The sequence below is a fragment of the Actinoplanes sp. NPDC051513 genome (genome assembly GCF_044454685.1).
In the GTDB taxonomy this organism is placed as follows: Bacteria; Actinomycetota; Actinomycetes; order Mycobacteriales; family Micromonosporaceae; genus Actinoplanes.
Genome location: NZ_JBITDW010000005.1, coordinates 109,669 through 164,604 on the forward strand (window position 1 = coordinate 109,669; position 54,936 = coordinate 164,604).

Below are 54,936 nucleotides of genomic sequence, written 5' to 3' on the forward strand. Positions count from 1 at the left end.
GCCGCTGGCCCGGCCCCCGCCCGAGTGCCGTGGCCCGCACCCGCCTCATCGACGACCTCGTGACCGAGGCGCTGGCCCACGGCGCCCGGCAGGTGCTGCTGCTCGGCGCCGGCTACGACAGCCGCGCCTACCGGCTGCCGGGCATCGAGCGGGTCGCCGTCTTCGAGGCCGACCACCCGGCCACCCAGGCGGTCAAGCGGCGGCTGGTGCGCGGCGCGGTCCGGCCCGAGCGGCGGCGGCACGTGCACTACGTCGCGGTCGACCTGCTCACCGAAGATCTGGGTGCGGCGTTGCTCGCCGCCGGCTTCGCGGCGCTCGAGCCGACCGTCGTGGTGTGGGAGGGCGTCACGAACTACCTGACCGAGGCCGCCGTCGACGCCACGCTGCGGCGTCTCGCGGCGCTCACGGCCACCGGGAGCAAGCTCATCTTCACGTACGTGGACCGGCGCGTCCTGCGGGGCGAGGTCGCCGGCGCGGAGAGCTGGCATCAGGCCGTACGCCGGCAGGGTGAGCCCTGGACGTTCGGGTTCGACCCGGCCGCCCTGCCCGCCTACCTGGCCGAGCGTGACATGCGCCTGGCCCTCGACATGTCCACCCGCGATGCCGCCGACCGCTACCTGCAGCCGCTCGGCCGCGACGAGAACGCCGCCTCCTTCTACCGGGTCGCGGAAGCGGAGATCCAGTAGTGCCGAAGGTCAGCGACGCCCACCTCGCCGCCCGGCGGCGGCAGATCCTCGACGCGGCCGCCGCCTGTTTCGCCCGCGACGGCTTTCACCGCACGAGCATGCAGGACATCGTCCGCGAGTCCGGGATCAGCGCCGGTCTGGTCTACCGCTACTTCGCCGGCAAGGACGACATGATCGCTGCGATCGTCACCGAGTGGCACGACCAGCGGCAGGTCTTCGCCACCGGCACGGTCGGCGAGCGGTCCGCGGCCTACCTCGACTACCTGCGCGAGGTGGGCCGCCCGGAAACCGCCGACCGTAACCGCCTGGGCGTGCAGATCTGGGCCGAGGCCGTCCGCAACGAGCGCATCCGCGACCTCTCCCGCCGCAATGTCGACGACCCCCGGGCGGCCGTCGCGGAGGCGCTCGGCTCGCCCGACGCCGACGCGCTGGCCCGGGTGCTGATCGCGATCTACCAGGGCCTCGTCCTGCAGACCACCTGGGACGAGACGCTCGACAACGAGGCGTACGTGCGGGCCGTCGAGACCGTGCTCACCGCCTTGGCAGCGCGGCCTTGAGGGCGGCCGTCAGCTCGGCGCTGGAGAACGGCTTGGCCAGGACCGTGCGGCCCGGCTCCAGGGAGCGGCCGTTGTCGTCGATGAGCGCCTCGGCGTACCCGGAAATGAAGATGACCTTGGTGTCGGGGTGGTCCTCGAGAAACTTGTGCGCCAGCTGGCGGCCGTCCATGCCGGGCATCATCACGTCGGTGACCAGGCAGTGGATCGGACCGGCGTGCCGCTCGGCGACCTCGAGGGCCTCGTTGCCGTCGGCGGCGGTCAGCACCCGGTAGCCGGCCTTCGCGATGAACCGCGCGGTCACGTCCCGCAGGTCCTCCTCGTCGTCGGCCAGCAGCACGGTCAGGCCGCCGTCGGCGTCCGGCGCCGGTGGCGGGGGCGGCTGCGGCGAGCTGACGGCCAGGGCGGGCGTGCCGGGCTTGGGCGGCAGGGTGATCAGCACGGTGGTGCCCTGGCCGGGCTCCGAGGTCAGGGTGATCTCCCCGCCGGCCTGGGTGACGACCCCGTGCGCGGTGGCCAGCCCCAGCCCCGCCGACCGGCTGCCGGGCTTGGTCGAGAAGAACGGCTCGAACGCGCGCGCCAGCACCTCGGGCGGCATGCCGCGCCCGTCGTCGGACACGCTGATCGTGGCGTGGCCCGCGGGGGACCGGCCGGTGGTCACGGCGATCGTCCCGCCGTCCGGCATGGCGTCGCGAGCATTCTGTACGAGCAGGTTCAGCAGCCGCTCGAGCAGCCGCGGGTCGATCGTGACCGGCGGAACGTCCCCGGGCCGCAGGTCGAGCTTGATCCCCGGCCCGGCCACGTCGGCGAGCGCCCCGGCGGCGTCGGCGAGGAACGTGTCGACGTCGACCACCTCGGGCTGGCTGATCTCGCGCCGGCCGAAGGCGAGCAGCTGCTCGGTCAGCTTCTTGGCCCGCTCGCCGCCCTTGGTGACCTGCTCGAGGTCGCCGAGCAGCGCCGAGCCGGTGGCCGAGGTCATCCGGCCCGCGTCGACCTCGTCGGTGATCTGCTCGATCGCCAGGGTCAGGAAGCCGAGCATCGCGCCGAGCAGGTTGTTGAAGTCGTGGGCCATCCCGCCGGCCATCCGGCGCAGGCTGTCGAGCCGCTCGGCGTCGCGGCGGCGGGCCTCCTCCTGCCGCTGGCGCACCTCGCGCCCGGCCCGCTCCTCGGCCGCGATCACGTCGGTCATGTCGTCGACCATGACGACCGCGCCGGCCAGGTCGGCCTCGGCGTCGCGGATCGGCCGCAGGTGCACGCGCAGCCAGCGGGCGTCGCCGTCGTCGCGGACGAACCGGTTGCGGTACCGGTGCTCGACCGCCTCGGTGACGCCGGTGCGCACGATGTCGAGGGCCTCGGCGTGGCTGGCCGGCTCGAGGCAGGCCAGCCAGCCCCGCTCGAGCAGCCGGTCGGTGGGCAGGCCGGTGATCTCGGAGAGGCGGGGGTTCACGTACGTGGCGCTGCCGCCCGCGTCGAGCAGGACGATCCCGACGGGCGAGGAGGCGGCCATCGCCTCGAACCGGCGCTCGGTGTGCCGTAGCGCCCGCACCTTCTCGACCAGCTTGGCGTTGATGGCGCGCGCGTGCACGGTGGCGAACTCGTGGGCCGGCCGCGGGGCGATCTCGACCGGCCCGTGCTCGAGGGCGTCGTCCACGGCGTCGAGCAGCTCGCGCGGGTCGGCGCTGCGCAGCACCACCTGGGAGACGCCGCACGCCTCGGCGATCGGCCGGGTCTCGGGCTCGAGGTAGTTGGCGGTGTAGAAGATGACCGGGGCGTGCGCGGCCTGCTCGTCGGGCGCGGAGCGCAGCCGGTGGACGAGCTCGAGGCCGTCGATGCCGGGCATGAGGACGTCGGAGACGACCACGTCGGGATGGCGGCTCTGGGCGAGAGCGAGCGCGTCGGCGCCGTCGCAGGCCTCGATCACCTCGTGCCCGCGATAACCGAGCAGCATGGCCATCAGCTCCCGGTTGGCCGCCACGTCGTCCACGACGAGCACCGTCGCCACGGCATCCCTCCTTCTGGTAGCCCCACCTAGGAAATTACCGCCCCAAATACGCGGTGAAGGTGATATTCCGGATATAACGAGGGGGAGGAGTGCCTCATGTCGTCGTCCCCGGCCGCCGGTGAGCGCCCGGCGTCCCGGCTCACGACCGCCGTCTTCCAGTCCCTGGGTGTGCTGGCCGCCGTGATCGGCGCGGGCCTGCTGGTGTCCGTGGTGATGCCGCGCGGCGCGCCGGCCGCGGCGGTGGGCGCCGGCGTCTGCCTGATCCTGCTGGGGGCGGGCGCGTTCTGGCATACCCGGTTCGCTGCCGCCCGCCGGCGGCCCGTGTCCGGGCTCCCGGCGTCGGACGAGATCCTGCGCCTCACCCCGACCGCGTTCTTCATCAAGGGCGTCGACGGATGCTACCGGTCGGCCAGCGCCGCGTTCGAGCAGCTGCACGGCATCCCCGCAGGCACCACCGCGGGCCGTCTCGACCGGGACGTGCACACCCCCGAGAAGCTGGCCGAGATCGCCCGCCGCGACCGGCTCGTCGTCGACGCCGGCGGCCCGCTGGTCTTCGAGGACGAGACCAGCGGCGAGCACGGCACCCGGACGTTCGTCACGACCATGTTCGCGCTGCGGGAGGACGGCGATCAGGCGTACGCGATCTGCGGGGTGACCAACGAGATCACCCAGTTGCGGATCGCCGAGAGCAAGTTCAAGGCCTTGCTCGACGCCTCGCCGGAGGCGATGCTCTGCGCCGACGCGGACGGCCGGATCGTGCTGGCCAACTCCCGGGCGGTGCAGGTCTTCCGGTACGGCCGGGAGCAGCTGGTCGGGATGACGGTGGAGGATCTCGTGCCCGTGCCGCTGCGGGAGCGCCACGTGCGGCACCGGCTCGGCTACCTGGCCGCCCCGACGCCCCGGCCGATGGGCGAGGGCCTGCAGCTGACCGCGCTGTGCGGCGACGGCACCGAGTGCCCGGTCGAGATCAGCCTGTCCGCGGTCGAGGGCGAGGGCGGCACCGTCGTCTTCGCCACGGTGCAGGACATCACCGACCGGCTCGCCCAGGCGCAGTCGGACGCACAGCTCGCCGGCATCGTGGCCGCGTCCAGCGACGCGATCGTCAGCAAGACCCTCGACGGCACGATCCTCACCTGGAACCCGGGGGCCGTCCGCCTCTACGGCTATACCGCCACCGAGATGATCGGCCGGGACGTCACCGTGATCCTGCCCTTCGACCGGCCCGACGAGGAGAAGCGGCTGCTGGCCCGGGTGCGCGCCGGCGAGCTGATCAAGCACCACGAGACCCGGCGGGTGCGGCAGGACGGCAGCACGATCTACGTCTCGCTGGGCATGGCGCCGATCCGCGACCCGGACGGGCGGATCGTGGGCGCCTCGACGATCTCGCACGACATCACCGCCGAGGTGGAGGCCGAGCGGCGGCTGCGCTTCGAGCGCGAGCAGTTCCAGATGATCATGACGGCGGCCAGCGACCCGTTCATCAGCATGGACTTCCGCGGGCTGATCACCGAGTGGAACCGGCAGGCCGAGCAGGTCTTCGGCTGGACCCGCGAGCAGGTGCTCGGCCGGCACGTGGTCGACACGATCCTGCCCCGCCGCTACGCCGGCGCGCTCGACCGGGTCCTCGAGGGCCGCTGGGACTGGCTGCTCGACCGCCCCACCGAGATGGGCGCGGTCACCGCCGACGGCAGCGAGCTGCCGATCGAGCTGACCATGTGGCGGATCCGGCGCGACGGCCCGTCGACGTTCCACGCGTTCGCCCGCGACATCAGCGCCCGCCGGCAGACCGAGCAGGCCCTCGCCCAGGCCCGCGACCAGGCCGTGGAGACCGCCCGACTCAAATCGCAGTTCCTCGCCTCGATGAGCCACGAGATCCGTACGCCGATGAACGGCGTGATCGGGCTCAGCGGCCTGCTGCTCGGCACTGAGCTGCAGGAGACCCAGCGGCGGTACGCGCAGGGCATCAACACCGCCGGCGTCGCCCTGCTCTCGGTGATCAACGACGTGCTGGACTTCTCCAAGCTGGAGGCGGGCAAGGTCGTCCTGGAACGGGCGAACTTCGAGATCTGGCGGTTGCTCGACGAGGTCGTCGGCCTGATCGTCGACGCGTCCGGCGTCAAGGAGCTGACCGTCTCGTCGCGCTGCGACCCGGGGTTGACCGCGCAGGTCAGCGGCGACGCGGGCAAGCTGCGCCAGGTGCTGCTCAACCTGGCCGGCAACGCGGTCAAGTTCACCGCCAGCGGGAACGTGTCGGTCACCGCGCGGCCCGCCGAGGGCGCCTTCCCGGACGGCAGCGTGCCGGTGCGCTTCGAGGTTTGCGACACCGGCATCGGCATCGACGCCGACCAGCAGGCCGGGCTGTTCGAGCCGTTCATCCAGGCCGACGCCGGCACCACCCGCCGCTTCGGGGGGACCGGGCTGGGGCTGGCGATCAGCCGGGAGCTGGTCGGCGTGCTCGGCGGGGAGATCGGGCTGATCAGCGAGGCCGGCAAGGGCAGCATCTTCTGGTTCACCGTGCCGCTCTGGCCGGCCGTGGCGAGCGCCGAGGCGCCGCACCGCAACCCGCTCGACGGCCTGCGGGTGCTGCTGATGGCGGGGGAGGACACCGGGCCGCTCGCCGACCAGCTCGCGGCGTGGGTGATCGAGACGACGGCGGCGCCGGACGAGACGGCCGCGGTGGGGGCGCTCACCGCCGCGGTGGAGGCCGGCCGCCCGTACGATGTCATGATCCTCGACAGCCCGGACCTGCCGGCCGTCGTCGTCGCCGACCCGGCGATTCCCACGCCGAAGCTGATCCTGGTCGGCGGCGAGCCGTCGCCGCCGGGGCGGGCGCGGTCGGCCGGGTTCAACGCGGTGCTCACCCGGCCCGTGCGGCAGTCGCAGCTGTACGACGCGCTGGTCGGCGTGTTCGCCGAGCCGGCGGAGGACCGGGCGCTGCGCACGACCGCGGAGTCGCCGTCCGGGCTCGGGCACGTGCTGCTGGTCGAGGACAACGACATCAACCAGACGGTGGCGCTGGGAATCCTCGCGAACCTCGGGTACAGCGCGGACGTGGCCGTCAACGGCCGGGAGGCGGTGGAGATGGCCTCCACCCAGCACTACCAGGCCATCTTCATGGACTGCCTGATGCCGGAGATGGACGGGTACGAGGCGACCGCCGCGATCCGGCTGACCGAGGGGCCCGGCCGGCACGTGCCGATCATCGCGATGACGGCGGGGGCGCTGCCCGAGGACCGTTCGCGGTGCCTGCAGGCCGGGATGGACGATCACCTGGCCAAGCCGCTGATGCCCGCCGACCTGGCCGCCGCGCTGGAGCGATGGGCGTTCATGCCGCATTACGGACGCGATGTCCGCGCGCAGATCGAGCAGCGGCTCGAGCTGCTGCGCGGCGCCGGGGCGGCGCTCGGCCCGGCCGAGCTGGGCGGCCTGCTCCGGCGGCTCAGCGCGCACGCGCCCGGCCACGTCGAGCAGATCCATCAGGCGGTCGCCCTCGACGATGCCGGCGGACTGCGCGAGCAGGCCCATCAGCTCAAGGGGGTGGCGGCCAACCTCGGCGCGGAGGACCTGGCCGAGGTCTGCGAGCGGCTCGAGCAGGCCGCCCGCGACCGTGACCTGGACGCCGCGATCGAGCCGCTGTCCCAGCTCAGGCCGCGCACCCGGGTGATGCTCGCGGCGGTCGACGCCATCCTCGCCGATCAGGAAGCGGCGGCCGCGAGATCTAGCCCTACCTAGCCTGTAGGAAAACTAGGTAGGGTGCGCTCACGAGTTCATCCTCTCCGGCTATCCGCACCTCGAGGAGGCCTACTGGTTCGGCGAGGGGGTGCTGCCCGAGCTGGCCCGCCGGGGGAGATGGCGGCACCCGGCCGGCGGTTCCGCCGCCGAGCCGGCTCAGATTCCGTTCGCCGGGGTGCCCCTGGCTACACGGTGATGTCCACCAGGCCGGAGCGCCGGAACGTGGCGATGTCGCGCCGGGTCTCGACGATCGCGGCCTTGTCCTGGCGGATCGTCCGCTCGTCCGCGCCGGCCCGCACGTCGGCGCTGAGCCGCACGCAGTCCGTCCGCAGGTGAATGCTGGCGATGTGCGATCCCCACTGGGCGCCACCGGCGCCGCCGATCCGTACGGTCATCGCTGTCTCCGTTCGCTCCTGACTTGCAACCGCCAGATTCGGTTGTCGTCCGGGTGCAGTTAGGAACCAGCTGTGTGACCTGGGCCACCGCCCCGGCGTCGGATCGCAACGACTGAGTTCTCCGGGCGGCCTTCCTCGGGCGGCCTTCTCCGGGCGGCTTTCTCCGGGCGGCTTTCTTCGGGCGGCTTTCTCCGGGCGGCGCAACCGGGACGCACCCGGCGGCTTTCACATGTCGCCGGGCGCGCCGCCGAATGTGCCGGAGTGCGCACCGACCTCCTCCTCGGCAAGGCCGACGACCTGCTGTGCAATGGGCGGGCCGGCCAAGCCGCCACGCTGCTCGCCCCCGTCGTCGGCGAGGAGCCCGGCAACGTCGACGCCTGGCTGCTGCTGGCCCGGGCCCAGCTGGCCCTGCGCCGCCCGGCCGCCGCTCTGGACGCGGCCCGCGCAGCCCTGCACCTGGAGCCGCACGGCCTGGAAGCCCTCTACTGGGTGAGCGCCGCCTACACCGCCGCCGGCCGCCACGACCTCGCGGTCGCCGCCGCGGTGTCGGCCTGCAACGAGGACCCCGGCAACCCCCGCCTGCTCGAACGCCGCGGCCGGGCCCTGCTGGCCGCCGGCCGTCTCGCCGAGGCCGAGCGGGTGCTGGCCGCCGGCGCCGAGTTCGCCCACTACGACGCCGACCTGCACGTGGCACACGGCGTCGCCCTGTTCGCCGCCGGCCGTCCCCTGAACGCCCGCGAAGCCCATGGCCGCGCCCTGGCTCTCGAACCCGCCCACCCGCAGGCTCAGATCGAGCTGCGCCGCCTGACCGCCGCCGAGCAGCGCATTGTCGACGCCGAGTCGCTGGTCCGGGTGACCGACGAGTTCGCCGAGTCGTTGCGCGTCCCGGCGGGCGGGCGCCGGCCCGAGCCGGACGGGCACGGCGTGCTCGCTCACCTGGCCGCGGTCGCGTTCGCCGTCTGCCTGGCCGCCCTGCTGATCCTCGGCATCCTCGACCGCGTCACGCCGCTCGAGGTGCCGCTCGCCCTGACCTTGGCCGTGCTCTGCGCGGCCGGCTCGGCGGCCTGCGCCACGGCGCTCATCCGCCGCCGCGCTTAGCTCACCCGCTGCGCTCAGCTCATCCGCCGCCGCGCTTAGCTCACCCGCTGCGCTCAGCTCATCCGCCGCCGCGCTTAGCTCACCCGCTGCGCTCAGCTCACGCGCCGCCGCGTTCAGCTCGGTCGCCGTCTGCTTCAGCACCCGGGCCGACAGCCACGCCGAGCCCGAGCCCGAGCACGGGGACGCGGCCCACGCCGCGTCCCGCCGTCGGCGACCACCGGGGCAGACGCCTGGCCGCCAGCACGACACCCAATCCGATGACCAACGGCGTCATCAGTCCCGCCAAGATGGACAACACCATGTCTACGATGGTGCCCCAAATTCACTGAGCGCAACAGGCCAATTACTTACCGCAATCCCGCGTGGTCGAGATGAGCTACCGCGTCGGCGACGACATCGCCGAGGTCGTCGTGCACCGTCAGTCCCGGCCGGACCAGGCCTAGCTGGATCAGCACGTCCGGGCGGCGGGCATAGCCCGGATCGGCGCCGACCGCGATGCGCTTGGCCGGATTCGCGGCGTGCGCTCCCAGCTCGTACAGGGCGATGGGTTGCAGTGACGGGCCGCCCGCGAACCAGAACAGGACCGCGTCGGCGCGGCGCAGGAGCTCGAACTCCCAGCGGATCTGCTCGTACGCGGCCCCGGGATCGTGGATGGGAAAGTTCGCGCGGCGAGGATTGGCGACCACGATGTCGGCGGCGCCGAGCAGTTCGAGCACGCCGGCCTGCCAGTCCGGGCAGCCGGTGATGCCGCCGGCGAGAAACAGGACCGGTTTCGTGGTCCGCTCCAGCGCTGCGGGCGCTTCGACGTAGATCACGTGGCTCCTCGGGGGTAGGGCGGCAGCTCAGCCGCCGGGCCCGCTCGGCGAACGCCTCCATGCCACCGCCTGATCGGGTCCTAGGCTTGCTCGTGGGTGAGGTGATCGGTAGTGGCTGACGGCTTACAGTACAGAGCCATCGACAAGGTTCTCCGCGACCTGCGCGTCTATATCGAGAACCACCGTCCGGACCTGATCCCGCAACTCTCGCAGTTCGGCCCGGAGCACCGCGATCTCATCGACGAGCGGCGGCACCCCCTGCGACTGGAGTTTCGCAGGATGAACCTGGCCATTGCCCTCTCCGGTTTTGGGCACTACGTGGACGATCGGGGCGGAGACGATCAGGTGAGCGAGGCCGTCGAGATCTCGGTAGGAAAGCTGCGTCCCGGCTACCGGGCGCGGCGGCAGGCCCGCTGAGGGCGGAGCTCGGCCCACTCCTCACCCGAACGAGGAACTGATCAGCCTCATCGTCTTCTGCGAATCGGACATGGACCGGGTCGTCATGCCGCTCGCGCCCCGGTCGGTGGCCGACCAATCGGGCGGGCGGCGCCGGCCGGGGCAGCGACGGGGACCTGGTCGAGTGCTGTCACCGTTCGGTAAGGATTCCCTCTGGTCGGATGCGGTGTACTGGTGGAGTGATGGCGCGTCTGTTTCGCCGGCCGCTGGCCTGGGTCGCGGCCGTGGTCTTGGCGTTCACGGCTGGGTTCGGCCTCTCCTGGTTCCAGGGGTGGCGCGTCTTCGACGACGGGAACTGGGTCGAGTTGGGGCGGCTCAAGGGCAACAGGGGCGACCAGATGTACGCCGTCCCGGCGGGCACGAACCTCGACCAGCTTCACAGCGTCGCCATCTGGTGTAAGCGGTTCTCGGTTTCCTTCGGCGCTGCCGGCCTCACACCCACCACGTGAAGTCGCTGTCGGTGTCGCGCGGGGCACGAATGGGGCTTCTCGTGACGGCAGGCCCGTTGCTTCTGGCCGTCGCGGGCCTGGTGCATCCGGGCGGACTGTCCGCTGCGACCGCGCATCGCTGGGTGCATCTGCATATCGTGCTGCTACCGGTCTTTCCGTTGCTTGCCCTGGGCTTCGTGGTGCTGCTGCGCGGCCGGCCCCGGCTCGACGTGGCCGGGGTGGCCACCGTCGTGGCGTGGCTGGGGGCCGCTGTCTACGCGGCCGGCTACACCGGCTTGGACGCTGTAGCGGGGATCGCGGCCGGCACAGTCGCGGGACAGAGCGGTGATCAAGCCGAGCTTCGCCGTCTCGTGCTGGCCCTGTACGACGCAGGTGACCTACTCGGCCGCGCGGGCGTGTACGCCCTGCTCATCGCCGTGCTGGCCGGCACGGTCGCGTTGGGTTTCCGGCACGGCGCGCGGGTCCTCGCGGGCACGGTGGTGCTCCTCGGCGCCGGCTACTCGTTCATCGACAGCCACATCTTCTGGCCGCGGGGTGTGCTGACCATGCTCGCCTTCGCCGCCGGATTTGCCCTTTGGGCGTGGGCCGCCACGCAACCACCAACCCGCCGCCCCACCACGATTTCCAGCCCGGCCGAGCACCTGCCGCTGTGACGCTGCACCCCGCCAGCGCGATCCGGAATTGCCGAGATGGGTGCGCCTGATCATGCCGAGGCGGGTCCCGCTCAGGTCCCGCTGAGCGAGTCGGTCGGCTCGTTGAGGGTAGCCGCCCACGCGAAACTCGCGGCAGTGGCGCGACCGGCGACGGCGCCGGCGTCGCGAGGCGGGTGCTTTGCCCTCCCCGTACGATAAATGGCTGTTAATCACGCAGTTTGCGCAACAGGCGCGCCAGGTCTTCACGCTCGGTGTCGCTGAGCGCGGCGAAGAACAGCTCCCCCTCGGCCAGGCGCGCGGCCTGAATCGCCTGGGCCGTCGCCGCGCCCTGCGACGTGAGCGAGAGCAGCGTCGCCCGCCGGTCGTCGGGGTCGGGGTGGCGCTCGGCCAGCCCGAGCCGCGCCAGATCGTCGGCCACCTCGGTGGCCGTGCGGGGCGCGATGCGCAGATGGTCGGCCAGCACGCTCAGCCGGATGTCGCCGTGCCTCGAGAGCACGCTCAGCGCGCGGGCCAGCGACGGCGAGAGGTCCCACGGCTCGAGCGCCACCCGGGTGCGGTGCCGCAGATGGCGGGCCACCGACCAGAACGCCTCCGACAGCGTTTCGTCGGGCTCAGGGGAATCCACCGGAATACGGTAGCAGCGATTGCGGTTGTTCCCTCATGATGAGGTAACCTCAGTAAAACGCTTCGGAAGGAGGGGACGCCTTTGCCGCGCCCCGAACGCAAACCCACCCCGGCCGAGAAGCAGCAGGCCCGCGAGGTCTCGCTGCGCCGCATCGGCGGCCTGTTCCGCGACCACACCTGGCCGCTGACCGTCGTCGTCCTGATCATCGTGGCCTCGTCGATCATCGGCATGGCCTCGCCGTTCCTGCTGCGTGCCGTCATCGACGTCGCGCTGCCGCACGCCAACCTGACGTTGCTGGTGTGGCTGGTGATCGGCATGGTGGCCGTCGCCGCCGTGACCGCCGCGCTCGGCGTCGTGCAGACCTGGATCTCCACGCAGGTCGGCCAGCGGGTCATGCACCGGCTGCGCACCGACGTCTTCACGCACCTGCAGCGGCAGTCGATCGGCTTCTTCACCCGCACCCGCACCGGCGAGGTGCAGTCCCGCATCACCAACGACATCGGCGGCATGGAATCGGTGGTCACCTCCACCGCGACCTCGATCGCCGCGAACCTCACCACCGCCATCGCCACCGTCGTGGCCATGGCCGCCCTCTCCTGGCAGCTGTCCCTGGTCTCGCTGGCGGTGCTGCCGCCGGCCATCGGATTCTCCAAGCGGGTCGCCCGCATGCGCCGCGAGATCACCGCGCAGCGGCAGCGGGAGCTCGCCGACCTCAACGTCACCATCGAGGAGGGCCTGTCGATCAGCGGCGTGCAGCTGTCCAAGACGATGGGCACCGCGCCCGCCCTGATCGACCGCTTCACCGGCTCGTCGCTGCGGCTGATCGACCTCGAGCTGCGCTCCGAGCTGGCCGGCCGCTGGCGGATGGCGTCGATGAGCATCGTCTTCGCGGCCATCCCGGCGGTCATCTACCTGGCGGCGGGCATGCCGTTCGCCCGCCTGTCGATCGGCACCCTCGTCGCGTTCACCGCGCTGCAGGCCGGACTCTTCCGGCCGCTGATGTCGCTGCTCAACGTCGGCGTCCAGCTGACTTCGTCGCTTGCGCTGTTCGCGCGCATCTTCGAGTACCTCGACCTGCCGGTCGAGATCCAGGAGCCGGCGAGGCCCGTGCGTCTGGCGGCGCCGCGGGGCCACTTGCGCTTCGAAGACGTGACTTTCGCGTACGGGGGGAGCACCGCCGCCGCCGTCGCGGGCGTGTCGCTCGACGTGCCCGCCGGCACCTCGCTGGCGCTGGTCGGCGAGACCGGCTCCGGCAAGAGCACGATCGCGGCGCTGATCGCCCGCCTGTACGACCCCACGGCCGGCCGGGTCACCATCGACGGCGTCGACCTGCGCGACCTCTCGCTGGCCGACCTGTCGTCGATCGTCGGCGTGGTCAGCCAGGAGACATACCTGCTGCACACCACCGTCCGCGAGAATCTGCGCTACGCGCGCCCGGACGCCACCGACGCCCAGATCGAGGCCGCCGCCCGGGCCGCCCAGATCCACGATCTGATCGCCGCCCTGCCCGACGGCTACGACACCACGGTCGGCTCCCGCGGGCACCGCTTCTCCGGCGGCGAGAAGCAGCGCATCGCCATCGCCCGCACCCTGGTGCGCGACCCGCGCATCCTGGTCCTCGACGAGGCGACCAGCGCCCTCGACAACGAGACCGAGCGGGCCGTGCAGCGCGCCTTCGACGAGCTGTCCCGCGGCCGCACGACGGTCACGATCGCGCACCGGCTGTCGACCGTCCGCCACGCCGACCAGATCGTGGTGGTCGACCACGGCCGGGTCCTCGAGGCCGGCACCCACGACGCGCTGGTCGGCGCGGGCGGGCGGTACGCGGCCTTGGCCGCGTAACTCCTCAGATGGGGGCGGCCGGGTGCCGATACCGCTCGGCGACACCGACTTCCCCTTCGCGAGAGAGGACCCCGATGGCGCAATCCACGCGTGAGATGCCCGTCCGGGCGGACGGGTGGCGCCCCACGGACCTGGTCCTGGAAGCCATCATCAAGCGCTGCATCACCGACGCCGAGCACGGCGCGTCCCGCGACGGCGTCCGCGAGTACATGGCCGGCGCCATGATCCTCGTGACGCTGGCCGTCGTGATGGTTCTGGCCGGCATGTCGGCCGCCGCCGCCATCCTCATTCCGGTGGCCCTGTTCGGCGCGGGCGCCCTCTACATGGTCAGCAAGGCCAAGCCGGTCCCGGTGCAGCGCGCCAAGGCCCTCGCCCCGATGGGCGGCCCTGGCCGGCTCCCCGCCGGCTACCTGGTCCACCCGGGCGCGTGGCAGGCCGGCATGGCCGAGCACGTCGCGTACATGCCCGAGTCCCAGCTGCGCGCCGCCGCCGACATGTCCCGCTCGTTCCCCGGCTCGGTCGACGACCTGCTGATCTTCACCGGGACCATCGCGGCCCAGCTGCCCCACCCGAAACAGCACCACCTGACTCCCGGGGACGTCGACCACCGCACCCGCGATCTGGTTCGCGTGGGCCTGCCGGTGATCCGCGACTTCAACCAGAAGTACCCGCCGCCCCCGTCGGCGCCCGCGGGCAAGAAGGGCAAGAAGACATAGTGATCGCACTATGTGCGCCGTGGGTGCACGGCGTAGGTCAGGTGCGTCACCCGCGCCGACGACTCCGAACGGACCGGCTCCAGCGCGACCCTGGACGCGTCCGCGCCGTCGAACAGGCGGATTCCGGAGCCGAACAGCACGGGCGACAGCGCGATCGAGAACTCGTCGATCAGGCCGGCGTTCAGGTGCTCCAGGATCGTCGCGCCGCCGCCCGCGATGCGGACGTCGCGATCGCCGGCGGCGTCGCGGGCCTGGTCGAGCGCGGCCTCGATGCCGTCGTTGACGAAGTGGAAGGTGGTTCTGCCCGGCCGCTCCCAGGGGTCGCGCTTTTCGTGCGTCACGACGAACACCGGGGTATGGAACGGCGCCTCTTCCGGCCACATCTGCTCGCCGGCGTCGAACATGCGCTTGCCCATCACGCTCGCGCCGGTGCGCTCGAACGTCTCCCGCGCGATGTCGTTGTCGCGCCCCTCTTCACCGCCGTCGCCCAGCTTCAGGTTCTCCCGGAAGAATCGCAGCGGGAAAATCCACGCCTGCAGTTCCATCCACTGCTTTCCCATCAACTCCCCGAGGGACCCGGGCGCGATGAACCCGTCCAGCGACATCGACACGCTGAAGAACACTTTCCCGGCCATCAGAGGCCCTCCTTGTTGTGGGCGATTTCGGCGACGTAGGCCGCCAGGTTGCTCAGCGTCTGCTCGCCGCCCTCGATCGCGCGGTACTTCTCCACGGCCTGGTCGCGCAGTTGTCTGGTGGGGAAGACAGTGCGCATCACGATCCGGGTCGCCGCACCTTCCGGCGCGAAGGTCAGGACAGACTCGAAGGCGTTCGGGTCGTCGCGGGACTCACCGTGCAGCAGCGCGATCCGCTCCGGTGCGACGATCTCGGTCCAGGTGATCCACTCGGAGTAGTCCGTTCCGTCCGGCCCGTGCATCACGAAGTCCCACTCCCCGCCGACGCGGAACTCGAAGGACCGCGTGGTGGTGGTGAACCCGTCCGGACCCCACCACCGTGACAGATGCCGGACCTCGGTGAACGCCTCGAACACCAGCTCCCGCGGTGCGTCGATGAGCCGGGAGATCACGATCTCCCGGTCGGCCGTCGCCGGCTCCGCCCGCGTTTCCTGTCGTGCCTCTGCCATCGGTCATTCCTCCTGCCGTGTCTGCTTGAGGTCCTGCACGTAGGTGTCCAGCCGGTCGAAGCTCTCGTTCCAGAACCGCTCGAACCCGCCGACCCATTCGTGGACCGGCCGCAGCCCGCGGGCGTCCAGGCCGTAGAGGCGCTGCTTGCCCGCCCCGCGGACCCGCACCAGCCCCACCTCCCGGAGCACCCGCAGGTGCTTGGACGCCTGCGGCATCCTCATCCCCAGTTCCTGGGCCACGTCGGTCACCGGCCGCTCACCCGCCCGCAGCAGCGCCAGGATGTCTCGGCGCTGCGGCTCGGCGATCGCGTTGAACGTGTCTGACGTCGTCGCTGCTCGTGCCACGGCATCCACCATATTTTCCCATATAGGAAAACGTCAAGCGCGCAGAAGATCCGGACGCGGTGTCGGATCGGGCGGCAGCTGGTCGTAGACAGGGTGGACGCAGCCACCACGGCTGCATAAGAAGGGAACTGACATGACCGCCGTCTACACCTGGGACGTCTTCTCCACCCTCGACGGCTACGGCTCGTACGCCGAGCCTGGCGACTGGGGTGGCTATTGGGGCAAGCAGGGCCCTGAGCTGCTGGCCCATCGCGCCGCCCTCTTCGGCGCCCAGCAGCGCATGGTCTTCGGAGCCACCACCTTCCGGGAGAATGCCGAGATCATGTCCTCCGGCATCGATCCCCACGCGCTCGACGAGTGGAACGTCCGGACCATGCAGATGCCGGCGACGGTGATCTCCTCCACGTTGCGGGACACCCTCGGGTGGCCGGACGCGACCATCGTCAGCGGTGACGCGGTGGAGATCGTCGCCCGGCTCAAGGAGGAGTCCGACATCCCGCTGCGCTCGCAGGCCAGCCTGTCGCTGAACTGGGCGCTGATGGCCGCCGGCCTGGTCGATCGGCTGCAGGTGACGATCTTCCCGGTCATCTCCGGGCGGACCGGCACCAGCCCGATCCTCGGGGGAGCGGGCGACTTCGACCTCGAGCTGCTCGAGAGCCGGACGCTCGACGGCCACACCCAGGAGCTCGTCTACCGCCCGACCCCCCGGTGACGTTTGGGTGGGGGCCCGCTCGCGCTCTTGGGATAGGGCGGGCCCCCACGTTCTTGGCGCCGGCGGGGCGGGCGAGCGGCGTGCCGGGCCGCCACCCGGCACGCCGCGGTCCGTGCCCGCTACGCGTGGTGTGCCGGCGTCCCCTCAGAGCCGGGCCGACGCGGTGGTCGCCGGCGAACTGCCGGCGCTGTTGCTCAGGCTGACCGTCGCCGTGCAGGTGGTGGTCGACGTCGGCAGCGTGTGTTCCCCCTTGACAGCACGACGATGTGTCGCGCCGCTCAGCGTGGCGGGAGGTCCTGACGCGCCGCTGAAATCCGGCTGGAACGAATCTGGAACGGGTCAGTTCTCCACGCAGAACTCGTTGCCTTCGGGGTCCTGCATGACGGTCAGGTCGCCGTTGGTCTCCTTGACGGTGGCGCCCAGCGATGCGAGCCGTTCCACCTCCTCGGGGACTCCGCCGGGGGCGCGCAGGTCGAAGTGCATGCGCAGCTTGGCGGTCCGGGGCTCGGGGACGCGCTGGAACCACAGGTTGGGTGCGCCCCAGCCGGGCGCCTCCACGTACGCCTTGTCGGCGGTGGAGTCCTCGTCGAGCTCGCCGCCCAGGGCCGCGGCCCAGAAGCGGGCCACCACCAGGGCGTCCCGGCAGTCGAAGGTGACTGACTTGATGTACGTGGGCATGCAGGCATTCTCGGGGGCCCGGCCCGTGGGCGCGAACCGGTTACCCAGGTTGTGGCGTGGCGTCAGGATCGTCGCGGAAAGCCAGCCCGGCGGCGTCCATCGCCGTTCGCAGGTGGCGAAGGGCGTAGGGCCCGACTCCGTGCAGCGCCTGCGCCTCGCTCTCACTGAGTGCGGCCACCTGTTCGAGCCGGACCACGCCACGCGCGGTAAGAGCACGTGTCGCGGCAGCGCCGATGTGTGGCAGCGGAGTGCCCGGCTCCGGTACCGGCCGGCCCTGGGCCGGCCGGGGATGACCCTCGTGGTCCAGGACGGCCGCGCCGCGCGCAGAGAGCCGGTACCCGATGTCGAGCGATTCGGTCAGGCCGCGCTCCTTCAGCTTGCGCACGTTCTGTTTGAACGACGGGGTGTCTCGCCCCATCCGCTGTGCGAGGTCGGGTGCCCGGGTGGCCGGCAGCTCGTCGATCAGCAGGAGCGTTGCCCGGGTCCACGGCCCCGTCGGCGAGGCGCGGTCGAGCCGGTCGAGCCACGCGACGATCGCGTCGATCTCCGCAGCGTCGGGTACCGCCTCCCGCAGCTCCTGCCGCGGGTCGACACCCGCGTACCGTAGCCCGATCCGATACACCGGCCGGTCGGGGTGGACGCGGTCCAACCCGTGGCGGAGCGCGGCCAGCGACGCCGCGCCGGCCCGGCGGGCGTCCGCGGCAGTCAGCGAGCTCACCGGCACGCGGTCGACGGACGTGACCTCGACCAGTCCGACCGCGGTACGCATCCGGGTACCGACCCTGAGCCGGGGCCGTTCCCACCGGCGGAACGCCACGTCGATATCGCCGGCCCGGATCGCCGTCAGTTCTGCGGGACGTATCTGCACGCCACCCAGTTCAACACACGCCACGATCCATCCGAGGGTCCGGGCATCTTCGCTCTGGTGGTGCCGCTTCGGCCGGGCGTTGCTTCTTTCGTTGCGCCCGGCTTATGTCAGTGGGTCGACGGTCGCAGTCGTCGTCACGTTCGGTCCGGGCTGCCGGCGCGAGGGCCGAGGAGCCGGGCTGGGCGAGGCGACAGCCGGCAGCGTCTCGGACGGCGCGGGCTCGCTGCTCGGCGTGAGTGTGTCTGCTCCGGTGTGGAGGAGGCCCTTGGCCTTCTCTTGTACCTGGGTGACGGTGGGATGGTTTTGGGCCTTGTGCGGCTCAGTCCGGCCACTGACCGGTGGCTTTGCGGACCCCGGCGGCGCCGGCGCGGTCGACCGCTGCTTTCACGACCGCGAAGATCGCGCCTTGGACGGCGGCTGCGAGCAGGATCTCGGTCCAGCCGCGATGCTCGTCGGTCGCGTTCGGTGCGTCGTCGTCATGGCCGGCGACTTTCCACACTTGTTTGAAGATCAGGCCGGAGATGACACCGGCGCCGGCGCCGAGCAGTAGTCCGACGGGCTTGTAGGCGACCTTCGCCACGGTGCTGCTCACGAGCGCCGCCTGCGCGCCACGACAATGATCACGATGATCAGCGCGGCTGCCGCCGCGCCGAGGGCGGCCAGCGGCAGCGGCCGACGGATCGGGGCGGGAAGGTCGGAGTCGGCCAGCTGCTGCTTGGCTGTCGACGCCCGCTCAGCGACCACACCGGCAGCTTGCGCTGCCTGATCCTTCACGCCGGTCAGCGTCCGCCGCGCTTGGCCGGTGGCGTCACCGACGGCCTGCTTGGCGCGGGTCTTCACGTCGGTTTTGGCGGCGAGTTCCTGCACGGTTTCGCCCAGCTCGGCGCGGGTTTGTTCGATTTCGGCGCGGAGCTGTTGCGGGTCGGTGGGGGTATCGGAGGTGGTCATGACGAGCGTCCTTCCCGTACGGCGTTCTTGACGGTCTGCACGTCTGCATGAGCGCCCGCGACGGCGGCGCTGGGCACCGGCGGCACCGCGGCCTGCAGTTTCTGCTTCCCCAGCAGGGCCGCGACGCCGGCGGCGGCGAACACGACGACCATCACCACCAGGACGGACAGCCACAAGGGCCAGGCCAGGTCCAGCAACACCACCGCGAGAGTCAGCAGCAGTCCCAGCCCGTAGAGGCCGAGCGCCGCGGCGCCGCCGAGCAGGCCGCCGCCGAGCCCGGCACGCTTGCCCTTTTCCGCCAGCTCCAGCTTCGCCAGCGCCAGCTCGTCGCGTACCAGCGTCGAGATCTGCACGGCGGCCTGGTTCACCAGCTCGGAGGTGGATGCCGCGGACGGCGCCGACCCGTTGAATGATCTTTCCGACATGGTGTTCTCTCCTCAATCCATCACGACCGGCGTCGCTGTTCGGATGGCAGATGATGCGTACCGGATGTCAGGCGGTCTCGTTGGCGCTGAGGCCTTGGTCGCTGCCCTTTTTGATCTTGCGGTCGTCGCGGAGCTCGAGGAACGGCTCGTCGGTGGGGTCGTGGCCGGCGGCTATTGCCCGGCCGCGTTCGAGTTCGGCGTCGAGTTCGGCGCCGAGCAGGATGGCGATGTTGCTGATCCACATCCAGACCAGGAAGGCGATGACCCCGCCGACGGCGCCGTAGGTCTTGTTGTAGTTGGCGAAGGTGGCCAGGTAGACCGCGAACGCGGCAGACGCCAGGACCCAGAGCAGGACGGCGAAGATGCCGCCGGGGCTGACCCAGCGGAAGCCGCCGGTCCTGGCGTTGGGCGACGCCCAGTAGAGGATCGCGAACATCAGGCTGACCAGCATCAGCAGCACCGGCCATTTGACGATGTTCCAGGTCGACACGGCGGCGGAGCCCAGGCCGATCTTGTCGCCGACAATCGTGGCGAGGTCGCCGGTGAAGATCACGATCGCCGTGGACAGGACCAGCATCAGACCGACCACGGCGGTGACGCCGACCCGGATGGGCAGCGTTTTCCAGATAGGCCGGCCCTCGGGAACGTCGTAGACGGCGTTGGAGGCACGCATGAAGGCCGCGACGTAGCCGGAGGCGGACCAGAACGCGACGACGATACCGACGATCGCCGCGATTCCGGCCTTGCCGGGGTCCTTGACCTGGCTCAGCACGGTGTTGACCAGGTCTTGCAGCTGCGGACTCGGGGTGAGCTCCTTAACCGCGTCTTCCACGGTCTGCTTGCCGTTGCTGCTGAGCATGCCCAACAGGGACACGATCACCAGCAGGCCGGGAAAGATGGACAGCACGCCGTAGTAGGTCAGCGCGGCCGACCAGTCGGAGAGGTTGTCCTGCGAGTACTGCTTGAAGGTCCGCTTGAGCGCGGCGAACAGCCCCTTGCCTTTCAGCTGTGCGGGGCTGCCGGGGCCGGCCCCGGGGGCTACGGCGGACAGGTCGTGGGGCTTGTCGTCGCCGGTCCTGGTGGTCGCGACCGCGTCGAGGTCGACGTGATCGCCGCGGTCGGAGTCACCGACTGCACTCATGGCGGGCCTCCTGCATGAGTCGGGATGCGCTGGCTGGAATCCCCCACGGAACGATTTTCTAATCCCCGCACCGGCATTTTTATTTCGCCATCCGGGAGGCGCAGCCTTCGTGGCCGCTCTGCGCGTTGTTTATGATCTAAACGCGCACGCGAAACAGTTTCACATCGGCGGATCTTTCGGGCTTGGGCCCGGCTTGTACCGTGTCGCTGGTCCTTGCTGACTCATCGCGCCGCCGCCATCTATGGGAGGCTTGCGAGGTATGTGACGGCGCACGGGCGGCCCGGGAGGCGTGATGCACGATCCGGACATTCCGCGGGCACGGGTTGACGCGGCCGCCGCCATCCCGGCCGGCGCACCCGGCTCCGGTCGCGGCGGCCTGGACCAGCGACGCATTCTGGACGCTGCAGTACGGTTCATCGACGAGAACGGTCTGCGCATGCTGACCATGCAACGGCTCGGCGCCTACCTCGGCGTCGACGGCATGGCACTGTACCGGTACGTTCCCGGCCGCGAGGCGCTGCTGGACGGCGTGGTCGAGACGGTCGTCGACGAGTTGTTCAGCGACCCCGACGTACACCTGCAAGCCCATGCCGGCTGGGTCGATTACCTGCAGCGCCTGGCCCATGGCCTGCGCCGCATCGCCCTGGCCCACCCCGAGGTGTTCCCGCTGGTGGCCACCCGCCCGGCGGCGGCCCCGTGGGTCCGCCCACCGCTACGCAGCCTGCGCTGGATCGAGTCTCTGCTCGAGGTGATGACCGGAGCGGGATTCTCCGACGAGAACGCCGCCGCCGTCTACCGGGCGTTCAGCAGCTTCCTGCTCGGCCATCTGCTGCTGGAGGTGTCCGGCCTCGGCGTCGAGACCGGACCCGTCGAGGAACCGGACGTGCCCCCGGCCGGGGACCTCAGCGACTACCCCCTCCTGCAGCGCCTGCAGCCGCACCTGTCGCTCGATGTCGCCGGCCTGGACTTCGAAGAAGCCCTCGAAGCACTCCTCGACCGTCTGGCCCTGCTGCTGCCCCGCCGCCGGCGACCGCCGCGCCTGACCCAAGGCAAGTAAACATTCGGGTGGCCAAAACCCCGGGGCCGAGCTCGTTTATGCGCTAAACGCGTCGGCACGTCGACTGCTCGACAAGGAAGCCGCAACGACGAGGAACGGCCCGCTCCATCAAATCTGAGCCGTGCTGATCCATTTCCCGGCCGGCTCTTCTGCGTTCCAGGGCCCTAGTATCGATGGATGTCGAACGAGCGCCGGCCGCGCTGCCGCACCTGCTCCGCGGTGTGCGACTCGCCGTGTTCGTGGCGGCGCCGACGCGCCGGCCATCGTGATTGTCTTACCGGCCCGACTGGTGGTTGACGACGTGGACGCGACGAGACCGTCGGCGGGTTTCCGTTGGTGGGCGGTGCCGTGGCCGGTGTGGCTGGTGGCCGGGCTGATGGTCGCCGGGTTGCTCGGACTGTCGGGCGCGTACGGCTTTCACGGTGACGAAATGTACTTCGTGGTGGCGGGACGGCATCCGGCATTCGGGTATGTGGACCAGCCCCCGTTGACGCCGTTGCTGTCGGCGGCGTCCGTGGCAATCCTGGGCGTCTCACCGGAGGCGGTGCGGATTCTGCCGGCGGTGGAGATGGCCTTGGTCGTGATCGTCGTGGCCTTCGTGGCCCGTGATCTGGGTGGTTCCCGCCGGGCGCAGGTACTGGCCGCGGTGACCGCCTCCGTGTCGGGGTATCTCGGTGCCGGGCATCTGGCCACCACCACCGAACTGGACCTGCTGGTCTGGGCGGTGGTGATGTGGTTGCTGGTGCGGGTGCTCGCCGGCGGGGACGCGCGGCTGTGGCTGGCGGTCGGGGTGAGCGCGGGCATCGGGCTGGAGAACAAGGACACGCTGACGTTCCTCGCTGCGGGGCTCGCCGTCGGGGTGCTGCTGTGCCGGCGCTGGGACGTCGCCCGCTCGCCCTGGGCCTGGGCCGGAGTCGTGATCGCGGCCGTGCTGTGGGCGCCCAACCTGATCTGGCAGTCCGTGCACGGCTGGCCGCAGCTGACGATGGCCTCGCAGATCGCCGGGTACGCGGCGACGAATCGCGCCCAGATCCTGCCGTTTCTGTGGCTGTTCACCGGTCCGTTGCTGTTTCCGGTCTGCATAGCGGGCCTGGTCTGGGTGCTGGGATCACGGGCGGCCGCGGTGTGGCGGCCGCTCGGGATCGCCGCTGTCGTGGCCATGGTCCTGGTCCTGCTCAGCGGCGGCAAGGCGTACTACGCGATCGGCAGCGCTCCGCTGTTCATGGCGGCCGGCGGGATCGTCCTGGACCGGTGGATCGCCCGGGGCCATCGATGGCTCAAGCTCGCGGGGTTGGCCACGGCGGCGGTCGTCTCCGGCGCCCTGGTCGCGGTGCTGACCCTGCCGGTCCTGCCGGTCGCCGACTACGCCGAGACCACCCTTCCGGCCACGGTGCCCGACACGGCCAACCAAATCGGCTGGCCGCAGTTCGTCGCGACCGTGGAACAGGTCGTGACCGAGCTTCCCCCGGAGCAACGTGCCCACGCGATGATCCTGGCCAACGACTACAGCGAGGCCAGCCCGCTGATCCTCCTCGGCAAGGAACTGCCGCCGGTCTACTCCGGTCACAACTCCTACTGGACCTGGGGACCCCCGCCCGCCGAGCGCACCGTTGTCGTCCACGTCGGCGACTGGCGACCGGGCAACTGGGCTCAGTACTTCACCGGATGCCGCGACGTCGCCCACATCGACAACCGGCTCGGGATCGACAACAGCGAACAAGGCAAGCAGGTCACGGTGTGCGCCGGCATCCGCGGTTCGTGGACGACGATCTGGCCCGCGATCCGCACCATCAGCTGACCCGGCAATCCAGCGCTCCCGCACGGCCGGATCGGCGTACTGCGCGGCGTGTGCCGCAGTGGCACGCCAGGGTCACGCTTTGAATTCAAAGCAAGTAGGATCATGGGGTGGTTGACCCGACGCCCGGCCTGAACTCAGAGCAACTCGGTGCGTACTTCGCTCTGATGGAGGTCAGCAGCCTTCTTCAGTACGCGGTGGACGAGCACCTGCGCGGCGACGGCGATCTCAGCTACGTGCAGTTCCAGATCCTGGCCCGGCTGGTGGACGCGCCCGAGGGAAGGCTGCGGATGACCGATCTGGCCGACGGCGTCGTGTACAGCCGCAGCGGGCTCACCTACCAGGCGGGATTGCTGGACAAGCGCGGCCTCATCACACGCGCGCCGTCGCCCGACGACGAGCGCAGTGTCATCGTCACCGTCACCGACGCCGGCCGGGCACTGATCGCCCACGTGCTTCCCGGGCACGTCGACCGCGTACGGCAGCTGCTGTTCGAACCGATGACCGGCAAGGACCTTGCCGCCCTCAGCGCGGTTCTCGACCGCGTCCGCGACCACATGCGCGCCACCCCGCCGCGGTCCGCCAAGGCCCGCGCCGGACGCAACCGAACCGACTGAAAGACGGAAGAAGCGATGGACCGAGCACTGCTGGCGGACTTCCTCCGGGCGCGTCGGGAGGAAGTGCAGCCGGAAGATGTCGGGCTACCCCGGGGCTCACGGCGTCGTACCGGCGGGCTGCGGCCCGACCCTACGGGCACCGCGGGCGAGATCGTCGACGCGCTGCCGGCGGTCAGCCCCGAGTTCCTGGCGGAGTCCGGCTCACCGAGCGACGAGAAGCTCCGGCGCCTGATCGCGATCTGAGCCCGCCTCGTTGTCCACGGACAGTTTGTCCGTGGACAACGGTGACATTCACCCGGCTTCCGGTTCGCGCCACCCTGGAGCGGTCGGACAGGAGAGATCCGCCTCCTGTCCGCCGCGGGCGATCAGGACCTCGGCGGCTGTCGGCGGGCTCACACTCAGGTAAGTTGCTTCGAATTCGAAGCGTGCTAGGGTCAGCAGGTGCTTCGAAAACGAAGCACTTGCCGATGGAAGAGACGAGGGCTTGCGATGAAGGCAGTGCGTTTCCACGAGTACGGCGATCCGAGCGTCCTGCGTTACGAGGACGTCGAGCAGCCCGCCCCCGGCGCCGGGCAGGCGTTGATCCGGGTCGCCGCGACGTCGTTCAACGGGGTCGACGGCAACATCCGCGCGGGTTTCATGCAGGGCCCGATCCCGGTGACGCTGCCGCACACGCCGGGAATCGACGTGTCCGGCACGGTGGCAGCGCTGGGCGAGGGCGTGGAAAGTTTCCAGGTCGGCGACCGGGTCGTCGGGTTCCTGCCGATGGCGGACGACGGCGCGGCCGCGGAGTACGTCGTGGCTCCGGCCGAGATTCTCGCGCCGGCGCCCACCAGCGTCCCCCTGGTCGACGCCGCGGCGCTGCCGAGCGTGGGCCTTACCGCGTGGCAGGCGCTGTTCGACCACGCGAAGCTGGCCGCGGGGCAGCGCGTGCTGATCAACGGCGCGGGCGGTGCCGTCGGCGGCTACGCCGTTCAGCTGGCCAAGAACGCCGGCGCGTACGTGATCGCCACGGCCGGCCCGCACAGCAGCGACCGGGCCAAGGCGGCCGGCGCCGATGAGATCATCGACCACACCACCACCGCGGTGACGTCAGCGACGGCCTCGGTCGACGTGGCGCTCAACCTGGCGCCGATCGAACCGGCGCAGCTGGGCGCGCTGCTCGACCTGGTCCGTGCGGGCGGTGTGCTGGTCAACACCACGGTGTGGATGCCCGCGCCCAGCGACGAGCAGCGCGGCGTCCGCGGCATCGACCTGTTCGTCCGCAGCGACGCCGCCCAGCTGGCACATCTGGTCACGCTGGTCGACTCCGGCCAGCTGCGCGTCGACGTCGCCCAGCGGGTCCCGCTGGGCGAGCTGCCGGCCGTGCACGCCCAGGCCGCCGCGGGCGCGCTGCACGGCAAGGCCGTCATCGTCGCCCCGACCGCCTGAGAACCAGCTCAACTCGGCAGCGGCGCGCCGCAGCCGAAACGCCTCCGATGCGAAGCGCAATTCCACCGGGTGATGTCGGCTCAGCCGTCCGCGCCGGATGCGCGCCGGTCCGCCTCGAGATCGTCGCTGCCCACCGGGACGCCGTCGTCATCGCGGGCGGCGTGGGTCAGGTCCACGTCCGCACCTGCACGGGCCGCGTCGGCGTCGGCGTCGGAGGCGCCCACGGCCGGCCCGGTTCGGGACTGTTCCCGGTCACGTTCGGCCGCGTCGGCCGCCACCGCGGCCGCGAGCGGAAGGTTCTGCGGTGATGGTGCATTGGTCACGGTGATCAACTCCCTATTGCTGTCAAGGCGGACCTTCGCGGTCGAGCCCGCCGACGTAGCGGCCTGGGCTCTCTGGCTCTCCACGGTCCTCGTCCTCTGGCTCGGTCTCGAAGTCTTCATGCTCGGTGGCGAAGTCGCCTGTCTGGTCGTCCCGGTCGCCGAGCGGCTCGAGTCCTGACTCCTCCGGGGTCGTCATTGTCGCGGGGTGCCCGCGTCATCCACCGTCAAACATGCAGCGGAGCGCCGGAGGCACGCGCAGCAGAATGAAGCAGGCCGCGCCGCCGGCACTCGTCCCAGCCGAACCGGCCATGACGAAACAGCCCAATCGAGTCGCGGGAGGCATCAGCGGAGCCTCCGGTGCTTCCAGCCGACCTCAGGGCACCCTTTGCGGGTGCGGCCGGCTCAGAGCGGGTCCAGGCCGACCAGCAGCAGGGTAGCGTCGTCCACGGCCGGTCCCTCGTGAAACTCGGCGACGGCGTGCGCCAGCCGCCGCAGCGTCTCCGGCGCGGGCAGCCCGGCTGCGGCGTGCCGTTCGGCGTGCTCGATGAGCCGGCCCGTCCCGAACATCTCCCGCTCTGCGTTCCGCGCTTCGGTGATGCCGTCGGTGTAGAGCAGCAGCGAGTCACCAGGGTGCAACAACTCGAGGCCGATCGCCATCGCGCTGGGCGGCACACCGAGCGGCGTACGGCGCCCGGCCGGTAGTTCTTTGACGTACTTGCCGTTGCGCAGCAACAGTGGCGCCGGATGTCCGGCGTTGATGTATCGCAGCGAGCCGGTGTCCATGTCGAGTTCGGCCAGGATCGCGGTGACGAACCGGGCTTCGGCCCCGAATTGCTCCAGCAGCGCGGCGTCGGCGGCGGCGGCCTGCGCCGGCAGGTCGCCGCCCGCACGCCGGGCGGCCCGGATCGACACCGTCGCGACGGTGTGCGCGAGCCCAGCCCGCAGACCGTGCCCGACCGCGTCGAAGACGGACATCCGGGCAATCGATCTGTCGATGGCGTAGTCGTAGCCGTCGCCGCCGACCTCACAGCGCGGTTCGAGGATCGCGCTGATCGTCAGGCGCTCGCTGGCGACCGTCATCGGTGGAAGCATTTGATCGAGCAGTTCGGCGCTGGCCGACATCGGCCTGGCCCGGCGCGCCTGGCGCAGGAAGTCGCCCTTGGGTGCGGTCACCGTGACGAGGTGACCGACCAGGCCGGCCACCGTCTCGCACCGCCGGCGCAGCACCTCGTCGCGGGTGTCGAGGCCGCTGGGGAAAGCGAACTCGATGACCCCGAGACGGTCCGTGCCGTTGACCATCGGCACCCACCAGCCCGAATCGCCGGTCGGCTGGGTCCGCACCATGCTGAACGCCTGGCCGGCGGCGGTATCCTCGAGCGACAACGGCTCACCGGCGGGCCCGTTGCCGGTTGGGATCATCCGCAGAGCACGCTGCTCGTCATCCACCAGGAAGATCGTGGTCCGGATGCCCAGCGGCGCCAGTGCGGTGGCCACCGTGGGCGCCAGCTCCTCCGGCTGCCACCGGTGCGAGCGGCCCAGCATGCCGGACAGCGCCCCTAACCAGAGGCCGTCCTGCTCCGATGTCATGAGCCCACCTTTCTTGATCTCTCCGGGCACGCTGTCGCGCCGCCCGTTCCGGCGCAGGTTTCCCGCCCCGTCGCCCGTCTACGCGCCATATCGAGGGTTGGTTGAGGCGAGACCAGCCTGTTCGCGGCGGCGCGGTAGGCCGGGGGCATTTGGCCGGCGGGCCGGGTGGGGTTCCCCACGGGGCGCCTCGGCCGTCACGCCGGTGGGATACGGAACTCCGCCCACACGTGCTTGGTCGTGCCGTCGGCGTACCATCCGACGGCTTCGGCCAGCTCACCGACGATGTGCAGGCCCAGGCCGCCGTCTCCGGGCTTCCGTGGGCCGGCGACCTCGGGAACCGTGCCGGGATCCTGGTCGGCCACGTCGAGGACGAATGTGTGCTCGGTGCGGCGCAGGTCGACCCGGGTGGGCGGCCGTCCGTGCCGGATGGCGTTGGTGGCCAGTTCGGTGGCGACGATCGCCATGTGTTCCGGTACCCCGTCCAACTGGCCGTCGGGCGGCATCGGCTCGCCGTTCAGGGCTTCGAACAGGCCGGCCCGTAGTTGCCGCAACTCGGCGATGCTGTCCAATACCCAGTGCTGGACAGCGACTGCGGCTTCCGGCGGCAGAGAGGCGGTTTCGAGAGACACCCGGCATTGGTTCCCCGGCGCCCGCACGCTTAAGCGTCTCCCTGCTCCGCGGCCCCGTCTCCACCGTGGTGATCGACCTGCTCGGTGGGAAAGGGGCGAAGGTTGATGTTGCCTGCGTCGATGGCTTACCGGCACATGATGCCCGGGACGTCGGGTTGCTACGTAGGGGCCTCGGTCAGGTTCGGGTCCGGAACGGGGCGAGGGTGGCGCGGATCTGGTCGCCCGCGCCCCAGTCGTCGTCGAACTGGGCCAGCACGGCGAGGTGTTGCCGCAGCTGGATGATCGGCATGCGGGCCCGCCAGTCGCCGTCGAGGGAGGTCAGCTCGGCGTAGATCTCGAAGAACCGTTGCGCCTCGGGCGGGGGCGACGTGGTCCACACGTGGGCGAGGTCGACCTCGGCCCACATGTAGGAGACGGCCGGGTCGATCAGCGCGGGCTGCCCGTCCGCGGTGGCCAGGACGTTCTGTGCCCACAGGTCGCCGTGCGTGAGGCAGGCGGGCCGCTCCGGCAGCAGCTCGGGCAGCCGGTGGCACAGCCGTTCCAGCGCCGTACGGTCGGCCGGCTCGAGTGCCGCGTCGACGCGGGGCTCTCCGAGCCACCTCAGCAGCCGATGCTGCGCGAAGAACGCAAAGCCGTCGTCGTTCCAGGTGTTGTGCTGCCGGCGGCGGCCCAGCCAGTTGTCGCGGCGCCATCCGAAGCGGGGGTGGGTCGTGCTCAGGTGCAGGTGGGCGAGCGCGTGGGCGAACTGCTCCCAGAAGGACTCGCTGGACGGCCTCGGCTGCAGCATCGACAACACCAGCAGTTCCCGGTTCGCCAGGATCACCTCGGGTGTCGACATTGCACCGAGCTCGCGCAGGGCGGCCAGCCCTTCGGCCTCGGCGGCGAAGACGTCGTCGGCCGGGGCGTCGGCGAAGGCCTTGACGAACACCGGCGGCGCGTCCTGGCGGGTGGCTATGCCCGCGAGCGCCGCTAGCCCGCCCGTTGCCGGTTGCACCGTGACCACATCGCGCATGCCGGCCCGGTGCAGGCTCTCCATCAGCAACGTCACCATTCGCAAGATCATATGTGGTCCGTCGATGATCTGACACCGGTGTTCGGGCCTGGCGGGGGACGCGCGTCTCGCTCGAAGGCAGGAGACTGACTGGCATCGGGGTCCGCGTACCCGGTCACCGCCGTCGGTTCGGCTCCGGTGCGACGGCTCGCGGCCCTGGAGGCTCGCCATGAAGCTTCGTCCCCGATCAATCCTGTTCACCGCGATCATCTGTCTCGTCGTCCCGTCGGCGACTCCGGCGGCGGCCGCATCGGCACGCGCCGGGCTGCGTACGGTCGATTTGGGCGACTGGGGGCACGGCGGCTATGTGGAGGACGCCAATCGCCGGGGAGAAGCGGCCGGCGCCGTCAACGACGAGAACGGCAACCGGCAACCGGTCCTGTGGGGACGTCACGGCGGTCCGGTGCCCATCGGCATCGGACCCGGTCCGTCCACCGCGATCAACAACCACGGCGACGTGGTGGGTGACAACTGGCTGTGGAGCAACGGTCAACTCCGCACGCTGACCCATCCGTCGGGCCTCGTGCAGGCGGTGGACATCAACGACCGCCGCCAAGTGATCGGCAATCTCAGCGGCGCCCCCGGCGAGTTCGGACAGATCTTCATCTGGCAGAACGGGCGATTCACGATCATCGCCGCTCCGGCCGGCTTGCACGGGTACCTCACCGCCGTCAACAACCGCGGCGAGGTGCTCGGCTACGTGGTCGACGCGAACTGGTCGGCCCGGCGGGCCTTCGTCTGGCGCGCCGGTGTGATGTCACTGCTGGATCCGCTGGGCGGCACCGTGATCGACGCCCGCGCGATCAACGACCGCGGTCAGGTCGTGGGCTACAGCTCGCTGCCGGATTCGGACGTCCTGCATCCCTTCCTGTGGCAGGACGGGCGCATGACGGACCTGATGGCCGGACGCCCCACCGAGGGCGGCTACGCCACGGACGTCAACAATGCGGGCGACGTGGTCGGCAATGTAGGGTCCCGGGCGGTCCTGTGGCGCGGCGGCCGCACCGTCGACCTGGCCCTTCCCGGTCTGTACGGGTACGCCCGCCTCCTCAACGAGCGCGGGGACGTCGCCGGGATGGTCACGTCGGCGACCCCCACCGGCGGCCAGAACCAGGTCTTCCGATGGAGGAACGGCCGCATCCTGCTCTCGGAGGCGTACAGCACCGAGGCGAGCCTGGTGTTCGCCGGGCTCGACGATCAGGGTCGCGTCACCGGGATGATCGACGACATGGTCAGCCCCATCCGGCCGGTGCGCTGGCTGGGCTGACCGGCAGGCGCCCGGACCGCGCAGTCGACTTCGGGGTTGGTGGCGGCGATCAAATGCGTGGGCCCATGAAAGGGGTCGAGACCACACAGCTGGCGTGGGTCAGCGTCGTGCGTGGCCCGGGGATGGGCTGAAGGTCGGTGATGGGAAACGGTGCCGGTACGGTCAGGCCGTCTCGAACTTGTCCCAGAAGACGACCTCGTCGAGGGGGCGTCGTTTCGGCTCGGCCCAGCGGCCCTTGCTGGGGTAGCCTAGCGGGATCAGGGCCATCGTCAGCGCGTCGTCGGGCAGGCCCAGCAGGGCTCGCGTCTCGGCCTCGTGGCCCGAGTAGAGCGTGGTGAGCGTCGAGCCGATGCCGTAGGCGCGGGCGGCCAGCATCAGCTGCTGCACGGCGCCGTAGACCGAGGAGCCCAGGCGGGGATTCGCGGACTTCGCCGCGCCCATCAGGACCGGGAAGATCCAGACCGGGGCTTCCTCGAGGTGGGCGGCCAAGTGGTCGCCGGCGCGGAAGTTCGGGTCGTCGGCGGCCAGCATGCGCTCGCGGTGCACGCCGTAGAGACTTTCCCAGCCCTCGCGGTAGAACGCGGCGATCTGCGCCTTGACCCCGGGGTCGCGCAACACGATCCAGGCCCAGCGCTGGGTGTTGCCGCCGTTGGGGCCGCGGATCGCGGCGTCGAGCAGCTTGCGGACGATGTCGTCGCCGATCGGCTGGGGGGACAGGTAGCGGCGGGCGGGCGTGGAGTGCAACGCCTCCAGGACCGTGATCTCCGGGTCGGACATGACCATCACCCTATTCCGTCACCGGATGTGGCCGTGACATGACCTCGAGTGTTGTCTATGCTCGCAGGCGTGGAAAAGACGCCGCTCGATGAGGCCCGCACCACCCCGATCGACCGTATCGACCGCGCCGTCGCCGCGCGTGTCGTCCGCCGGATCGTGCGTCGTGATCGCGATGGGGTGACGCCCTTCTCGTCCGGGATCTGACCGGGCGTGACGTCGCCGTGGCGCCCGCTGCGCCACTACGTGCTCAAGGTCGCCTCCCGGTGCGATCTGGCGTGCGATCACTGCTACGTGTACGAGCACGCCGATCAGTCGTGGCGCGGGCGACCGCCGTTCATGTCGCCCGAGACCGTGCGGGCCGCGGCGGTGCGGATCGCCGAGCACGCCGCGCGGCACCGGCTGACCGGGGTCGGCGTGATCCTGCACGGCGGGGAGCCACTGCTGCTCGGGCCGGCTCGCCTTCGCTCGCTTCTGGCCGAGCTGCGCCGCACGATAGGCGCGGTCTGCGACGTCGACCTCCGGATGCAAACCAATGGCGTACGCCTGAATGACACGTACGCGGAAATTTTGCTCGATGCCGGGGTCAGGGTCGGCGTGTCGCTGGATGGCGCCCGCGACCACAACGACCTCCACCGCGTGTTCCGTCGCGGGACGTCCAGCTATGCCCCGACGCTACGGGGGATCGACGTGTTGCGGCGGCATCGGCCGATCTACGCGGGGCTGCTGTGCACGGTCGATCTCGCGAACGACCCGGTCGAGGTCTACGACGCCCTGGTGGCACAGGACCCGCCGCGGATCGACTTCCTCCTGCCCCACGCCACCTGGGAACATCCGCCGCCGGCCGGCTCCTACGCCGCCTGGCTTCTGGCCGTCCACGAGCGCTGGACCTCGCAAGGGCGCCCGGTCGCGATCCGGCTCTTCGACTCGGTGCACGCGCTCGCCCGCGGCGGGCCGAGCAGCACCGAGTCGCTCGGGATCGACGCCGGTGACGTCGTGGTCATCGAGACCGACGGCGCGTGGGAGGAGCCCGACTCGATGAAGACCACGTGGGACGGCGCGGGCGCCACCGGCCTGACCGTCTTCGAGCACAGCGCCGACGAGGTGACCCGGCAGCCCGCGATGGCCCGGCGGCGAGGCGGGATCGAGGCGCTGTCGGCGACCTGCCGCGCGTGCGCCGTGGTGCGACAGTGCGGGGGAGGCCTCGTCGCGCACCGCTACCGGCCCGGCAACGGCTTCGACAACCCGTCGGTGTACTGCGACGACCTGAAGGAGCTCATCATCACTCTCAACTCGCAGCCCGCGCCGTCGTCGGCGATCGGGTCGCTGCCGGCCGAGGTGTTCGAGCGGATCGCGTACGGGTTCGGCGACGCCGCCGCGGTCGAGGAGCTCGCGTCGGCGCAGCTGGCCATCAACCGCGCCCTGGTGGCGGAGATCGTCGCCCGGTTCGGGGCGGAGGATCTGGTCGCGCTCGAGCGATCGGACGCCACTGCGTTCAACGCCTTGCTGTCCCGGCCATACGTCCGCGCCTGGGCCGTTCGATGCCTCACCAGCGGCTTCACGGCGTTGCCCGAGATGTCCGGCAAATTCGTGGACGATGCCAGCCCGTTCCGAGATGTCTACGGCTTCCCGGTCACCGGCGCGCTCGACGACGACGCCATCGCTGCCTGGGCCGAGGTCCTCGACGCCGCGTGGAAGGTCCTCGAGACCGACGCGCCGGGGCAGGTTGCCGCCCTGCGGCGCGGGGTCAGGGCGATCACGCCGCTCGCGCCGGCTCCGGACGGGACGCAGCGCAGCGCCACCTCCCGGGACGCGTTCGGCGCGCTGGGCATCGCCTACACCCCGGACCCCGCCGAGATGGCCGTCCTGCTGGTGCACGAGTTCCAGCACACCAAGCTGGGCGCCGTGCTCGACCTGATCGACCTGGTCCGCGAGGACGCCACCGAACGGCTCGCCGTGGGCTGGCGTCCCGATCCGCGCCCGGTCGAGGCCGCTCTGCAGGGGACGTACGCGCATCTGGGGATCGCCGACATCTGGCGCCGCCGCGCCGAGCGTGACCCCGCGCTCAGGCCGCGTTATGCGATGTATCGCGATTGGACCGCCGCGGCGCTGCAGGCGCTGCGCGGCGGTGACGGGCTGACGCCGGCGGGCGAGCGGTTCGCCGCGCGGATGGCCGAGACCGTCGGCGGCTGGTCCTAGATGTACTCCTATTACCTCAGCTACGGGCATGCGCCGCGCCTGCGACCGGAGGACCGGCCCGATATCGATCACTGGGCCGGGATCCTGTACACCGCGCTGAACGCCGAACTGGCCGCGCTGGGCGCGCCCGGCGGTTACTACGACGATCTCTCCGCGCCGCTCGACGACTGGCGCGGCACCCTGCAGCGGGCGCTGAGCGGGTCGGACGTGTTCGTGGCGCTGTACTCGCCGGGGTATTTCGCCAAGGCGTGGCCGCTGCGCGAGCTGGCCTCCTTCGCCGGCCGTTTCGAGAGTCCGCCCGCCGCCGCCCGCTTCGTCCTGCCGGTGCTGTGGGTGCCATGGCCACGCTGGGAGCGGGCGGAGGAGAGGGAGGCCGCGTTGCGCCTGGGTGCGGGCGTTTCCGCGTACGCGTCGGAAGGCCTCCAGGCGATGGCCCGGTTGTCGATGTTCCGGGCGTCCTATCACGCCGTCGTGCGGCGGATGGCCGGCCGGATCGTCGCGGCGTCCCGGCTTGCGCCCCGGCCGGCGCCGGAGGCCTTCGTGGTGGACACGTTCCCCGATCCTCTGTTCACGGTGACCGCCATGCCCGGCGACACGGCGGTGGCTGAGCTCGCCGTGAACGTCGCCGAGCGGCTCGGCTACCCGGCCCGGATCTCCGAGCGGCCCGGACCCGGCGCGGGACTCGTGCTGATCTCCGACGCGTCCGCCTTGAGCACGCCGTTGCCCGAGTGGACCACCGTCCTGATCGTCGGCGACGAGCGCGGCGCGCGCAGCGCCGAACAGCTCACCGCTAGTCTGGTCGCCGCGGGCGTGGCGCGCGGCCGGATCGCGGTGGTCACCGACCCGGCCGGGCTCGCCGACCGGCTGCCGTCGATCATCGACAACGCCTGCCACGCCCACCGCAGGAGCACCCCGGTCTTCCTGCCCAAGGGCGCCGACTCGGCGCTGCCCGCCATCGGGGGAGAGGAAACGGCATGACCGACGAGCGCGGCAAGGTGGTCACGTTCTACTCGTACAAGGGTGGGACGGGCCGCACGATGGCGCTCGCGAACGTCGCCTGGATCCTGGCCGCGAGCGGCAAGCGGGTGCTGGTCGCCGACTGGGACCTCGAGTCGCCGGGCCTGCACCGCTTCTACCGGCCGTTCATCGAGCCCGCCGCGTTCGAGTCGGCCGGCGGGATCATCGAGATGGTCCGCCGGTACGAGCAGGCCACCATGGCCGACGTGCCCCGGCCCGACGACTGGCACCGCGACTTCGCCCGGGTCAGCGCGCACGCCTTCACCCTCAACTGGGAGCACTTCCCCAGCGGCGGCACCCTCGACTTCCTCGCCGCGGGCAACCAGAACCAGGACTACGCCCGCAGCGTCTACGAGCGCGACTGGGACGAGTTCTACACCCGCTACGGCGGCGGCCAGCTGTTCGACGCGCTGCGCGACGACATGAAGGACAAGTACGACTACGCGCTGCTCGACAGCCGCACCGGCTGGTCGGACGTGGCCGGCATCTGCACCGTCCACATGCCCGACGTGCTCGTCGACTGCTTCACCTTCAGCGACCAGGGCATCGAGGGCGCGGCGCTGGTCGCGGGCAACGTGGCGCGGCAGCGGGGGCGGCGGCCGATCCGGATCTTGCCCGTGCCGATGCGGGTCGACCTGGCCGAGAAGAAGCGTGCCGACGCGGGCCGGCTGGCGGCTCGGCAGCGCTTCACCGGCTTGCCCAGTGGCATGACGCCCGCCGAGCGGGACGCGTACTGGGCCACCGTCGAGGTCCCCTATCAACCCTTTTATGCGTACGAGGAGACGCTCGCCACCTTCGGCGACCGGCCCGGGTCGCGCACCTCGATGCTCGCGGCCTACGAGACGCTGGTCGCCTACCTGACCGACGGCGAGATCCAGTCGCTGCCGCCGATGGAGGAGTCGCTGCGCGAGCGTACGGCCGCGCGGTTCGTCCGCCCGACCGTGCTGCCCGAGACCGCGGTCGCGCTGCGGTTCGCCGCCGAGGACCGGCTGTGGGCCGAGTGGGTCGCCCGGGTGCTGCGGGCCGCCGGCGTCACCGTCAACCTCGCCCCGACCGGCCTCGACGCCGACAGCTCCCCGGCGCCCGAGGGCCGGCCGCTGACGATCGTCTCGCCGGCCAACGTGGACGCCGAGGAGGGCCGGGTGCCGCGCGACCGCCGCACCCCGTTGGTGGTGTACGTGGCCGACGTGCGGCCGCTGCGCGGGCAGACCGAGGCCGACTCGGCGTTCCTGGTCGGCCAGACCGAGGAGGTCGCGGTCACCCGGCTGCTCAAGCTGGTCGGGCACCCGGTCGACGCGTTCGATCGGGCCCGGATCGGGATGCGCTTCCCCGGCCGCACCGCGCTGATCTTCAACGCGCCGATCCGGAACGTGCAGTTCACCGGCCGCGAGGACGACCTGGTCGACATGCGCACCCGGCTGCAGACCATCGGCAGCCCGGTGGTGCTCTCCGGCACGTCGCCGGTCGCGCTGCAGGGGATGGGCGGCATCGGCAAGACGCAGGTCGCCATCGAGTACGCGCACCGGTTCCGCAACGCGTACGACTTCGTCTGGTGGATCAACTCGGACCCGACCACGTTCATCGACACCCAGCTGTCCGAGCTGGGCCGCGAGCTCGGCCTGCCCGGCGGCGGCGCGATCGCCGACCAGGCCCGCGCCACGCTGTCCGCGCTGAACCGCGGCGCCACCCTGCCCCGCTGGCTGATGATCTTCGACAACGCCGAGGACATCGAGTCGGTGACCCGCTTCCTGCCCTCCGGCCCCGGCGGCCACGTCGTGATCACCTCCCGGGACGCGCAGTGGAGCGACCGCGCCGAGACCATCCAGGTCGACGTCTTCGACCGCCGGGAGAGCGTCGCCCACCTGCGCCGCCGCGTCCCCACCATGCGGCCCGACGACGCGGCCCGGCTCGCCGAGTCGCTCGGCGACCTGCCGATCGCGATCGCGGCGGCCGGCGCCTGGCTCGCCGACACCGGCACTTCGGTGGCGGAGTACCTGACGCACATCGAGCAGTTCGTGCCGGACAGCCTCGAGCCGATCTGGGACCTGTCGCTGCGCCGCCTCGAGGACCGGTCGCCGGCGGCGCACCGCCTGCTGCAGCTGTGCTCGGTCCTGGCCCCCGAGGTGGCGCTCGACCTGGTCTACGGCGACCGGATGGCGGCGCTGCTCTCGCCGCTCGACCCGCTCGTGAGCGAGACGATGTACCGGGGCCGGCTGGTGCAGGACATCAACCGCCTCGCGCTGCTCAAACTCGACATCGGCACCGGCACGATCCGGGTGCACCGGATCATCCAGAGCGTGGTGCGGCAGCGGATGAGCCCGGCCGAGCTCGACGTCGCCCGCCACGAGGCGCACCTGGTGCTGGCGGCGGCCCGCCCGTCCGGCGAGGTGGACGACCCGGCCACCTGGGCCCGCTTCCAGCAGATCTGGCCGCACCTGGAGGTCGCCCAGGTCTGGCAGTCCACCGAGGAGGCCGTGCGGCGGCTGATCATCGACCGGCTGCGGTACCTGTGGACGTCGGGGGACCTGGCCAACGGCCGCCGGATCGGGGAGGAGTACGTGCGGCGCTGGGAGGGCCTGCGCTCGGCGGCCGCCGACCCCGTTCTCGACCGGCAACTGCTGCAGCTGCAGTACAACCTCGCCAACATCGTGTGCGACCAGGCCGACTTCGAGGAGGCCCTGCGCATCGACGAGATGGTGCTGGCCGACCAGCGCCGGCTCCTCGGCGAGCACCACCCGCACACGCTGATCACCGCGGCGGGGCTCGGGCGCGACCTGCGGGCGCTGGGCCGGTACTCCGACGCCCGCAAACTCGACGAGCAGACCACCGCGGCGTGGATCGAGTACTTCGGGGAGGACTACCCGCGCACGCTCAACGCGCAGAACAACCTCGCGACGTCGCTGCGGATGGCGGGGGAGATCCGGGCCGCCCGCGACCGCTCCCGGCAGGTGTACGACCGGGCGATGCTGATCGTCGGCCGCACCCACACGCTGACGCTGACGGCGGGCACGAACTTCGGGCGGGACCTGCGCGAGGCCGGCGAGTACACCGAGTCGATCACGCTGCTGCGCGACATCCTGGCCCGGCACCGCGAGGTCCTCGGCGACGCGTCGCCCCGCACGTACGGCGCGATGACCAACCTCGCCGTCTCCGAGCGCAGCGCCGGCCGCGCCGCGGAGGCCGCCGAGCGTCTCGAGACGGCGTACGAGAACTTGAACCAGTTGCTGGGCCCGGCGGCGCCCGAAACCCTGTTCTGCCGCCTGAGCCGCGCGGTGAATCTGCTCGCCATCGGCGAGGCGCACAGCGCGGGCAGCGAGCTGGCCGAGGTCGAGCGGCACTACCGCGATCGCCTCGGCGAGCACCACCCGCACACCGTCGCGTGCGTCAACAACCGGGCCGCGGTGGCCCGGGCCATGGGCGACCCCGGTGGCGCCCGCGAGCTGGCCCGCCAGGCCGCCGAGGGCTTCGAGAAGATGCTCGGCGCCGACCACCCGTACACCCTGGCGGCCCGGATGAACCAGGCCATCTTCGCCGCCGAGTACGGCGCGGTGCCGGAGGCGTACGAGATGCTGGAGCCGTTGGCCGAGAGGACCGACCACCTGCTGGGCCCGGAACACCCGGACGCGGCCCGCTGTGGCGCCAACCTCGTCCTGATGCGCCGCGACCTGTACGGCAGCACCCCCGAGGAGGAACAGGAGGCGCTACGCCGCCTGACGGAGGCGCTCGGCCCGGCCCACCCGGCGGTGGAGGCGATGCGTGAACGGCGCTACCTGCACCGCACGCTCGACCCCCACCCCTTCTAGGTTTCGATGGGCGTCAGACGGCGACGTCTATGTAGATCCGGTTGCTGAGTTCGCCGATGTGGTATTTCCGGACGCCGCTCACCCCGAGGGCGATCGAGACGTAACCCTCGTAGTCACCGACCACCGCGTACGCCTGGATTCCGGCAAGACCGGTGCGGTGGATCCCGGTGACGGTCGCGGTGCCGTCGGCCCGGTGCGCCTGAGCGGGGTTCAGCACGATCAGGAGGAAGGCCTCGCCGGGCATCGACACCGGGTCGCCGGAGCCGTCGCGGCGCACCTCGGTCACGTACTTCGCCGAGTAGCCGGGCAGGGCGCCGGGTATGTCCAGCACGATGCGGTCGAAGCCGTCGCGGTGCGCGGCGTAGCGGATCCCGGTGATCACGGGGACCGGCGGGACCGGTGGCGTGTGGGTGACGGTGATCGGGGTCGTCGACCAGCCGGTCGCGGCGCCGCTCGGGGCGCGGGTCGTGGCCGTGGCTTGCTTGGCCTCGGTCACGGGAGGGGCGGAGGTTCGGGCCGGCGGGGGTGCGGCGCTGGACGTCGTCGTGGGCGACGAGCCGCCGGCGCAACCGCCGGCGACGGTGAGTGCGGTGAGAACGATCAGTGCGTTGGTTCCCCTCATGGCCGTGGCCTCCGTCGTTGTTGCAGGGTGAGACCAGGCTATGGACGGAACGTCGCGGTGTATTCCCGGATTCGTGCCGTGCCTGCTCAGAGATCGCGAACGGCGACCGTCTGCCCGGCGATCTGCTCCCCGGTCGGGCGGAAGCCCAGCTTGAGGTAGAACTTCTCGGGTCCCCCGGCGCGCGGCTCGTACGAGACGTAGACCCGGGGGCCGCCGCGGGCGCGGACCTCCTGGCACACCGCCTCGACGGCGAAGCGGCCGTAGCCGCGGCCCTGGGCGTCGGCGGCGATGTTCAGCCGCCAGAGGCCGGAGCGCCGGTCCTCGGGGTCACGGGCGGGATCCCACGCGACGTCGAGGAAGGCCATCAGGAAGCCGACGACCCGGTCGCCGTCGTAGATGAGCCTCGGCCAGGCATGCTCGCGGTGGACGTACGCCTCGGCGAGTGACTTGACGACCGGCGCGACCAGGTCTTCCTGGTCGGGGCGCACCTTCACGTCGAAGGCCGCGTCGTAGTTCTCGGGGGTGACGATCTCCAGCCGCATCCGGTGAACCTCGCACGGTTCCGCGCGTAGTGCCAGAGGTACTACGGCTGCCGGGCCGCGACCTGGTAGCGGGTGGCCAGTTTCCCGAGCGCCGCGACGAGCTCGGGACCGTCGATCACGGTGAAGTCGGCGTCGAGCAGGCCGAGGTACAGGGCCAGCATCAGCGGGTGGTCGGAGCCCGGCGTGAACTCGCAGCGATCCGGCCCGAGCTCCGTCACGGCGACCTGGACCGGCATGTGGTCGCGCACGTACTGGGCGCTCGCGTGCACGACCACGCGAGCGCGATAGGGCCACGGGCCGCGCGACACCAGCGCCGTGATCGCCTCGTCCGAGGGCAGGGCGCGGGGCGTGAAGCGGGGGCCGCCCGGCACGCGCGGGGTGATGCGGTCGGCCCGGAAGGTGCGCCAACCGGTTCTGGTCGTGTCCCAGGCCAGCAGGTACCACCGGCGCCGATCGTGGACGAGCCGGTACGGCTCGACGTCGCGGCGGGTCGCGGCGCCGTCCTGCGACCGGTAGTCGAACCGGATCCGCTCGTGGTCGCGGCAGGCGCCGGCGATCGTGGCCAGCACCGAGGCGTCGACGGTCGGGTCCGGCGAGGGCGTCGGCAGCGCGTACACGGAAATGGCCTCGACCCGGCGGCGGAGCCGTGCCGGAAGCACCTGCTGGACCTTCGCCAGGGCCCGCAGCGACACCTCCTCGATGCCCGTCACCGAGCCGGAGGCGGCGGTGCGCAGCCCGACGGCGACCGCGACCGCTTCCTCCTCGTCGAGCAGCAGCGGCGGCAGGCTGCCGCCGACGCCCAGCCGGTAGCCGCCGGCCACGCCCGGTCGCGCGTCGACCGGGTAGCCGAGGCGCCGCAGCCGATCGACGTCCTTGCGGACGGTGCGGCCGGTCACGCCGAGCCGCTCGGACAGCTCGGCGGCGGTCCAGTCGCGGCGGCCCTGCAGCAGCGACAGCAGGCGCAGCAGGCGTGCGGAGGTCTCCAACATCTGTCCATCGTGGCCGCAATTGCGGAACGAAGCTGTCCGCGATCGTCCCTAACGTTCGGCGGATGGAAACGTTTCGCATGTCCGTGTCCCAGGAATCCCTCGACGATCTGCGCCAGCGTCTCGCATCCGCCCGCTGGCCTTTCTCCCTTCCGGGCCGGGGAATCGAGCCCGGCCGGCTCCGCGAGCTCGCCGACCGCTGGCCCGGCGTCGACTGGCAGGCGAACCTCAACCGATATCCGCAGTTCGTCGCCACGATCGACGGGCAGCGCATCCATTTCCTGCATGTCCGCTCGGCGCGCGACGACGCCCCGGCGCTGGTGCTCACCCACGGCTATCCCAGTTCGCCGGCCGAGTTCCTGCGGCTGATCCCGCTGCTCGACGACTTCCATCTGGTCGTGCCGTCGCTGCCGGGCTACGGCTTCTCGACCCCGCTGTCCGGTCCCGGATGGACGATGATGCGCATCGCCCGGGCGTGGGTGACCTTGATGGCCGAGCTGGGATACGCCCGCTACGGGGTGCACGGCGGCGACGTGGGCGCGGGCGTGTCGGGCGGCGTGGCGTCGCTCGACCCGGAGCACGTGACCGGCGTGCACGTGGTGACCGATCCGGCGACGGCCGCCGCCACCGCGACCTTCCTGCCCGGCATGGCCGACCGTCTCGACGCCGGCGATCCCGTCGACAAGCTGATCCTCGAGCGCATGGACGCGTTCCGCCGCGACGGGTCCGGTTACCTTGCGATTCAAGGCTCACGACCACAGACCATCGCGTACGGCCTGAGCGACTCGCCCCTGTTCCAGCTGGCGTGGATCGCCGAGAAGTTCGACGAGTGGACCCGCCTGCCGTTCGACGACGAGCAGCTGCTGACCACGGCCAGCCTGTTCTGGTTCGCCGGGTCGGGGGCGTCGGCCGCGCACACCCTGTACGAACAGGCGCATTCGTCGGAGTGGGGCGGGCCGGTGACGGTGCCGCAGGCGTTCGCGGTCTTCGGGGCCGACGAGACCGTCCGCAAGCTGGTGCCGGCGCCGGCCGGCGCCCGCTGGACCGAGTTCCCGGCGGGCGGTCACTTCCCGGCGATGGAGGCGCCTGCCGAGCTGGCCGGCGACCTGCGCGCGTTCTTCGGGACCCGGTAGCGGCTGATCCCGGCGGCGGCCGGCAGCCCGCCGCGGCGCAGCACGCCCACGTCGGGGGATTCGCCGGCGAATTCCTTGACGCCTCACGATCGCGCGTGCTTATTTGGGTCCGAATGAGGGGGCGGGATGGACCTGAGCAGGTGGCTGGCCGAGGCGGCCGGGGCCAACGCCGACTGGGCCAGGACCTTCGGCCCCTTCGACCCGCACCCCGCCCTCGCCGTCGACGACGATCGGTTCGCCGCCGCGTTCGCGTCCTTCACCGAGCGGCTCACCGACAACTATCCCTTCTTCCACCCCCGGTACGCGGGCCAGATGCTCAAGCCGCCGCACCCGGCCGCCGTGGTCGGCTACGTGGCCGCGATGCTGATCAACCCGAACAACCACGCCCTCGACGGCGGCCCGGCCACGGCCGCGATGGAACGCGAGGCCGTTCAGCAGCTGGCCACGATGTTCGGCTACGACACCCACCTCGGGCACCTGACCACGAGCGGCACCATCGCCAACCTCGAGGCCCTCTTCGTCGCCCGCGAGCTGCACCCCGGCCGGGGCGTCGCCTACAGCGCCGAGGCGCATTACACGCACGGCCGGATGTGCCGGGTGCTGGGCGTGGAGGGCACGTCGGTGGCTACCGACGACCTGGGCCGCATGGATCTCGGGGCGCTGGAGGACCTGCTGCGCCGCCAGAACATCGGCACGGTCGTCGTCACCGCCGGCACCACCGGCCTCGGCGCGGTCGAGCCGGTCCACGAGGTGCTGGCGCTGCGCGAGCGCTACGGCGTACGGATCCACGTCGATGCCGCGTACGGCGGATTCTTCACGCTGCTGGCCGGCGCGGACGGCCCCGAGGGTCTGCCCGCCGAGCCGTGGCGGGCGATCGCCCAGGCCGACTCGATCGTGGTGGACCCGCACAAGCACGGCCTCCAGCCGTACGGATGCGGCGCCGTTCTGTTTCGCGACCCCTCGGTCGGGCGCTTCTACGTGCACGACTCGCCCTACACCTACTTCACCTCGGACGAGTTGCACCTCGGCGAGATCAGCCTGGAGTGCTCCCGGGCGGGCGCGGCGGCGGCCGGGTTGTGGCTCACGTTCCAGCTGCTGCCGCCCACCCGCGAAGGGCTGGGCCGGGTGCTGGCGGCGGGCCGGCGTGCGGCGCTGCGCTGGGCGGAGCTGATCGAGGGCTCCGCGCGCCTGCGGCTCTACCAGCCCCCGGAGCTCGATATCGTCAGCTACTTCGCGGGCAGCTCGCTGTCGGAGATCGATGCGACCAGCGCCCGGATTCTCCAGGAGGGCATGACCGACCGCGACGACCCGGTGTTCCTCAGCACCCTGCGCGTCGGCGGCGAGCGCTTCGCGGCCCGCCACCCCGGGATCACCGCGGACGCCGGCGGCGCGCGGATCCTGCGCAGCGTGCTGATGAAGCCCGAATCGGAGACGTACGTCGAGCACCTGCACGAGCGGCTGGAAAGGCTCGCGGGCTAGAGCCTCGCGGGCCGCGCCCCCACCAGCTCGGGCTCGTTCTCGGCCGCCAGCCACGACAGGATCTCCGGCAGGATCTCCATCGCGCCGAAGTGGGCGGTGTCCGTCTGGATCTCGAACTCGGCCCGCGGGATCCGCTCGGCGAGCCACCGGGTGTGGCTGGCCGGCACCACGTTGTCGTCGGCGCCGTGCCACAGCCGCACCCGCTGGGTGATCTCCGGCAGCCGGAAACCCCAGTCGCGCCGCAGCGCCAGGTTGTCGTCGATCCACCCCCACGGCCCGGGCCGCATGGCTTCGGCGTACGTCTCGAGCAGCAACCGCTCGAAGGTCACGTCGCGCACCACCCGCCGGTCGGGTCCGCTGATCTGGCCGCGCAGCGTCTCGAGGAGGCTGCCCGGGCTGCGCCGGGTGCGGTCGGCCTGCAACCGCAGGCTCTCGACCAGCTTGAGCTCGTCGTGCCGGGCGGTGCTGAACTCGCGGGTGTTGGCGCCGTTCATCCCCGCGTACCAGTCGAGGTCGTCGGCGTCGCTGGGCCGCAGGCTCACCAGGACCGCCGCGCGGGTGACCCGTTCCGGAAGCAGCGCGGCGGCGGCCATCGCGTGCGGCCCGCCGCCCGACCGGCCGACCACCGCGAACGAGGCGATCCCCAGGTCGTCGGCGATGGCCGCGACGTCGGCGGCGCAGGAGGCGACCGACCGGCCGGGGTCGCGGTCGGATCCGCCGTAGCCGGGGCGGTCGTAGCTGATCAGCCGGACGCCGAGGCGGTAGAGGACGCTGTCGCGCGGGCGGGGCCCGAGGCGGCTGCCGGGCGTGCCGTGCATCAGGAACACCGGGGCGCCGTCGCCGGACGCCTCGTAGCGCAGGCGTCGCCCGTCGGCCGTCGTCACGTCCGAATACACGAAGTCTCTCCCGCCGGTCGGTACCGGGAAGGCGGCCACGACCGCCAGGCTATCGACGGCGGGGCAGCACCACCAGTGTCCGCGCCGCCCGCCAGTCGGGAGTGGCGAATGATGAACACCCGAGAGCGTGGCTCACGGCTGGTAGCGGTACCCCATGCCGGGCTCGGTGAGCAGATGCCGCGGCCGGGTCGGATCCTCCTCCAGCTTACGTCGCAGCCGGGCCATGTACTGCCGGAGATAGTTCGTCTCGGTCCCGTACTGCGGCCCCCACACGTCGTGCAGCAGCTGCCGCTGGGTGATCAGCTTGCCGGGGTTGCGCAGCAGGTGCTCGAGCAGCTGCCACTCGGTCGGGGTGAGCCGCTGGTCCGGCGTGATCGTGTGGTCGCTCAGGTCGATCGTGTACCTCCCGACGGTCGCGGTCGCCGCCCCGCCCGCCTCCGGCTGGTGCGATCGCCGGGTGACCGCACGGACCCGGGCGAGCAGCTCGTCCACCCCGAACGGCTTGGTCACGTAGTCGTCGGCCCCCGCGTCCAGCGCCGTGACCTTGTCCGTTCCCTCCGCGCGCCCGGACAGCACGATGATCGGGACGGTGCTCCAGCCGCGCAGCCCGCGGATCACCTCGGCGCCGTCCATGTCCGGCAGCCCGAGATCCAGCACGATCAGGTCGGGTGGGTGCGCCGCCGCCGCGTGCAACGCCCCCGCGCCGTCGGAGGCCACCTCCACGTCGTACTTGCGGGCGCGCAGGTTGATCCGCAACGCCCGCAGGATCTGCGGGTCGTCGTCCACCACGAGGATGCGCGTCACGACGGCCTCTCGAAGATCAAGTCACATGCTTTCGCGTACGCCCGGAGCAGAGCCGGACGCGGCCGGCATCGACAAGATCATCGTAAGGCCGCCACCGCTCGTCGCCGACGGCAGCAGTGTCCCACCCATCGCCTCGGCAAGTCCCCGGGCCAGCGCCAGCCCGAGCCCCACCCCACGATGGGCATCCCGATCGCCGAGCCGCTGGAACGGCAGGAACACCTGCTCCCACTTGTCGCGCGGAATCCCCGGCCCGTGATCGACCACCCGCAGCTCCACCATCTCGCCGCGCGCCACCCCGCCGATCTCGGGCGGCCGCCCCGGCGGGCTGTACCGCAGGGCGTTGCCCACGATGTTCACCAGCACCCGGTCGAGCAGCCCCGGGTCGGCCCGCACCGCCGGCAGATCGTCCGGCAACGTCACCACCACCAGCCGCCCCTCGGACCCCAGATCGTCCAGCGCCCGCGGCACCACGTCCTCGAGCCCCACGTCGGCCGGCGTCATCCCGAGCGCCCCCGCCTGCAACCGGCTCATGTCGAGCAGATTCGCCACCAGCCCCGCCAGCCGATCGAGCGACTCCTCGGCAGTGGCCAGCAGTTCGTCCCGGTCCTCCTTGTCGAACTCCACCTCCTCACTGCGCAGCCCCGCCACCGCCGCCTTCGCCGACGCGAGCGGCGTCCGCAGATCGTGCCCGACGGCCGCCAGCAGCGCGGTCCGCACCCGGTCGCCCTCGGCCGCCACGGTGAGCCGCTGCTGCCGCAACGCCACCGCCGCCTGCGCCGCGAACGCCCGCACCACCCGCAGATCCCCGGCCCCCAGCTCCGCCCCGCGAAGAACGAGCATCGTGTCGTCGCCCGCCGGCACCCAGATCTCCGCCTCATCACCTCGCGCGCCGCCGCGCGGGTCTCCGCCGTGCGTCTCCGCCTCGGGGTTCGCGGGAGGGCCGGCCGGTTTGTCGTGCGCGCCGGCGTGCGGGTCTCCGCCGTGCGTCTCCGTCTGCCGGCCCGGGGGAGGGCCGGCCGGTTCGCCGTGCGCGCGGGCGTGCGGGCTGCTGCCGCCTGGCTTGGCGGCGTTGTCCTCCTCTCCGGCTTGTGCCTCGCTGTCGTGTGACTCGGACTCCAGCTTGGGGTCTCCCCCAAGGGGAGAGTCAAGCCGCCCGGGCGTGGGGACCGATGGCGGGCCCACGGCGGCCGCGGGGTGCCAGTCGCCGCCCGGGGCGCGTTCAAGGAGGGTGACCGACGTCAGGCCGAAGGTGTCGCGGAGCTGGTGGAGCAGCGCGTTCAGCGGGTCGCCTCCGCTCAGGACGGCGCTCGCCACCGCGGCGAGGGTGTGGGCCTCGGCGGCAGCCTGGTCGGCCTGGCGGGTGCGCCGGGCGGCCAGGTCCACCACCCACGACACGGCGACGGCCACGACCACGAAGACGGCGAGCGCGACCCAGTTCGACCAGGTGCCGATCCACAGCGTGTGCAGCGGCGGCGCGAAGAACCAGTTGAGCAGGAGGAACCCGCCCACCGCGGCGACCAGTGCCGCCCACAGCCCGCCGATGAGGGCGACGCCCACGACGGCCGCGAGAAACAGCGGGATGGTGCCGGTCAGCCCCAGCCGCGACAGGTGCGCGAGCAGCGTGACCACCGGCAGACCCAGCGCGGCCAGCGCGAAGGCCACGGCGTGACGGCGCCGGGAGAGCGGCGGCGCGATGAGCGGCGCACCGCCGAGCGGCGCACCGCCGGGCCCGGGCCGCGAGGCGCCCATCAGCCGGCTCCACCGCGTCGCGCCGACTCGAGGAGAGCGGCGAGGCGCCGCCGCCGACACGGTCTCATCAGCTGTGCGGGCCGACCGCCGTCACCACCACGGCGGCGGCGCCGGCCTCGTCGGAGGCGGCCAGGTCGACGGTCGCGTCGATGCCCCAGTCGTGGTCGCCGTCGGGGTCCTCGAAGACCTGCCGGACCGTCCACGCCGTGGGGCCGGCGTCGATGTGCAGCAGGGCGGGCCCCCGCGCCGACGGGCCGGTGCCGATCTCGTCGTACTCGTCGAAGTAGTCCTCGACGGCGTCCTGCCAGCGGTCGGCGGTCCAGCCGGCCTCGGCGTCGAGCTCGCCGAGCTCGTCCCAGCGGCGCAGGGCGGCCAGCTCGACCCGGCGGAACAGGGCGTTGCGGACCAGGACGCGGAAGGCGCGGGTGTTGCGGGTGACCGCGGGCGGCTTGTCGTCGAGGCGGACCTCCTCGTCGGCCGCGAGGGGGTTGCGCAGGCGCTCCCACTCGTCGAGCAGGCTGGAGTCGACCTGGCGGACGAGCTCGCCGAGCCACTCGATCAGGTCGGTCAGCTCCTCGGTGCGGGCGTCCTCGGGAACGGTCTGGCGCAGCGCGCGGAAGGCGTCGGCCAGGTAGCGCAGCACCAGGCCCTCGGAGCGGGACAGGCCGTAGAACGAGACGTACTCGGTGAAGGTCATCGCGCGCTCGTACATGTCCCGGACGACGCTCTTGGGTTTGATCTCGTAATCGGCCACCCAGGGATGGCCGCGGCGGTAGGTCTCGTAGGCGCCTTCGAGCAGCTCCAGCAGGGGGCGCGGGTGGGTGACGTCCTCGAGAAGCTCCATGCGCTGCTCGTACTCGATGCCCTCGGCCTTCATGGCGTTGACGGCCTCCCCGCGGGCCTTCGTGCGCTGCGCGTAGATCACCTGGCGCGGATCTTCCAGGGTGGCCTCGATGATCGAGACGACGTCGAGGGGATAGGAGGGCTCCTCGCGGTCGAGCAGCTCGAGGCAGGCGAGGGCGAAGGGGGAGAGGGCCTGATTGAGGGCGAAGTCGAGCTGCAGGTCCTCGACCAGGCGGTAGACGCCGTCGGAGGTGCGCTCGATGACCCCGCCGGCGACCAGGGCGCGGGCGATCGCGACGGCGCGGCGGATGTGCCGGCGCTGGGCCCCGGGCTCCTCATGGTTGTCGGTGAGCAGGTGCCGCATCGCCGCGAACGGGTCGTCGCCGCGCGCGATGACGTTGAGCAGCATCGCGTGCGAGACCTGGAACGACGATGTGAGCGGCTCGGGGTCGGCGGCGACGAGGCGGTCGAAGGTGGGCTGGCCCCAGCCGATCGTCCCCTCCGGCGGCCTCTTGCGGACGACCTTGCGCCGCTTCTTCGGGTCGTCGCCGGCCTTGGCGAGGGCGCGGTCGTTGTCGATGACGTGCTCGGGCGCCTGCACGATGACCGTGCCGAGCGTGTCGTACCCGGCCCGGCCGGCCCGGCCGGCGATCTGGTGGAACTCGCGGGCCTTGAGCAGCCGTGTCTTCACGCCGTCGTACTTGGACAGGCCGGTGAACAGGACCGTCCGGATCGGCACGTTGATGCCGACGCCGAGCGTGTCGGTCCCGCAGATCACCTTGAGCAGCCCGGCCTGGGCGAGGGTCTCGACGAGACGGCGGTACTTGGGGAGCATGCCGGCGTGGTGCACGCCGATGCCGTGCCGCACCAGCCGGGACAGTTGCCGGCCGAAACCGGCGGTGAAGCGGAAGTTGCCGATGGCGGTGGCGATGGCGTCCTTCTCGGCGCGGGTGGCCATGTTGACGCTCATCAGCGCCTGCGCGCGTTCCAGCGCGGAAGCCTGGGTGAAATGCACGATGTAGATCGGCGCCTGATGCGTTTGGAGCAATTCTTCGATGGTTTCGTGCAACGGCGTCATCGCGTACGAGAAAAGGAGCGGAACCGGACGCTCGGCGCTGGCCACAACGGCGGTTTCGCGCCCGGTTCGCCGGGTGAGATCGCCGACGAAGCGCGTGGTGTCGCCGAGCGTCGCCGACATCAGCAGGAATTGCGCCTGGGGCAGCTCGACGATCGGCACCTGCCAGGCCCAGCCGCGGTCGGGCTCGGCGTAGAAGTGGAACTCGTCCATCACGACCTGGCCGACGTCGGCGTCGGCGCCCTCGCGCAGCGCGAGGTTGGCCAGGACCTCGGCGGTGCAGCAGATGATCGGGGCGTCGGGGTTGACGCTGGCGTCGCCGGTGAGCATGCCGACGTTGTGCGCCCCGAAGGCCGCGCAGAGGGCGAAGAACTTCTCGCTGACCAGGGCCTTGATCGGCGCGGTGTAGAAGGTGGTGCGCCCGCTCGCGAGGGCGATGAAGTGCGCGCCGGTCGCGACCAGGCTCTTGCCCGAGCCGGTGGGGGTGTTGAGGATGACGTTCGCGCCGGTGGCCAGCTCGATGAGCGCCTCCTCCTGGGAGGTGTACAGGGCGAGGCCCTGTTCGGTGGCCCATTTCTGGAAGGCGTCGAATACCGCGTCGGGGTCGGCGGTACCGGGCAGGCGGTCCGTGAGCGTCATGATTCGTTAACCTTATCGCCATTCAAGAACGTGTGGAATTTCACAAGTCGGGGGATCCCGAACCCGCAAGATCCCGTACTGTGCCCACGCATGAGCACAATGGTGGAATTCCGGCGAGTGGTGAACCGGCTGCTTGGCCGGAAGGGTGCGAGCACGGTGGTCGCCAAGACCACCGAATCGCGCGACAAGTGGGCGAGCGAGGCGCAGGAGGGCGAATTTCTCTTCCACAAGAACGACACGTGGCGCAAGACCCCCGACTTCATGAACCAGACCGACCGGCTGCTGCGCCACTTCGGTTTCACTCCGGAACAGTACGCGGACAAGGTGGTCGTGGACGTCGGGGCCGGGAGCATGCTGCGTACGAAGTTCTTCACGGACGCGCACCTGGTCGTCGTCGAGCCCCTCGCCGACCGCTTCCTCGCCGAGATCCCGGCCTGCGACCTCAAGGACGCCGCCGAGGTGTACTCGGAGCCGGCCGAGCAGCTCGTCGAGCCCCTCGTCGGCCGCTCCGACCTGGTGATCAGCATCAATGTGCTCGACCACTGCTTCGACTTCCCGCAGATCGTCGACAACATCCGGCAGTACCTCAAGCCGGACGGGCTGGCCTTCCTGACGTTCGACATGCACGACAAGGCCGACCACATGCACCCGCTGTCGCTGACCGAGAAGACCTGCAAGCCGATCTTCGATCAGGCGAAGCTGCGCATCGAGAAGGTGACGACGGGCGTCGGCGACGCGCTGGGTGGCGCCCAGACGTACGGCCATGGCCCGTTCACGCTGAACTACTGGCTGCGCCGCGGCGACGTCTAGTCGCGGGGCCAGCCGCTGAGCCGGGCGCGAAGTTCGGCGATCTGCGGCGCGTCCATCCCATACAGGGCGAAGCGGGCGTCATCGATCCGGTCCAGGTAGCGGCCGGCGTCGGCGACGTCCGCTTGTTCGATGGCCGGGTCGATGGCCCGGGCCAGCTCGAGGATCCGATCCAGGGGGTAGCGGTCGAGCGCCGCGGCCACGTCGATGTAGTCGCGCACCTCGCGCCGGTTGACCAGCGCGGCCACCTTCGTCGCGACCAGGTCGTCGAGGTGCATGACCGGCCCGAGCTCCATCACCACCGGCGCGCGGTTGCGGTCGAGCCGGCACAATGTCAGCCGCAGCGCCCGCCCGTCGCCGCTGACCACGAACTCCTGCAGGTCGTCGTCCATGCCGGCGAACAGCTCGTCGCCCTCCTCGCGCGCGACCCGGTAGCCGGCCGCGGTCAGGGCCGCGGTGACCTCGCCGGCCGCCGCCGCGACCCCGCCGTCGGTGTCGGTGAACAGGTCGACGTCTTCGGTGGGGCGGTCGACCAGGCCGTTGACCAGCCACGCGACGCCGCCGCCGAGGACGAAGCCATGCTTCTCCGCCACCGTCAGCGCCACCCGGGCGACCTCGCGGAAGAAGTCGTCGGCGCTCACCTCGTCATCGGGCGCGGCGCAGCCGGGGGTGCCTCGCCTCCCACGCCGCACGCACGGCCCGCGGGAGATTCAACTGCGTCCAGACGCGTACGAGGGTGGGGCCGTGCAGGTAGGCCCGCAGCTCCCCGACGCGGATCGCCTCACGCAGGACGTTCTCGTACATCCAGGCGAGCATGGTCGGCTCCGCCAGATCGAACGTGCCCCGCGGGCCCCACCACAGCCGCAACGGCAGCTCGACCAGGCCCTCGGTCGGGCCGGTCAGCTCGGTGAGGGTGCCGGCGACCAGGACGGGACGGTGCGGCCGGGCGAGAGGGACGACCGGTGCGTCACGCGTCGTGGCGGGCATGTGATCAGCGTAAACCGACAACCCGCACGAACCATAGCGCCTAGGTTCCTAGGACGCTCTACGGCGGGTGCGGGGCGTCACCCGCGCCGAGGGCTGCCGATCCGGACGTGGTTGCCGTCGGGGTCGATGAGGACGAACTCCCGCAACCCGTAGTCCTGATCCTTGACGTCGCCGACGCCGTCCACGCCCTGGTCGCGCAGTTGCTTCCACAGCTTCAGGGCGTCGGCGACGTGCAGGAAGCACGTGCCGGGCGTGAAGGTGTCCTGGGCGGGCTTCCGGGCGAAGTGGATCTCGACGCCGTCGTTGTGCAGCAGCAGGTAGTCGTCGTGACGTCCGGCATCGGCGAACCCGGCTCGGGCGTAGAAGGCCGCGGTGCGGTCGAGGTCGCTGCTGGGCAGGATGGGGATCGCGGCCTTGGCGGTGTACGGCGCCTCGGCCCGTCCGGCGAAGCGGGGCAGCAGGGCCCGGACCCGGATCTGCCGGAGCGCGGAGAGCAGACCGGCACGGCGGGCAGCCCAGAAGGCGCAGCCGGCGCAGATGTACACGCCGGGGGTGACGCCGAGCTCGGCGACTCGCTGGGCGGGGAACGACCGGCCGCAGCAGCCGCAACTGCGCGTGTCGGCGTCTTCGACAACGTCGGCGGGACGGGTCATGACATCGCCTTCTCGGTGAGAACAGCCACCAGGTCGTCGACCTCATCCTGCTCCTCGCGACCGCCTTCCGGTAGGCCGCCGGGCCGCAGGGGCGGGCGCTCAGCCCGGGGGAGTGAGCAGGCCGCGGTTGTAGCCCTCGGCGACCGCGGCGGCGCGGTCGTTGACGTCGAGCTTGGCGTAGATGTTGAGCAGGTGCGTCTTGACGGTGGCCTCGGTGATGAACAGCCGGGCGGCCGCCTCCCGGTTGGTGTGCCCGGCCGCGACCAGGCGCAGCACCTCGAGCTCGCGCCGGCTGAGCGGGCCGGTCGTCGGCGCCGGGGTGCGCAGCCGGCTCATCAGCCGGGCGGCGACCGAGGGGGAGAGGGCGACCTCGCCCCGGGCGGCCGACCGCACGGCGCGCAGCAGCTCGTCGCGGGGCGCGTCCTTGAGCAGATAGCCGGTGGCGCCGGCCTCGATGGCGGGCAGCACGTGGCTGTCGGTGTCATAGGTGGTGAGCACGAGCACCCGGGACGGGACGCCGCGCTTGGCGAGCTCGCCGAGCGCGGTGACGCCGTCCATGCCGGCCATCCGCAGGTCCATGAGGATGACGTCGGGCGCGAGGGTCTCGGCGAGCCGGACCGCCTCGGCGCCGTCGGAGGCCTCGCCGACCACGGTGAACTCCGGGTCGCGGGCGAACATGGCGCTCAGCCCGTCGCGGACCACGGGGTGGTCGTCGGCGATGAGCAGCTTGATCGGATCACTCACTTCGCACCTCGGGGATGCACGCTGAGATTCCGGTACCCATCCCCGCCTCCGATTCGATCTGCAGTGTGCCGGACAGCGCCTCGATCCGCTGCCGCATCGCCACCAGCCCGAAGCCCCCGTTGCCGCTGTGCTCGAAGCCGGGGCCGTCGTCGCGTACGTCGAGGGCGGTCTGCTGGTCCATGTAGGAGAGGGTGAGCCCGACCCGGGTGGCGGTGGGCGCGTGCTTGGCCACGTTGGCCAGTGCCTCCTGGGCGGTGCGCAGCAGGGCGACCTCGGCCTCCGGACGCATCGTGCGGGTCTCGCCGGTGACGGTGACCTGCGCGGGCACGCCGTGCCGGGCCGACCACTTGGCCGCCACCTCGGCGACGGCGTCGGCCAGCCGGCCGGTTTCGAGGGGTTCGGGGCGCAGCTCATTCACCGACCGCCGGGCCTCGGTGAGGCTCTCCCGGGCGAGGGCGGTCGCCGCCGCGTGGTGCCGGCGCCACGCGGCCGGCTCGCCGGCGGCGTGCTCGGCCGCCTGCAACTGGGTGACGATGCCGGTCAGGCCCTGGGCGAGGGTGTCGTGGATCTCCCGGGCCATCCGGGCCCGCTCGTCGAGGACGCCGGCCGCGCGGGCCTGCTCGACGAGCCGGTCCTGCAGCGCCGCGTTCTCGGCCAGCGCCGCGGCGAGCCGGTCGTTGGCCTCCTGAGCCTCGCGCAGCGCGGTCTCGCGGCTGTTCTGGTGGCGGAACACGATCTCGCCGAACCAGGCGAGCAGGCACAGCGGCACCACGTTCGCGGCGACCACCGTCGCCCACTCGACCCATCCGAACCACGAGTGGTAGTCCAGGCCGGTCGCCTGGGCAGTGCCGGCCACCACCGCGGCGCCGGCGATGAAGAACAGCTCGCGCGGCCACCCGATGATCCGGAACGCATAGAAGTACAGCGCCACGGAGTAGAAGCCGAACCACGGGTTGCGGATCACCATGACCAGCCCGAAGAGGATCAGGCCGGCCAGGAAGACACCCATGATGCCGCGCCGCTCGCGCCACGGCGGGTGCACGGTGAAGAAGCCCAGGTTCCACACCGCGGCCGCCGCGCAGAGCGCGAGGTCGATGGCGAGCGAGCCCGGCCGATCGTGCTTGTAGACGACGGTCAGGCCGGCCAGGAAGGCCAGCAGCACGTACGGCACCACCGTGACCATCGGCCGTTGCCGCTGTTCCCAGGCCGTCTGCCAGGTCTCCATCGCGCACCTACTCCCAGCGGAACAATCTAGCCGCCGCGAAGGCCGCCCCGCTGGCCCAGGCCAGGAGCGTGACGAGGGCGAGCCAGTGCGGCCAGTGACCGTCGGTGGCGTCCTGCATGGCGGTGACCGCGGCGCCCATCGGGGTGGCGTGGGCGATGTGCTCGACCTCGATCACGCCGCTCACCGCCGGACCGCCGGCCGCCGGTTGATCCGCACGACCACCGGCAGCACCAGCAGCCCGCAGATGGCCTGCTCGAGCCGGAACCACACCGGGAACGCCCCCGGCAGCGCCACGATCACCACGATCGCGACCAGCATGATCGCCGTGACGATCCGCAGCCGCAGCAGCATCCGCCGGTCGCCGCGCTCCGCCCGTACCGCGAAGAAGAGCGTGAGCAGCGACGCTGCCGCCACGATGCTGCCGCGTACCCAGACGCCCGGGGTGACCATCGCCGCGTCGTGGCGGAACAGGATCACCGTGACCAGGGTCAGCACGCTGACCGCGGCGTAGCCGCCGATCAGCCAGACCACATTGCGCATCTCTTTGCCTCCGTCTTGTTGTCGCTCGACGGAGAAAAGAGTCGCAACGAAGGCCCCTCGCGCGGATCGCCCGACCTGCGGTGCGGCCGGTGGATCCGGGCGGTCGCTCACCCGGTGGAGGGCATCAACCGATCGGTGGAGCGCATACTGCGGAGACGTACCTGAGCAAGATCGTTCAGCCGGGAGAGTGCATGGCCGTCGACCCGCCATCGGAGATCGACTCGTTTCTGGAAGCGCTGCAGGGCGTGCCGCCCCGCAGCCTGACCGCGTGCGACGGCTGGACCGCGCACGAGGTCGTGGCCCATCTCGTCTCCGGCGTCGAGCTTCTCAGCGAGCAAGCCCGGGCCCACCTCGACGGCGGACCCGCCCCCGTGGTGGACGACTGGGCGGTGCGGGACCTGCCGTACCAGGCCATGGACGACGCCGTGCTGCGGCGCCGGCTGGAGGCCGGCGAGCGGGACATGACGAAACTGCTGGAGCAGCTCGATCCCACGGCCGTGATCCCCGGACTCGGCTGGGGCATGCCGGTCGGGGAGATCGTCCTGCACATGCGCCAGGAGTTCGCCGTGCACCGCTGGGACCTCGTCGGCGACGACGACCCGGGCGACGAGGTCCTGGCCCGGCCCGAGCTGCTCGCGCACTCGGTGCGAATGCTCCAGGAATCCCTGCTCGCGAGGGGGTTGTCCGGCCGGAACGACGGCTTCGAGGCCCGGATCCGATGCCCCGGGCAGCCCGACCTCCTCGTCGAGGCGCGCGACGGCAAGGGGACGCTCGCGCTGGTCGATCCCGGCGACGGCCCCGCGGTGCACGCCGATCCGGCCGCCCGGTTGCTCCTGCTGTGGGGCCGCCGCCCCGCCGACCCCCGGCGGGTGCGCAGCGAGCTGTCGCCGTCGGAGTTGCTGCGGTTGCAACAGCTGCTGCGCGGATTCTGACCCGGCGCCTATCGATTGGAGCGGCAGCGCGGGAGGCCGATGATCAGGATTGCGCCGACGGTCAGGTGCATGGCGAGCAGCACCAGCTTGCTGCTCGTGCCGACGCCGCTGCCCAGCGGCCCGAGCAGCGACAGCATCAGCACGATCGACGCGACGATCCGGTAGGTCCGGGCCGGCCGGCGGACGTGCGTCCGCTCCAGCAGGGCGAGCAACGCCCAGGCGGCCAGGCCGGCGATCAGCGCGGTGGCCGCGACGGCGGCCGGCCCCACGGGCTGGACGTCGCCGCCCTGGCGGACGGCGAGGTCGATGCCGCCCCACGGGTCGTTGACGGCCCAGAGGATCAGGGCGCTCGCCGCCCCGGCGGCGACCGCGACGGCGCGGCCCGTACGCCGGGCGGTGGTCCAGGTGGTGGTCTGCTGCATGTTCGTCATGCCGATGAGCGTCGGGGT

General features: G+C 71.5%; 57 protein-coding genes and 4 pseudogenes (1 of these 61 only partly in view). 26 read left to right on the plus strand and 35 right to left on the minus strand.

Going from position 1 to position 54,936, the window contains the following annotated elements; all coding sequences use genetic code 11:
• Together ACIA5D_RS18280 and ACIA5D_RS18285 are read left to right on the plus strand one after the other, a co-directional pair.
• Positions 1 to 686, plus strand: partial view of a class I SAM-dependent methyltransferase gene (locus tag ACIA5D_RS18280; RefSeq protein WP_396031131.1) — the 3' portion only. It extends 187 nt beyond the left edge of the window; 686 of the gene's 873 nt are visible here — the last part of the coding sequence; its start codon lies beyond the left edge, outside the window; its stop codon occupies positions 684 to 686.
• Positions 686 to 1,243: a TetR/AcrR family transcriptional regulator gene (locus ACIA5D_RS18285; protein WP_396031132.1), complete on the plus strand. Its 558-nt coding sequence runs from the start codon at positions 686 to 688 to the stop codon at positions 1,241 to 1,243. Before ACIA5D_RS18280 ends, ACIA5D_RS18285 begins: the two co-directional genes overlap by 1 nt.
• Here ACIA5D_RS18285 and ACIA5D_RS18290 read toward each other — a convergent pair.
• Positions 1,218 to 3,242 (minus strand): response regulator, encoded by a 2,025-nt coding sequence (locus tag ACIA5D_RS18290; protein WP_396031133.1) that lies wholly within the window; start codon positions 3,240 to 3,242, stop codon positions 1,218 to 1,220. The two genes, ACIA5D_RS18285 and ACIA5D_RS18290, sit on opposite strands and share 26 nt — an antisense overlap.
• A 96-nt stretch (positions 3,243 to 3,338) precedes the next feature.
• On the opposite strand from ACIA5D_RS18290, the gene ACIA5D_RS18295 reads away from it, so the two are divergent.
• Entirely contained in the window at positions 3,339 to 6,974 is a 3,636-nt protein-coding gene (locus ACIA5D_RS18295) for a PAS domain S-box protein (protein WP_396031134.1), read from the plus strand.
• 31 nt (positions 6,975 to 7,005) lie between these two features.
• Positions 7,006 to 7,170, plus strand: a pseudogene (locus ACIA5D_RS18300) (alkanesulfonate monooxygenase); the annotation flags it as partial.
• Here ACIA5D_RS18300 and ACIA5D_RS18305 read toward each other — a convergent pair.
• Complete coding sequence (locus ACIA5D_RS18305) at positions 7,160 to 7,369, minus strand: hypothetical protein (RefSeq protein ID WP_396031135.1); 210 nt, start codon at positions 7,367 to 7,369, stop codon at positions 7,160 to 7,162. The pseudogene ACIA5D_RS18300 and the gene ACIA5D_RS18305 overlap by 11 nt on opposite strands.
• Before the next feature lie 261 nt (positions 7,370 to 7,630).
• On the opposite strand from ACIA5D_RS18305, the gene ACIA5D_RS18310 reads away from it, so the two are divergent.
• The gene (locus ACIA5D_RS18310; RefSeq protein WP_396031136.1) at positions 7,631 to 8,467 is read left to right on the plus strand and encodes a tetratricopeptide repeat protein; all 837 of its coding nucleotides are present in this window, start codon (positions 7,631 to 7,633) and stop codon (positions 8,465 to 8,467) included.
• A gap of 97 nt (positions 8,468 to 8,564) precedes the next feature.
• Here ACIA5D_RS18310 and ACIA5D_RS18315 read toward each other — a convergent pair whose 3' ends face one another.
• Together ACIA5D_RS18315 and ACIA5D_RS18320 are read right to left on the minus strand one after the other, a co-directional pair.
• A complete protein-coding gene (locus tag ACIA5D_RS18315) occupies positions 8,565 to 8,768 on the minus strand; it encodes a hypothetical protein (RefSeq protein WP_396031137.1) in 204 nt (67 codons plus the stop codon).
• Positions 8,769 to 8,814: 46 nt separating this feature from the next.
• Entirely contained in the window at positions 8,815 to 9,282 is a 468-nt protein-coding gene (locus ACIA5D_RS18320) for a nucleoside 2-deoxyribosyltransferase domain-containing protein (RefSeq protein ID WP_396031138.1), read from the minus strand.
• Positions 9,283 to 9,393: 111 nt separating this feature from the next.
• On the opposite strand from ACIA5D_RS18320, the gene ACIA5D_RS18325 reads away from it, so the two are divergent.
• From ACIA5D_RS18325 to ACIA5D_RS18335, 3 genes and pseudogenes are all read left to right on the plus strand, one after another.
• A complete protein-coding gene (locus ACIA5D_RS18325) occupies positions 9,394 to 9,699 on the plus strand; it encodes a hypothetical protein (protein ID WP_396031139.1) in 306 nt (101 codons plus the stop codon).
• Positions 9,700 to 10,007: 308 nt separating this feature from the next.
• A pseudogene (locus ACIA5D_RS18330) lies at positions 10,008 to 10,187 on the plus strand (DM13 domain-containing protein); the annotation flags it as partial.
• Between the two features lie 41 nt (positions 10,188 to 10,228).
• Entirely contained in the window at positions 10,229 to 10,840 is a 612-nt protein-coding gene (locus ACIA5D_RS18335) for a hypothetical protein (protein ID WP_396031140.1), read from the plus strand.
• Between the two features lie 205 nt (positions 10,841 to 11,045).
• On the opposite strand, the gene ACIA5D_RS18340 is transcribed toward ACIA5D_RS18335, so the two are convergent.
• On the minus strand, positions 11,046 to 11,465 hold the full coding sequence (locus tag ACIA5D_RS18340) for a MarR family winged helix-turn-helix transcriptional regulator (protein WP_396031141.1): 420 nt from the start codon (positions 11,463 to 11,465) through the stop codon (positions 11,046 to 11,048).
• Between the two features lie 81 nt (positions 11,466 to 11,546).
• Between ACIA5D_RS18340 and ACIA5D_RS18345 the strand changes: the two genes are divergently transcribed.
• Positions 11,547 to 13,307: an ABC transporter ATP-binding protein gene (locus ACIA5D_RS18345; RefSeq protein WP_396031142.1), complete on the plus strand. Its 1,761-nt coding sequence runs from the start codon at positions 11,547 to 11,549 to the stop codon at positions 13,305 to 13,307.
• Positions 13,308 to 13,381: 74 nt separating this feature from the next.
• On the plus strand, positions 13,382 to 14,023 hold the full coding sequence (locus ACIA5D_RS18350; protein WP_396031143.1) for a hypothetical protein: 642 nt from the start codon (positions 13,382 to 13,384) through the stop codon (positions 14,021 to 14,023).
• Positions 14,024 to 14,031: 8 nt separating this feature from the next.
• Here the strand turns inward: ACIA5D_RS18350 and ACIA5D_RS18355 are convergent, their stop codons facing one another.
• From ACIA5D_RS18355 to ACIA5D_RS18365, 3 genes are read right to left on the minus strand one after another with little or no spacing between them, the layout of a single operon-like run.
• Positions 14,032 to 14,658 (minus strand): dihydrofolate reductase family protein, encoded by a 627-nt coding sequence (locus tag ACIA5D_RS18355; RefSeq protein ID WP_396031144.1) that lies wholly within the window; start codon positions 14,656 to 14,658, stop codon positions 14,032 to 14,034.
• The gene (locus tag ACIA5D_RS18360; protein ID WP_396031145.1) at positions 14,658 to 15,164 is read right to left on the minus strand and encodes an SRPBCC family protein; all 507 of its coding nucleotides are present in this window, start codon (positions 15,162 to 15,164) and stop codon (positions 14,658 to 14,660) included. The genes ACIA5D_RS18355 and ACIA5D_RS18360 overlap by 1 nt, the downstream gene beginning before the upstream one ends.
• 3 nt (positions 15,165 to 15,167) lie before the next feature.
• Positions 15,168 to 15,509, minus strand: a complete 342-nt coding sequence (locus ACIA5D_RS18365) for an ArsR/SmtB family transcription factor (protein WP_396031147.1) — start codon at positions 15,507 to 15,509, stop codon at positions 15,168 to 15,170.
• Between the two features lie 133 nt (positions 15,510 to 15,642).
• Between ACIA5D_RS18365 and ACIA5D_RS18370 the strand changes: the two genes are divergently transcribed.
• The gene (locus ACIA5D_RS18370) at positions 15,643 to 16,221 is read left to right on the plus strand and encodes a dihydrofolate reductase family protein (RefSeq protein ID WP_396031149.1); all 579 of its coding nucleotides are present in this window, start codon (positions 15,643 to 15,645) and stop codon (positions 16,219 to 16,221) included.
• Positions 16,222 to 16,560: 339 nt separating this feature from the next.
• Here ACIA5D_RS18370 and ACIA5D_RS18375 read toward each other — a convergent pair whose 3' ends face one another.
• The 6 genes from ACIA5D_RS18375 to ACIA5D_RS18400 all read right to left on the minus strand — a co-directional run bounded on the left by ACIA5D_RS18375 (position 16,561) and on the right by ACIA5D_RS18400 (position 20,281).
• Positions 16,561 to 16,899 (minus strand): VOC family protein, encoded by a 339-nt coding sequence (locus tag ACIA5D_RS18375; protein ID WP_396031150.1) that lies wholly within the window; start codon positions 16,897 to 16,899, stop codon positions 16,561 to 16,563.
• 40 nt (positions 16,900 to 16,939) lie between these two features.
• Positions 16,940 to 17,767, minus strand: coding sequence for a hypothetical protein (locus ACIA5D_RS18380; RefSeq protein WP_396031151.1), 828 nt, complete (start codon positions 17,765 to 17,767; stop codon positions 16,940 to 16,942).
• A gap of 319 nt (positions 17,768 to 18,086) precedes the next feature.
• Positions 18,087 to 18,359, minus strand: coding sequence for a DUF4235 domain-containing protein (locus tag ACIA5D_RS18385; protein WP_396031152.1), 273 nt, complete (start codon positions 18,357 to 18,359; stop codon positions 18,087 to 18,089).
• Positions 18,356 to 18,715 (minus strand): DUF3618 domain-containing protein, encoded by a 360-nt coding sequence (locus ACIA5D_RS18390; protein ID WP_396031153.1) that lies wholly within the window; start codon positions 18,713 to 18,715, stop codon positions 18,356 to 18,358. The genes ACIA5D_RS18385 and ACIA5D_RS18390 overlap by 4 nt, the downstream gene beginning before the upstream one ends.
• A complete protein-coding gene (locus ACIA5D_RS18395) occupies positions 18,712 to 19,140 on the minus strand; it encodes a phage holin family protein (protein WP_396031154.1) in 429 nt (142 codons plus the stop codon). The genes ACIA5D_RS18390 and ACIA5D_RS18395 overlap by 4 nt, the downstream gene beginning before the upstream one ends.
• 67 nt (positions 19,141 to 19,207) lie before the next feature.
• Positions 19,208 to 20,281 (minus strand): YihY/virulence factor BrkB family protein, encoded by a 1,074-nt coding sequence (locus ACIA5D_RS18400; protein ID WP_396031155.1) that lies wholly within the window; start codon positions 20,279 to 20,281, stop codon positions 19,208 to 19,210.
• 292 nt (positions 20,282 to 20,573) lie between these two features.
• Between ACIA5D_RS18400 and ACIA5D_RS18405 the strand changes: the two genes are divergently transcribed.
• The 5 genes from ACIA5D_RS18405 to ACIA5D_RS18425 all read left to right on the plus strand — a co-directional run bounded on the left by ACIA5D_RS18405 (position 20,574) and on the right by ACIA5D_RS18425 (position 25,181).
• Positions 20,574 to 21,338 carry a TetR/AcrR family transcriptional regulator gene (locus tag ACIA5D_RS18405; RefSeq protein WP_396031156.1) on the plus strand — a complete coding sequence of 255 codons (765 nt, stop codon included), beginning with the start codon at positions 20,574 to 20,576 and terminating at the stop codon, positions 21,336 to 21,338.
• A gap of 301 nt (positions 21,339 to 21,639) precedes the next feature.
• Positions 21,640 to 23,136 carry a glycosyltransferase family 39 protein gene (locus tag ACIA5D_RS18410; protein WP_396031157.1) on the plus strand — a complete coding sequence of 499 codons (1,497 nt, stop codon included), beginning with the start codon at positions 21,640 to 21,642 and terminating at the stop codon, positions 23,134 to 23,136.
• A gap of 107 nt (positions 23,137 to 23,243) precedes the next feature.
• The gene (locus ACIA5D_RS18415; RefSeq protein WP_396031158.1) at positions 23,244 to 23,750 is read left to right on the plus strand and encodes a MarR family winged helix-turn-helix transcriptional regulator; all 507 of its coding nucleotides are present in this window, start codon (positions 23,244 to 23,246) and stop codon (positions 23,748 to 23,750) included.
• Positions 23,751 to 23,765: 15 nt separating this feature from the next.
• A complete protein-coding gene (locus tag ACIA5D_RS18420; protein ID WP_396031159.1) occupies positions 23,766 to 23,993 on the plus strand; it encodes a hypothetical protein in 228 nt (75 codons plus the stop codon).
• 246 nt (positions 23,994 to 24,239) lie between these two features.
• Positions 24,240 to 25,181: an NADP-dependent oxidoreductase gene (locus ACIA5D_RS18425; protein WP_396031161.1), complete on the plus strand. Its 942-nt coding sequence runs from the start codon at positions 24,240 to 24,242 to the stop codon at positions 25,179 to 25,181.
• Between the two features lie 80 nt (positions 25,182 to 25,261).
• Here the strand turns inward: ACIA5D_RS18425 and ACIA5D_RS18430 are convergent, their stop codons facing one another.
• On the minus strand, positions 25,262 to 25,504 hold the full coding sequence (locus tag ACIA5D_RS18430; RefSeq protein WP_396031162.1) for a hypothetical protein: 243 nt from the start codon (positions 25,502 to 25,504) through the stop codon (positions 25,262 to 25,264).
• A 1-nt stretch (position 25,505) separates the two neighbouring features.
• Here ACIA5D_RS18430 and ACIA5D_RS18435 point away from each other — a divergent pair, with 1 nt between their 5' ends.
• Entirely contained in the window at positions 25,506 to 25,682 is a 177-nt protein-coding gene (locus ACIA5D_RS18435) for a hypothetical protein (protein WP_396031163.1), read from the plus strand.
• Positions 25,683 to 25,906: 224 nt separating this feature from the next.
• On the opposite strand, the gene ACIA5D_RS18440 is transcribed toward ACIA5D_RS18435, so the two are convergent.
• The 3 genes from ACIA5D_RS18440 to ACIA5D_RS18450 all read right to left on the minus strand — a co-directional run bounded on the left by ACIA5D_RS18440 (position 25,907) and on the right by ACIA5D_RS18450 (position 28,771).
• Positions 25,907 to 27,091 carry a PP2C family protein-serine/threonine phosphatase gene (locus tag ACIA5D_RS18440; protein ID WP_396031164.1) on the minus strand — a complete coding sequence of 395 codons (1,185 nt, stop codon included), beginning with the start codon at positions 27,089 to 27,091 and terminating at the stop codon, positions 25,907 to 25,909.
• A gap of 194 nt (positions 27,092 to 27,285) precedes the next feature.
• Positions 27,286 to 27,720: an ATP-binding protein gene (locus tag ACIA5D_RS18445; RefSeq protein ID WP_396031165.1), complete on the minus strand. Its 435-nt coding sequence runs from the start codon at positions 27,718 to 27,720 to the stop codon at positions 27,286 to 27,288.
• 175 nt (positions 27,721 to 27,895) lie between these two features.
• Positions 27,896 to 28,771, minus strand: a complete 876-nt coding sequence (locus ACIA5D_RS18450; protein ID WP_396031166.1) for a fructosamine kinase family protein — start codon at positions 28,769 to 28,771, stop codon at positions 27,896 to 27,898.
• 169 nt (positions 28,772 to 28,940) lie between these two features.
• Here ACIA5D_RS18450 and ACIA5D_RS18455 point away from each other — a divergent pair, with 169 nt between their 5' ends.
• Entirely contained in the window at positions 28,941 to 30,038 is a 1,098-nt protein-coding gene (locus ACIA5D_RS18455; RefSeq protein ID WP_396031167.1) for a hypothetical protein, read from the plus strand.
• A gap of 162 nt (positions 30,039 to 30,200) precedes the next feature.
• Here ACIA5D_RS18455 and ACIA5D_RS18460 read toward each other — a convergent pair whose 3' ends face one another.
• Complete coding sequence (locus ACIA5D_RS18460; RefSeq protein ID WP_396031168.1) at positions 30,201 to 30,815, minus strand: nitroreductase family protein; 615 nt, start codon at positions 30,813 to 30,815, stop codon at positions 30,201 to 30,203.
• Between the two features lie 69 nt (positions 30,816 to 30,884).
• Here ACIA5D_RS18460 and ACIA5D_RS18465 point away from each other — a divergent pair, with 69 nt between their 5' ends.
• The 4 genes from ACIA5D_RS18465 to fxsT are packed head-to-tail and all read left to right on the plus strand — an operon-like array spanning position 30,885 to position 37,831.
• Positions 30,885 to 31,019 carry a hypothetical protein gene (locus tag ACIA5D_RS18465; protein WP_396031169.1) on the plus strand — a complete coding sequence of 45 codons (135 nt, stop codon included), beginning with the start codon at positions 30,885 to 30,887 and terminating at the stop codon, positions 31,017 to 31,019.
• A gap of 6 nt (positions 31,020 to 31,025) precedes the next feature.
• On the plus strand, positions 31,026 to 33,011 hold the full coding sequence (locus ACIA5D_RS18470) for an FxsB family cyclophane-forming radical SAM/SPASM peptide maturase (protein ID WP_396031170.1): 1,986 nt from the start codon (positions 31,026 to 31,028) through the stop codon (positions 33,009 to 33,011).
• Complete coding sequence (locus tag ACIA5D_RS18475) at positions 33,012 to 33,989, plus strand: hypothetical protein (RefSeq protein ID WP_396031171.1); 978 nt, start codon at positions 33,012 to 33,014, stop codon at positions 33,987 to 33,989.
• A complete protein-coding gene (gene fxsT / locus ACIA5D_RS18480) occupies positions 33,986 to 37,831 on the plus strand; it encodes an FxSxx-COOH system tetratricopeptide repeat protein (RefSeq protein WP_396031172.1) in 3,846 nt (1,281 codons plus the stop codon). Before ACIA5D_RS18475 ends, fxsT begins: the two co-directional genes overlap by 4 nt.
• A 13-nt stretch (positions 37,832 to 37,844) precedes the next feature.
• Here fxsT and ACIA5D_RS18485 read toward each other — a convergent pair whose 3' ends face one another.
• The 3 genes from ACIA5D_RS18485 to ACIA5D_RS18495 all read right to left on the minus strand — a co-directional run bounded on the left by ACIA5D_RS18485 (position 37,845) and on the right by ACIA5D_RS18495 (position 39,984).
• Positions 37,845 to 38,453 (minus strand): hypothetical protein, encoded by a 609-nt coding sequence (locus tag ACIA5D_RS18485; RefSeq protein WP_396031173.1) that lies wholly within the window; start codon positions 38,451 to 38,453, stop codon positions 37,845 to 37,847.
• An 86-nt stretch (positions 38,454 to 38,539) separates the two neighbouring features.
• Positions 38,540 to 38,995 (minus strand): GNAT family N-acetyltransferase, encoded by a 456-nt coding sequence (locus ACIA5D_RS18490; RefSeq protein WP_396031174.1) that lies wholly within the window; start codon positions 38,993 to 38,995, stop codon positions 38,540 to 38,542.
• Positions 38,996 to 39,036: 41 nt separating this feature from the next.
• Positions 39,037 to 39,984, minus strand: coding sequence for a helix-turn-helix transcriptional regulator (locus ACIA5D_RS18495; protein ID WP_396031175.1), 948 nt, complete (start codon positions 39,982 to 39,984; stop codon positions 39,037 to 39,039).
• Positions 39,985 to 40,046: 62 nt separating this feature from the next.
• Here ACIA5D_RS18495 and ACIA5D_RS18500 point away from each other — a divergent pair, with 62 nt between their 5' ends.
• Positions 40,047 to 41,114 (plus strand): epoxide hydrolase family protein, encoded by a 1,068-nt coding sequence (locus ACIA5D_RS18500; RefSeq protein WP_396031176.1) that lies wholly within the window; start codon positions 40,047 to 40,049, stop codon positions 41,112 to 41,114.
• Positions 41,115 to 41,240: 126 nt separating this feature from the next.
• Entirely contained in the window at positions 41,241 to 42,593 is a 1,353-nt protein-coding gene (locus tag ACIA5D_RS18505; RefSeq protein ID WP_396031177.1) for a pyridoxal phosphate-dependent decarboxylase family protein, read from the plus strand.
• Here the strand turns inward: ACIA5D_RS18505 and ACIA5D_RS18510 are convergent.
• From ACIA5D_RS18510 to ACIA5D_RS18530, 5 genes and pseudogenes are all read right to left on the minus strand, one after another.
• Positions 42,590 to 43,528: an alpha/beta fold hydrolase gene (locus tag ACIA5D_RS18510; RefSeq protein ID WP_396031178.1), complete on the minus strand. Its 939-nt coding sequence runs from the start codon at positions 43,526 to 43,528 to the stop codon at positions 42,590 to 42,592. The two genes, ACIA5D_RS18505 and ACIA5D_RS18510, sit on opposite strands and share 4 nt — an antisense overlap.
• Positions 43,529 to 43,621: 93 nt before the next feature.
• Positions 43,622 to 44,293, minus strand: a complete 672-nt coding sequence (locus tag ACIA5D_RS18515; RefSeq protein ID WP_396031179.1) for a response regulator — start codon at positions 44,291 to 44,293, stop codon at positions 43,622 to 43,624.
• Positions 44,294 to 44,314: 21 nt separating this feature from the next.
• Positions 44,315 to 45,154: pseudogene (locus tag ACIA5D_RS18520) on the minus strand (sensor histidine kinase); the annotation flags it as partial.
• 495 nt (positions 45,155 to 45,649) lie between these two features.
• Positions 45,650 to 46,042 (minus strand): annotated as a pseudogene (locus ACIA5D_RS18525) (DUF4118 domain-containing protein); the annotation flags it as partial.
• A gap of 67 nt (positions 46,043 to 46,109) precedes the next feature.
• Positions 46,110 to 48,599, minus strand: coding sequence for a DEAD/DEAH box helicase (locus ACIA5D_RS18530; RefSeq protein ID WP_396031180.1), 2,490 nt, complete (start codon positions 48,597 to 48,599; stop codon positions 46,110 to 46,112).
• A gap of 90 nt (positions 48,600 to 48,689) precedes the next feature.
• Here ACIA5D_RS18530 and ACIA5D_RS18535 point away from each other — a divergent pair, with 90 nt between their 5' ends.
• Positions 48,690 to 49,409, plus strand: coding sequence for a methyltransferase domain-containing protein (locus tag ACIA5D_RS18535; protein WP_396031181.1), 720 nt, complete (start codon positions 48,690 to 48,692; stop codon positions 49,407 to 49,409).
• Here the strand turns inward: ACIA5D_RS18535 and ACIA5D_RS18540 are convergent.
• The 7 genes from ACIA5D_RS18540 to ACIA5D_RS18570 form a co-directional block, all read right to left on the minus strand.
• Entirely contained in the window at positions 49,406 to 50,047 is a 642-nt protein-coding gene (locus tag ACIA5D_RS18540) for a nucleotidyl transferase AbiEii/AbiGii toxin family protein (RefSeq protein WP_396031182.1), read from the minus strand. The genes ACIA5D_RS18535 and ACIA5D_RS18540 overlap by 4 nt on opposite strands.
• Before the next feature lie 4 nt (positions 50,048 to 50,051).
• Positions 50,052 to 50,393, minus strand: a complete 342-nt coding sequence (locus tag ACIA5D_RS18545) for a hypothetical protein (RefSeq protein ID WP_396031183.1) — start codon at positions 50,391 to 50,393, stop codon at positions 50,052 to 50,054.
• Between the two features lie 77 nt (positions 50,394 to 50,470).
• Positions 50,471 to 51,046 (minus strand): bleomycin resistance protein, encoded by a 576-nt coding sequence (locus ACIA5D_RS18550; protein ID WP_396031184.1) that lies wholly within the window; start codon positions 51,044 to 51,046, stop codon positions 50,471 to 50,473.
• 99 nt (positions 51,047 to 51,145) lie between these two features.
• Entirely contained in the window at positions 51,146 to 51,790 is a 645-nt protein-coding gene (locus ACIA5D_RS18555) for a response regulator (protein WP_396031185.1), read from the minus strand.
• Positions 51,783 to 53,015 (minus strand): sensor histidine kinase, encoded by a 1,233-nt coding sequence (locus ACIA5D_RS18560; RefSeq protein WP_396031187.1) that lies wholly within the window; start codon positions 53,013 to 53,015, stop codon positions 51,783 to 51,785. Before ACIA5D_RS18560 ends, ACIA5D_RS18555 begins: the two co-directional genes overlap by 8 nt.
• Positions 53,016 to 53,022: 7 nt before the next feature.
• Positions 53,023 to 53,190 (minus strand): hypothetical protein, encoded by a 168-nt coding sequence (locus ACIA5D_RS18565; protein WP_396031188.1) that lies wholly within the window; start codon positions 53,188 to 53,190, stop codon positions 53,023 to 53,025.
• Positions 53,191 to 53,195: 5 nt separating this feature from the next.
• A complete protein-coding gene (locus ACIA5D_RS18570; RefSeq protein WP_396031189.1) occupies positions 53,196 to 53,555 on the minus strand; it encodes a hypothetical protein in 360 nt (119 codons plus the stop codon).
• Between the two features lie 191 nt (positions 53,556 to 53,746).
• On the opposite strand from ACIA5D_RS18570, the gene ACIA5D_RS18575 reads away from it, so the two are divergent.
• On the plus strand, positions 53,747 to 54,487 hold the full coding sequence (locus ACIA5D_RS18575; RefSeq protein ID WP_396031190.1) for a maleylpyruvate isomerase family mycothiol-dependent enzyme: 741 nt from the start codon (positions 53,747 to 53,749) through the stop codon (positions 54,485 to 54,487).
• A gap of 8 nt (positions 54,488 to 54,495) precedes the next feature.
• Here the strand turns inward: ACIA5D_RS18575 and ACIA5D_RS18580 are convergent, their stop codons facing one another.
• Entirely contained in the window at positions 54,496 to 54,918 is a 423-nt protein-coding gene (locus ACIA5D_RS18580) for a DUF6069 family protein (RefSeq protein WP_396031191.1), read from the minus strand.
• Positions 54,919 to 54,936 lie beyond the last annotated feature (18 nt).

Coding starts and splice junctions, on each gene's coding strand:
- ACIA5D_RS18495 (WP_396031175.1), bottom strand. CDS start 39,984: ATGTTGGAGACCTCCGCACGCCTGCTGCGCCTGCTGTCGCTGCTGCAG.
- ACIA5D_RS18315 (WP_396031137.1), bottom strand. CDS start 8,768: ATGGTGTTGTCCATCTTGGCGGGACTGATGACGCCGTTGGTCATCGGA.
- ACIA5D_RS18460 (WP_396031168.1), bottom strand. CDS start 30,815: ATGTCCGACCCGGAGATCACGGTCCTGGAGGCGTTGCACTCCACGCCC.
- fxsT (WP_396031172.1), top strand. CDS start 33,986: ATGACCGACGAGCGCGGCAAGGTGGTCACGTTCTACTCGTACAAGGGT.
- ACIA5D_RS18405 (WP_396031156.1), top strand. CDS start 20,574: ATGCACGATCCGGACATTCCGCGGGCACGGGTTGACGCGGCCGCCGCC.
- ACIA5D_RS18475 (WP_396031171.1), top strand. CDS start 33,012: ATGTACTCCTATTACCTCAGCTACGGGCATGCGCCGCGCCTGCGACCG.
- ACIA5D_RS18570 (WP_396031189.1), bottom strand. CDS start 53,555: ATGCGCAATGTGGTCTGGCTGATCGGCGGCTACGCCGCGGTCAGCGTG.
- ACIA5D_RS18395 (WP_396031154.1), bottom strand. CDS start 19,140: ATGTCGGAAAGATCATTCAACGGGTCGGCGCCGTCCGCGGCATCCACC.
- ACIA5D_RS18505 (WP_396031177.1), top strand. CDS start 41,241: ATGGACCTGAGCAGGTGGCTGGCCGAGGCGGCCGGGGCCAACGCCGAC.
- ACIA5D_RS18450 (WP_396031166.1), bottom strand. CDS start 28,771: ATGGTGACGTTGCTGATGGAGAGCCTGCACCGGGCCGGCATGCGCGAT.
- ACIA5D_RS18530 (WP_396031180.1), bottom strand. CDS start 48,599: ATGACGCTCACGGACCGCCTGCCCGGTACCGCCGACCCCGACGCGGTA.
- ACIA5D_RS18545 (WP_396031183.1), bottom strand. CDS start 50,393: ATGCCCGCCACGACGCGTGACGCACCGGTCGTCCCTCTCGCCCGGCCG.
- ACIA5D_RS18360 (WP_396031145.1), bottom strand. CDS start 15,164: ATGGCAGAGGCACGACAGGAAACGCGGGCGGAGCCGGCGACGGCCGAC.
- ACIA5D_RS18550 (WP_396031184.1), bottom strand. CDS start 51,046: ATGACCCGTCCCGCCGACGTTGTCGAAGACGCCGACACGCGCAGTTGC.
- ACIA5D_RS18485 (WP_396031173.1), bottom strand. CDS start 38,453: ATGAGGGGAACCAACGCACTGATCGTTCTCACCGCACTCACCGTCGCC.
- ACIA5D_RS18295 (WP_396031134.1), top strand. CDS start 3,339: ATGTCGTCGTCCCCGGCCGCCGGTGAGCGCCCGGCGTCCCGGCTCACG.
- ACIA5D_RS18305 (WP_396031135.1), bottom strand. CDS start 7,369: ATGACCGTACGGATCGGCGGCGCCGGTGGCGCCCAGTGGGGATCGCAC.
- ACIA5D_RS18455 (WP_396031167.1), top strand. CDS start 28,941: ATGAAGCTTCGTCCCCGATCAATCCTGTTCACCGCGATCATCTGTCTC.
- ACIA5D_RS18580 (WP_396031191.1), bottom strand. CDS start 54,918: ATGACGAACATGCAGCAGACCACCACCTGGACCACCGCCCGGCGTACG.
- ACIA5D_RS18425 (WP_396031161.1), top strand. CDS start 24,240: ATGAAGGCAGTGCGTTTCCACGAGTACGGCGATCCGAGCGTCCTGCGT.
- ACIA5D_RS18370 (WP_396031149.1), top strand. CDS start 15,643: ATGACCGCCGTCTACACCTGGGACGTCTTCTCCACCCTCGACGGCTAC.
- ACIA5D_RS18350 (WP_396031143.1), top strand. CDS start 13,382: ATGGCGCAATCCACGCGTGAGATGCCCGTCCGGGCGGACGGGTGGCGC.
- ACIA5D_RS18490 (WP_396031174.1), bottom strand. CDS start 38,995: ATGCGGCTGGAGATCGTCACCCCCGAGAACTACGACGCGGCCTTCGAC.
- ACIA5D_RS18400 (WP_396031155.1), bottom strand. CDS start 20,281: ATGAGTGCAGTCGGTGACTCCGACCGCGGCGATCACGTCGACCTCGAC.
- ACIA5D_RS18420 (WP_396031159.1), top strand. CDS start 23,766: ATGGACCGAGCACTGCTGGCGGACTTCCTCCGGGCGCGTCGGGAGGAA.
- ACIA5D_RS18535 (WP_396031181.1), top strand. CDS start 48,690: ATGAGCACAATGGTGGAATTCCGGCGAGTGGTGAACCGGCTGCTTGGC.
- ACIA5D_RS18355 (WP_396031144.1), bottom strand. CDS start 14,658: ATGGCCGGGAAAGTGTTCTTCAGCGTGTCGATGTCGCTGGACGGGTTC.
- ACIA5D_RS18375 (WP_396031150.1), bottom strand. CDS start 16,899: ATGCCCACGTACATCAAGTCAGTCACCTTCGACTGCCGGGACGCCCTG.
- ACIA5D_RS18390 (WP_396031153.1), bottom strand. CDS start 18,715: ATGACCACCTCCGATACCCCCACCGACCCGCAACAGCTCCGCGCCGAA.
- ACIA5D_RS18575 (WP_396031190.1), top strand. CDS start 53,747: ATGGCCGTCGACCCGCCATCGGAGATCGACTCGTTTCTGGAAGCGCTG.
- ACIA5D_RS18440 (WP_396031164.1), bottom strand. CDS start 27,091: ATGACATCGGAGCAGGACGGCCTCTGGTTAGGGGCGCTGTCCGGCATG.
- ACIA5D_RS18560 (WP_396031187.1), bottom strand. CDS start 53,015: ATGGAGACCTGGCAGACGGCCTGGGAACAGCGGCAACGGCCGATGGTC.
- ACIA5D_RS18500 (WP_396031176.1), top strand. CDS start 40,047: ATGGAAACGTTTCGCATGTCCGTGTCCCAGGAATCCCTCGACGATCTG.